Annotated in this window: 43 protein-coding genes (1 of these 43 running past the window's edge); 32 read left to right on the top strand and 11 right to left on the bottom strand. The window is 65.3% G+C overall.

The window, feature by feature from the left end:
• The 4 genes from AC16HO_RS04500 to map form a co-directional block, all read right to left on the bottom strand.
• A protein-coding gene (locus AC16HO_RS04500) for a Spx/MgsR family RNA polymerase-binding regulatory protein (protein ID WP_395641793.1) crosses the window boundary here: on the bottom strand, window positions 1-9 show its start. Its footprint begins 345 nt before the window's first position; the window shows 9 of its 354 coding nt (coding positions 1-9); the start codon lies at window positions 7-9; the stop codon falls past the left edge of the window.
• Between the two features lies 1 nt (window position 10).
• Window positions 11-952: a 2,3,4,5-tetrahydropyridine-2,6-dicarboxylate N-succinyltransferase gene (gene dapD, locus AC16HO_RS04495; protein WP_395642155.1), complete on the bottom strand. Its 942-nt coding sequence runs from the start codon at window positions 950-952 to the stop codon at window positions 11-13.
• Window positions 840-3,569, bottom strand: a complete 2,730-nt coding sequence (gene glnD, locus AC16HO_RS04490; RefSeq protein ID WP_395641792.1) for a [protein-PII] uridylyltransferase — start codon at window positions 3,567-3,569, stop codon at window positions 840-842. Before glnD ends, dapD begins: the two co-directional genes overlap by 113 nt.
• 136 nt (window positions 3,570-3,705) lie before the next feature.
• Entirely contained in the window at window positions 3,706-4,473 is a 768-nt protein-coding gene (gene map / locus AC16HO_RS04485) for a type I methionyl aminopeptidase (protein ID WP_395641791.1), read from the bottom strand.
• A gap of 345 nt (window positions 4,474-4,818) precedes the next feature.
• Here map and rpsB point away from each other — a divergent pair, with 345 nt between their 5' ends.
• The 31 genes from rpsB (at window position 4,819) to AC16HO_RS04330 (ending at window position 48,319) form a co-directional block, all read left to right on the top strand.
• Window positions 4,819-5,751 carry a 30S ribosomal protein S2 gene (gene rpsB, locus AC16HO_RS04480; protein WP_395641790.1) on the top strand — a complete coding sequence of 311 codons (933 nt, stop codon included), beginning with the start codon at window positions 4,819-4,821 and terminating at the stop codon, window positions 5,749-5,751.
• Window positions 5,752-5,974: 223 nt separating this feature from the next.
• Window positions 5,975-6,850 (top strand): translation elongation factor Ts, encoded by an 876-nt coding sequence (tsf, locus tag AC16HO_RS04475; RefSeq protein ID WP_395641789.1) that lies wholly within the window; start codon window positions 5,975-5,977, stop codon window positions 6,848-6,850.
• A gap of 168 nt (window positions 6,851-7,018) precedes the next feature.
• The gene (gene pyrH, locus AC16HO_RS04470) at window positions 7,019-7,747 is read left to right on the top strand and encodes a UMP kinase (protein ID WP_395641788.1); all 729 of its coding nucleotides are present in this window, start codon (window positions 7,019-7,021) and stop codon (window positions 7,745-7,747) included.
• A 248-nt stretch (window positions 7,748-7,995) separates the two neighbouring features.
• Window positions 7,996-8,352 (top strand): hypothetical protein, encoded by a 357-nt coding sequence (locus AC16HO_RS04465; RefSeq protein WP_395641787.1) that lies wholly within the window; start codon window positions 7,996-7,998, stop codon window positions 8,350-8,352.
• Window positions 8,353-8,518: 166 nt separating this feature from the next.
• Window positions 8,519-9,238: an RNA polymerase sigma factor gene (locus tag AC16HO_RS04460; RefSeq protein ID WP_395641786.1), complete on the top strand. Its 720-nt coding sequence runs from the start codon at window positions 8,519-8,521 to the stop codon at window positions 9,236-9,238.
• A 153-nt stretch (window positions 9,239-9,391) separates the two neighbouring features.
• Window positions 9,392-10,126, top strand: a complete 735-nt coding sequence (locus AC16HO_RS04455) for a hypothetical protein (protein ID WP_395641785.1) — start codon at window positions 9,392-9,394, stop codon at window positions 10,124-10,126.
• A complete protein-coding gene (locus tag AC16HO_RS04450; protein WP_395641784.1) occupies window positions 10,126-14,499 on the top strand; it encodes a WD40 repeat domain-containing serine/threonine protein kinase in 4,374 nt (1,457 codons plus the stop codon). Before AC16HO_RS04455 ends, AC16HO_RS04450 begins: the two co-directional genes overlap by 1 nt.
• On the top strand, window positions 14,496-17,372 hold the full coding sequence (locus AC16HO_RS04445) for a TonB-dependent receptor plug domain-containing protein (protein ID WP_395641783.1): 2,877 nt from the start codon (window positions 14,496-14,498) through the stop codon (window positions 17,370-17,372). Before AC16HO_RS04450 ends, AC16HO_RS04445 begins: the two co-directional genes overlap by 4 nt.
• A gap of 332 nt (window positions 17,373-17,704) precedes the next feature.
• Entirely contained in the window at window positions 17,705-18,058 is a 354-nt protein-coding gene (locus AC16HO_RS04440; protein ID WP_395641782.1) for a hypothetical protein, read from the top strand.
• A 202-nt stretch (window positions 18,059-18,260) separates the two neighbouring features.
• The gene (locus AC16HO_RS04435; protein WP_395641781.1) at window positions 18,261-18,968 is read left to right on the top strand and encodes an RNA polymerase sigma factor; all 708 of its coding nucleotides are present in this window, start codon (window positions 18,261-18,263) and stop codon (window positions 18,966-18,968) included.
• A 94-nt stretch (window positions 18,969-19,062) separates the two neighbouring features.
• Window positions 19,063-19,788 (top strand): hypothetical protein, encoded by a 726-nt coding sequence (locus AC16HO_RS04430; RefSeq protein WP_484335303.1) that lies wholly within the window; start codon window positions 19,063-19,065, stop codon window positions 19,786-19,788.
• Window positions 19,789-20,337: 549 nt separating this feature from the next.
• On the top strand, window positions 20,338-20,895 hold the full coding sequence (gene frr / locus AC16HO_RS04425) for a ribosome recycling factor (RefSeq protein WP_395641779.1): 558 nt from the start codon (window positions 20,338-20,340) through the stop codon (window positions 20,893-20,895).
• 404 nt (window positions 20,896-21,299) lie between these two features.
• Window positions 21,300-22,046 (top strand): polyprenyl diphosphate synthase, encoded by a 747-nt coding sequence (gene uppS, locus AC16HO_RS04420; protein ID WP_395641778.1) that lies wholly within the window; start codon window positions 21,300-21,302, stop codon window positions 22,044-22,046.
• On the top strand, window positions 22,043-22,858 hold the full coding sequence (locus AC16HO_RS04415; protein WP_395641777.1) for a phosphatidate cytidylyltransferase: 816 nt from the start codon (window positions 22,043-22,045) through the stop codon (window positions 22,856-22,858). Before uppS ends, AC16HO_RS04415 begins: the two co-directional genes overlap by 4 nt.
• Window positions 22,855-24,033, top strand: a complete 1,179-nt coding sequence (locus AC16HO_RS04410; protein ID WP_395641776.1) for a 1-deoxy-D-xylulose-5-phosphate reductoisomerase — start codon at window positions 22,855-22,857, stop codon at window positions 24,031-24,033. The genes AC16HO_RS04415 and AC16HO_RS04410 overlap by 4 nt, the downstream gene beginning before the upstream one ends.
• Window positions 24,034-24,099: 66 nt before the next feature.
• Window positions 24,100-25,449: an RIP metalloprotease RseP gene (rseP, locus tag AC16HO_RS04405; RefSeq protein ID WP_395641775.1), complete on the top strand. Its 1,350-nt coding sequence runs from the start codon at window positions 24,100-24,102 to the stop codon at window positions 25,447-25,449.
• A gap of 112 nt (window positions 25,450-25,561) precedes the next feature.
• A complete protein-coding gene (gene bamA, locus AC16HO_RS04400) occupies window positions 25,562-28,012 on the top strand; it encodes an outer membrane protein assembly factor BamA (RefSeq protein ID WP_395641774.1) in 2,451 nt (816 codons plus the stop codon).
• A 117-nt stretch (window positions 28,013-28,129) separates the two neighbouring features.
• Entirely contained in the window at window positions 28,130-28,699 is a 570-nt protein-coding gene (locus tag AC16HO_RS04395; RefSeq protein ID WP_395641773.1) for an OmpH/Skp family outer membrane protein, read from the top strand.
• Entirely contained in the window at window positions 28,696-29,727 is a 1,032-nt protein-coding gene (gene lpxD, locus AC16HO_RS04390; RefSeq protein ID WP_395641772.1) for a UDP-3-O-(3-hydroxymyristoyl)glucosamine N-acyltransferase, read from the top strand. The genes AC16HO_RS04395 and lpxD overlap by 4 nt, the downstream gene beginning before the upstream one ends.
• A gap of 5 nt (window positions 29,728-29,732) precedes the next feature.
• Window positions 29,733-30,191 (top strand): 3-hydroxyacyl-ACP dehydratase FabZ, encoded by a 459-nt coding sequence (fabZ, locus tag AC16HO_RS04385; protein ID WP_395642154.1) that lies wholly within the window; start codon window positions 29,733-29,735, stop codon window positions 30,189-30,191.
• A complete protein-coding gene (gene lpxA, locus AC16HO_RS04380; RefSeq protein ID WP_395641771.1) occupies window positions 30,191-30,961 on the top strand; it encodes an acyl-ACP--UDP-N-acetylglucosamine O-acyltransferase in 771 nt (256 codons plus the stop codon). Before fabZ ends, lpxA begins: the two co-directional genes overlap by 1 nt.
• A gap of 58 nt (window positions 30,962-31,019) precedes the next feature.
• The gene (lpxB, locus tag AC16HO_RS04375; RefSeq protein WP_395641770.1) at window positions 31,020-32,312 is read left to right on the top strand and encodes a lipid-A-disaccharide synthase; all 1,293 of its coding nucleotides are present in this window, start codon (window positions 31,020-31,022) and stop codon (window positions 32,310-32,312) included.
• Between the two features lie 172 nt (window positions 32,313-32,484).
• Window positions 32,485-34,272 carry a sulfatase-like hydrolase/transferase gene (locus AC16HO_RS04370; protein ID WP_395641769.1) on the top strand — a complete coding sequence of 596 codons (1,788 nt, stop codon included), beginning with the start codon at window positions 32,485-32,487 and terminating at the stop codon, window positions 34,270-34,272.
• Window positions 34,265-34,903 (top strand): ribonuclease HII, encoded by a 639-nt coding sequence (gene rnhB, locus AC16HO_RS04365; RefSeq protein WP_395641768.1) that lies wholly within the window; start codon window positions 34,265-34,267, stop codon window positions 34,901-34,903. The genes AC16HO_RS04370 and rnhB overlap by 8 nt, the downstream gene beginning before the upstream one ends.
• Before the next feature lie 4 nt (window positions 34,904-34,907).
• A complete protein-coding gene (locus tag AC16HO_RS04360) occupies window positions 34,908-36,641 on the top strand; it encodes a sulfatase-like hydrolase/transferase (RefSeq protein ID WP_395641767.1) in 1,734 nt (577 codons plus the stop codon).
• Window positions 36,642-36,771: 130 nt separating this feature from the next.
• A complete protein-coding gene (gene mfd / locus AC16HO_RS04355) occupies window positions 36,772-40,269 on the top strand; it encodes a transcription-repair coupling factor (RefSeq protein ID WP_395641766.1) in 3,498 nt (1,165 codons plus the stop codon).
• 143 nt (window positions 40,270-40,412) lie between these two features.
• Window positions 40,413-41,372 (top strand): YVTN family beta-propeller repeat protein, encoded by a 960-nt coding sequence (locus AC16HO_RS04350; RefSeq protein WP_395641765.1) that lies wholly within the window; start codon window positions 40,413-40,415, stop codon window positions 41,370-41,372.
• A gap of 472 nt (window positions 41,373-41,844) precedes the next feature.
• On the top strand, window positions 41,845-43,737 hold the full coding sequence (locus AC16HO_RS04345) for a PQQ-dependent dehydrogenase, methanol/ethanol family (RefSeq protein WP_395641763.1): 1,893 nt from the start codon (window positions 41,845-41,847) through the stop codon (window positions 43,735-43,737).
• Window positions 43,738-43,854: 117 nt separating this feature from the next.
• Window positions 43,855-45,489 (top strand): quinoprotein dehydrogenase-associated putative ABC transporter substrate-binding protein, encoded by a 1,635-nt coding sequence (locus AC16HO_RS04340; RefSeq protein ID WP_395641762.1) that lies wholly within the window; start codon window positions 43,855-43,857, stop codon window positions 45,487-45,489.
• A gap of 104 nt (window positions 45,490-45,593) precedes the next feature.
• Window positions 45,594-46,121 carry a c-type cytochrome gene (locus AC16HO_RS04335; RefSeq protein WP_484335302.1) on the top strand — a complete coding sequence of 176 codons (528 nt, stop codon included), beginning with the start codon at window positions 45,594-45,596 and terminating at the stop codon, window positions 46,119-46,121.
• Window positions 46,122-46,303: 182 nt separating this feature from the next.
• The gene (locus AC16HO_RS04330; protein ID WP_395641760.1) at window positions 46,304-48,319 is read left to right on the top strand and encodes a sigma-54-dependent Fis family transcriptional regulator; all 2,016 of its coding nucleotides are present in this window, start codon (window positions 46,304-46,306) and stop codon (window positions 48,317-48,319) included.
• A gap of 414 nt (window positions 48,320-48,733) precedes the next feature.
• Here the strand turns inward: AC16HO_RS04330 and AC16HO_RS04325 are convergent, their stop codons facing one another.
• Window positions 48,734-49,456: an SDR family NAD(P)-dependent oxidoreductase gene (locus AC16HO_RS04325; protein ID WP_395641759.1), complete on the bottom strand. Its 723-nt coding sequence runs from the start codon at window positions 49,454-49,456 to the stop codon at window positions 48,734-48,736.
• Between the two features lie 35 nt (window positions 49,457-49,491).
• Window positions 49,492-50,283: an SDR family NAD(P)-dependent oxidoreductase gene (locus AC16HO_RS04320; RefSeq protein WP_395641758.1), complete on the bottom strand. Its 792-nt coding sequence runs from the start codon at window positions 50,281-50,283 to the stop codon at window positions 49,492-49,494.
• Window positions 50,284-50,578: 295 nt separating this feature from the next.
• Between AC16HO_RS04320 and AC16HO_RS04315 the strand changes: the two genes are divergently transcribed.
• The gene (locus tag AC16HO_RS04315) at window positions 50,579-51,496 is read left to right on the top strand and encodes a sigma-70 family RNA polymerase sigma factor (RefSeq protein WP_395641757.1); all 918 of its coding nucleotides are present in this window, start codon (window positions 50,579-50,581) and stop codon (window positions 51,494-51,496) included.
• A gap of 281 nt (window positions 51,497-51,777) precedes the next feature.
• Here AC16HO_RS04315 and gfa read toward each other — a convergent pair whose 3' ends face one another.
• From gfa to AC16HO_RS04290, 5 genes are all read right to left on the bottom strand, one after another.
• Window positions 51,778-52,353: an S-(hydroxymethyl)glutathione synthase gene (gene gfa / locus AC16HO_RS04310; protein WP_395641756.1), complete on the bottom strand. Its 576-nt coding sequence runs from the start codon at window positions 52,351-52,353 to the stop codon at window positions 51,778-51,780.
• A gap of 123 nt (window positions 52,354-52,476) precedes the next feature.
• Window positions 52,477-53,586 (bottom strand): S-(hydroxymethyl)glutathione dehydrogenase/class III alcohol dehydrogenase, encoded by a 1,110-nt coding sequence (locus tag AC16HO_RS04305; RefSeq protein WP_395641755.1) that lies wholly within the window; start codon window positions 53,584-53,586, stop codon window positions 52,477-52,479.
• Window positions 53,587-53,682: 96 nt separating this feature from the next.
• Window positions 53,683-54,534: an S-formylglutathione hydrolase gene (gene fghA / locus AC16HO_RS04300; protein ID WP_395641754.1), complete on the bottom strand. Its 852-nt coding sequence runs from the start codon at window positions 54,532-54,534 to the stop codon at window positions 53,683-53,685.
• Between the two features lie 240 nt (window positions 54,535-54,774).
• Entirely contained in the window at window positions 54,775-56,838 is a 2,064-nt protein-coding gene (locus tag AC16HO_RS04295; protein ID WP_395641753.1) for a S9 family peptidase, read from the bottom strand.
• A gap of 133 nt (window positions 56,839-56,971) precedes the next feature.
• A partial coding sequence (locus AC16HO_RS04290) for a hypothetical protein (RefSeq protein WP_484335301.1) occupies window positions 56,972-57,671 on the bottom strand: 700 nt, incomplete at its 5' end.

Genomic DNA, 57,671 nt, shown 5'->3' with positions numbered 1-57,671 from the left:
TGCGGCCATGTCATTCACCGCTGCGCAACAGATCGTTGATCGACGTCTTGCTGCGCGTCTTCTCGTCCACCTGCTTGACGATCACCGCGGCGTAGAGGCTGTGGCTGCCGTCCTTGGCCGGCAGCGAGCCGGCGACAACGACACTGCCCGCGGGCACGCGGCCGTAGCTGACCTCGCCCGTGGCGCGGTTGTAGATGCGCGTGGACTGGCCGATGAACACGCCCATGCCGATCACGCTGCCGCGCTCGACGATGCAGCCCTCGACAACCTCGGAGCGCGCGCCGATGAAGCAATCGTCCTCGATGATCGTCGGCCCGGCCTGCAGCGGTTCGAGCACGCCGCCGATGCCTACGCCGCCGGACAGGTGCACGTTCTTGCCGATCTGCGCACACGAGCCGACCGTGGCCCAGGTGTCGACCATCGTGCCAGCGCCGACGTAGGCCCCGATGTTGACGAAGCTCGGCATCAGCACGACGTCGCGCGCGATGTGCGCGCCGCGGCGCACGACACTGCCGGGTACGGCACGTGCACCGAGGGCACGGAATTTTTCCTCATCATAGCCCTCGAAGCGCAGCGGCACCTTGTCGTAGTACGGCGCCGGCGCGGCGTCCATCACCTTGTTGCCATGGATGCGGAAAGACAGCAGTACGGCCTTCTTCAACCACTGGTTCACTTTCCAGCCGCCGTGCCCGTCGGATTCGGCCACGCGCAGCTCGCCGCTTTCGAGCAGGTCGAGCGCACGTTTGATCGCCGGACGCAGCACGGATTCGACTTCGCCGGATGGCAGATCGGAGCGGCGTCCCCAGGCCGAATCAATCACAGACTCAATCGTGGACGGATCAAGAGATGACATAGGTTTCCACGCTGTTGGTGTTCGTGACGGCGGGTGCCGCCAGGCGCTCGGCGAGCGCGTCGCGCAAGCTCGCACAGGCATCTGCGTCGAGCATGCGATTGTATTCATCGGTGAGCTGAAAGAAATCCTCGACGCGCTCGCCGAACGTGGCGATGCGCGCGTCGTGCACGCGCATCCTGCCATCGCGCAGCACCTGCGCGACCGCGGCGAGCAGGCCGGGCCGGTCCGAGCAGACCAGCGCGAGCTGGGTGCGCGCGCTCTGCGCGTCCTCGCGGAATTCGATGCGCAGAGGCGTGTGGAAATGCTTGAGCCGGCTCACCGGCCGCAGCGTGCCGACCGCGACCGGATACGGATTCTGCCGCAGCGTCTGCTCGAGTGCGGCGCGCAGGCGCTCGACCGTGCCCGCATCGAGCGTGCGCGAATTCGCGTCGAGGACGAGGAAGTTGTCCATGCCCATGCCGCTTTTGGAGGTGACCACGCGCGCGTCGAGCACCGACAGGCGCATGCGCTCGAAAACGGCGGTCACCGCAGCGAACAGGCCGTCGCGGTCCGGCGCGTAGACGAACACTTCGCTGCCGCCGCGCGGCCCCTGCGGGTCGACGAGCACGAGCGGGGCTTTCGCGTCGCGCGCGTTGGCGATGCCCGCCGTCTGCCAGGCGATCAGGCCCGGCTTGAAGCGCAGGAAGGTTTCCTCGGGGAAATCCGACCAGATGCGCCCGATCGACTGCGCCGACAAGCCCAGCTCGGCCAGCGTATCGTACGCCTGCGCCTGCGCCTCGCGCACGCGCTCGGGCATGTGCGGCGGCCGCTCGAGGCCACCGCGCAGCACGTAGCGTGCGCTGGTGTAGAGATCGGCGAGCAGCTTGTCCTTCCACGAGTTCCACAATTTCGAGCTCGTGCCGGCGATGTCGGCGCAGGTAAGCAGATAGAGGTAGTCGAGCCGCTCGGAATCGCCGACCGTGGTGGCGAAGCGATGCACGACGTCGGGATCGTTGATGTCCTGGCGCTGCGCGGTGACGCTCATGTGCAGATGCCAGCGCACCAGCCAGGCGACGAGATCGATATCGGCCGCGGACAGCCCGAGCGCGGCGCCGAATTCTCGCGCGTCCTTCTCGCCGAGCTCGGAATGATCGCCGCCGCGGCCCTTGGCGATGTCGTGGAACAGCGCGGCGAGGATCAGCAGCTCCGGCTTCGCCAGCCGTCCGAACAATTCGTGCGCGAGCGCGAATTCGCGGCTCCTGTCCGCATCGGCGAAGCGCGCGACGTTGCGCAACACGCGCATCGTGTGCTCGTCGACCGTGTAGACGTGGAACAGGTCGTACTGCATGCGCCCGACGACGCGGCCGAACGCGGGCAGGTAGTGCGCGAGTACGCCATGGCGGTTCATGCGGATCAGCGCGTCGACCGCGGGCGCGCCCTTGCGCAACAGGCGCGCGAACGCGGTGTTGACCTCGTCGTCGAAGGCGAGATCCCGGCCGATCCTGGTCAGCGCCTCGTTGATGCGGCTGACCAGGTCGGCGCGCAGACCCTTGATCTCGGGGTGCTCGATCCAGACACGGAACAGGTCGATCAGCGCGGCGGGGCGGCGCAGGAACAGATCGGGCGGATCGCAGTCGAGGCGGCCGCCGAGACTGACGAAGTCGATGCTCAGGCGTTGCGGAATCGCGGAAGCGGTGTCCGCATCGAGCACTTCCTCGCAACGCTGCACGAACTGTTCGTTAAGCCGCGCGACCACGATCGCCGCACGGAAGAAACTCTGCATGAACTGTTCAACGCCGAGATTGCGCGCATGCTCGTCGGTGTAGCCCAGACGCTCGGCCAACAGGCGCTGATAGTCGAACAGCAGGCGCTCCTCGGGGCGTCCGGCGGCGAGATGCAGGGCGTAGCGGATGTGCTGCAGCCGCGCGCGCGCGGCCTCGACCGCAACGGCTTCGTCCGCGGACAGCATGCCGCGCGCGACCAGAGCCTGCAGCGTCGGCGCATCGAACAGGCGCTTGCCGAGCCACAGGATCAGCTGCAGCGCGCGCAGACCGCCGGGGCCATCCTTGAGATTCGGTTCGAGATTGTAGGCGGTGTCGTTGAATTTGGCCCGGCGCTGCTCCTCCTCGCTGCGCTTGGCGGCAAAATACTGCGCCGGCGGCCACAGCGTTTCGTCGCGCATCAGCTGCGCGAATTCGTCGGCAAGCGCGGCCGCGCCGAGCAGCAGGCGCGCATCCAGCAGACTGGTGTAGATCACCGCGTCCGCACCGGCCAGTTCGCGGCATTCGGCCGGCGTGCGCACCGCGTGGCCGGGCTTCAAGCCGATGTCCCACAGGCAGGTGAAGAACGACTCGACCGCGCGCAGCGCGGCGGGCGCAGGCGCAGGCACGGTCAACACGAGCAGGTCGACATCGGAATACGGGAACATCTCCTCGCGCCCGAATCCGCCCGCGGCGAACAACGCGAGCGCGTCGCTCTCGCCGACGCAGGCAACCCAGACATGGCTGACGATACGTTCGACCGCACGCGAGCGGGCACGGATCAGTTCGGCCGTGGCCGCGTCGTAGCGGTCGCGGTCGATCGCGGCGAAGGCCTCGGCGAGGCGGCGACCGGTGTCGCCTAGCAATTGGCGCAGCGCGAGCCGCGCCGGCTCCGACACGCCTGAACGCGGCACGCTTTTCGGCAAACGCGGCAGCGATATTGACGGGACGAGGGAATGGGGGACGGTATTGGACATCGACGTCAACAGATCAACAGATTCACCATGAAGACACGAAGGGCCCGGAGAAAGGAAAAACAGCCGACTCGAGATATGTGCTTTGCCGTTCTCCGCGTCCCTCGTGTTTTCGTGGTGGAGCTTTGCTTCTTCGACGCTACGCCGCCTGCGGCCAGGGCGTCAGGATCTCGTAGCCGTCGTCGGTGACAGTGATGGTGTGCTCCCATTGCGCGGACAGCGAATGGTCGCGCGTGACCACGGTCCAGCCGTCGGGCAGCAGACGCGTCTGCGGCTTGCCCGCATTGACCATCGGCTCGACCGTGAAGGTCATGCCCTTCTCCAGGCGCAGGCCCTGGCCGCGGTGGCCGTAGTGCAGCACCTGCGGGTCCTCGTGGTAGATCTGGCCGATGCCGTGGCCGCAGTATTCGCGCACGACCGAGAAGCCGGCCGCCTCGACGTGCTTCTGGATAGCATTGCCGATGTCGCCGAGCGTGGCGCCGGGTTTGACCTGGCCGATGCCGAGCATCATCGCCTCGTAGGTGACGGTGCACAGGCGTTGCGCACGCACGTCCGGCTTGCCGACGTAGTACATGCGGCTGGTGTCGCCGTGCCAGCCGTCCTTGATCACGGTGACGTCGATATTGACGATGTCGCCATCTTTCAACACTTTGCCCGGACTCGGGATGCCATGGCAGATAACGTGATTGACCGAGGCGCAGATCGTCTTCGGAAACCCCTTGTAGCCGACGTTGGCCGGAACCGCCTTCTGCACATCGACGATGTAGTCGTGGCAGAGCCTGTCGAGATCTTCGGTCGTCGCACCGGGTTTGACGTGCGGCACGATCATTTCCAGCACTTCCGCGGCGAGCTTGCCGGCGACGCGCATTTTTTCGATCTGCTCGGGGGTTTTGATGGTGACAGGCATGGGCAATAGGCAATGGGTAATCAGGAATCGGGAACAGCTTACACCGCCGCCATGACGGGCAAAAACCTCGGCGCTTGTCGCCGGGCGCCCATGCAGGCTATAATTTCAAAGTTTCGCGGGCCGCTGCAACCACGGTAGTCGGCTTTCGAAATGCGGTCGAGGGAGCGAATTCCCAAGTCCGCCGGGCGCAGTGCCCAAATCCGCACACGTGTCGATACCGTTGTCGGGGTGCTTCGGTCCCTTCGGGATTCGAGGTCGCCAACGCTGGACACGTGGAGGTTAAACCCCGGACTCATCGCGCCAACCTTCAATGCGCGAGGATGTCCATTGCAGCGAGAGTATACAATGCCTCAAGTCACCATGCGCCAGATGCTCGAAGCCGGCGTGCATTTCGGTCATCAGACCCGTTACTGGAATCCCCGCATGGCGCCGTACATCTTCGGCGCGCGCGGCAAGATCCACATCGTCAACCTCGAAAAAACCCTGCCGCTGTTCACCGACGCGATGAATTTCCTCTCGGCGATCGCGCAGAAGCGCGGCACCGTGCTGTTCGTCGGCACCAAGCGCTCGGCACGCGACACGATCAAGGAAGAAGCCGCGCGCTGCGGCATGCCCTACATCAGCCAGCGCTGGCTCGGCGGCATGCTGACCAACTTCCGCACGGTCAAGCAGTCGGTCGCGCGCCTGAAGGAAATCGAGGCGATGGCCACCGACGGCCGCTTCGAAAAGCTGGTCAAGCATGAAGTTCTCGGCCTCGTGCGCGAGAAGGAAAAACTCGAGAAGTCGCTCGGCGGCATCAAGAACATGAACGCCCTGCCCGACGCGCTGTTCGTGATCGACATCGGCCACGAAGACATCGCGATCAAGGAAGCGAAAAAGCTCGGCATTCCGGTCGTCGCCGTGGTCGACACCAACTACGACCCGTCGCTGGTCGACTACGCCATCCCCGGCAACGACGATGCGATCCGCGCCGTGCAACTCTACGCGCGCGCCGCCGCCGACTCGGTACTCGAAGGCAAGGCCGCCGCCCCGGCCTACGTCGCCGCGGCCAAGGACGAGTTCGTCGAACTCGATGCCGACGGCAACCCGGTGACGAAGAAGCGTGCCGACGACCGCGACGACCGTCGCAAACCGCCGCGCGGCAAGCCGGCGCCGAAGAAGGCCCCTGCCGGTCAGCGCCGCGGCCCCGCGCCGGCGGCGAAAAAGGTCAGCGGTGATACCCGTGCCGAAGCCGAAGTGGCCGAGAATGAAGCGGCCGACAAGGACGCAGCGGCCTAAGCTTCTGCTTCTGCTTCCCTTCCCCCTCCGGGAGAAGCCGCGTCAGCAAAGCACCGGATGAGGAAAGTGCGCTGTGGATCGGCAGTGCTTTCCCATCCGTGCGAGGCGTCTCTCTCATCTGCCCGGACGGGCTGCGTTTTCCCGCCGGCAGAGGGGAAAAATTCAACTGAGTGCAACGCGCGATCTCCAGAATCGCGCTCAACTTCCGAAACGAGAGGTCCCCATGGAAATCACCGCAAGCCTGGTCAAGGAACTGCGCGAGCGTACCGGCGCCGGCATGATGGAGTGCAAGAAGGCGCTCACCGAAAACCAGGGCAACATCGACGCCGCGGCCGAGTGGCTGCGCAAGCAGGGTCTGGCCAAGGCCGACAAGAAGGCCAGCCGCATCGCCGCCGAAGGCCGCATCGCGATGGCACAGAGCGGCGGCAAGGCCGTACTCGTGGAGATCAACTCCGAAACCGACTTCGTCGCCAAGGATGCGAACTTCATCGCCTACACCGACGCCGTGGCGCAGGCCGCCCTCGCGTCGGGCGCGGCGGATGCCGAGGCACTCAAGAGCGTCAAGCTCGCCTCCGGCGAGACGGTCGAGGAAGCCCGCGCCGCGCTGATCGCCAAGGTCGGCGAGAACGTGCAGGTACGCCGCCTCGTGCGCATCGACAGCACGAACAACGTCGGCGCCTACCTGCACGGTGGCCGCATCGGCGTCCTGGCCGAAGTCAAAGGTGGAGACGCGGAGTTCGCGCGGGGCGTGGCGATGCATGTCGCCGCGATGAACCCGCCGTACAACAAGGCCGCCGACGTGCCGGCCGATTTCGTCGCCAAGGAAAAGGAAATCGAGCTGGCCAAGATGAGTGAGAAGGACAAGGCCAAGCCGGCCGAAATCCTCGAAAAGATCATCGGCGGCAAGATCGCCAAGATCGTCAACGAGAACACGCTCTACGGCCAGCCCTACGTGCTCGACACCGACAAGAGCGTCGAAGCCGCGGCCAAGGCCGCCGGCGCCGACATCGTCGGCTTCCAGCGTCTCGCCGTCGGCGAAGGCATCGAGAAGGTGGTCGAGGACTACGCGGCGGAAGTAGCCAAAGCGATGAAGGTCTGAACGACCCGCTTTGAGGAAAGCGCAAAACCCGCAGGCAACTGCGGGTTTTTTTCAGCCACCTTTCGTGGTGGTCACCTTGCGGGTCATTGCCGGCACGATGTCAAAACTCGCTTCCGGCGATTTCTCTTTGGCCACGATATAATTTCGCAACCCGAGACGAGACCTGCCATGCCCGCCGAGATGAAGTACAAACGCATCCTCCTCAAACTCTCCGGCGAAGCGTTGATGGGCGAGGCCGACTACGGCATCGACCCGAAGGTGATCTACCGCCTCGCGCGCGAAACGATCGAAGTGGAGCGCGCCGGCGTGCAGGTCGGCATGGTGATCGGCGGCGGCAACATCTTCCGCGGTGAAGGCCTCGCCGCGGCCGGCATGGATCGCGTCACTGGCGACCACATGGGCATGCTCGCCACCGTCATCAACGCGCTCGCGATGCAGGATGCGGTCGAGAAATCCGGCGGCGAAGCGCGCGTGATGAGCGCGATCAAGATCAACGAAGTCTGCGAGGATTTCATCCGTCGCCGCGCGATCCGCCATCTCGAAAAAGGCCGCATCGCGATCTTCGCCGCCGGCACCGGCAATCCGTTCTTCACCACCGACTCGGCCGCCGCGCTGCGCGCGATCGAGATCGGTGCCGACCTCGTGCTCAAGGCGACCAAGGTCGACGGCGTGTACACGGCCGATCCGAAGAAGGACGCGAGCGCGACACGCTACGAGCGCCTGAGCTACGACCAGGTGATCGAACGCAAGCTCGCGGTGATGGACACCGCCGCGATCGCGCTTTGCCGCGACAACAAGCTGCCACTGCGCATCTACGACATGAGCCGCGAAGGTGATCTGATGCGCATCGTGCGCGGCGAAGCGGTCGGCACACTGGTCGACACCGGCAAGCCCTAGCTCCCGATCACCGATGTTTCCCCCGCGCGCGCGCAACGCGTGCGCGTCTGCCTGCGCGCGTGTTTTTCCCGCCAGCCGCCCGGCGCTGTAATCGTCCGCACCGGTTTCCGCACTCTAGGTCGAAGGCAAAAACTTCAGCCACTGCACGATGCAAAGGCCGTGTGTCAGGGAGAGGGTGCGGTCAAACGGACGGGCCGCATCCTCGATTCAGGAAAATTCCGCCCATCCATCATTTCGAGGAGCATGCCGTGAAAACCCGTCTACTCAGCATCGCAATCGCCCTTGTCGCCGCAGCCAGCGTCGCCCAGGCGGACCCGCAATCGTCCCTCTCGTCGGTCGTCGTGCATTCGGAACGCTCGTCCGCAAAGGCCCCGCGCAGCGGCCACACGCTCGACTGCACGCCGCCCAACAGCATGGCCGAGTGCGCCGCCTTTCACAACGAAATCCGCCGCAACTTCAACGGCCGCGAAATCGGCATGTTGTTTGGCGCCGCGACCGCATACCCCGAGTACCGTTCGTCGTACGACAACGTCGTCCGCCGCTACGATGCTTTCGCACGCGCCTACGACGAGCAGCATCTGACCGCATTCGCATCGACCAAGTGATCCTGCAGCCAGTATTCCGCCTGCCTGGAATCGGCCCCGCCTGGAGCGGGGCCGGCTTTGTTCCGATCGCTGGGCCAGGATGCATGCACACCGCGCGCGCGCGGCTTGCCGCGTCGGCATGCGTTTGTGGCAGACTGTGACCGGCGTCAAATCCGGGGACGTGCCGATGAGCCGGTTCGAAACGACGCATTGGAGCGTGGTGCTGCGCAGCCGCGGTGAACAGGCCGACGCGCGCGCAGCCCTGGAATCGCTTTGCCGCACCTATCGCCCTCCCGTGCTCGCCTACATCCGCGCGCGCGGTCACGCACCTGATGTCGCCGAGGATCTCGCCCAAGGCTTCTTCGTCAGCTTCATCGAACGCGCCGTTCATGCGCAAGCCGATCCGGCGCGCGGCCGCTTCCGCTCCCTCCTGCTGACCGCGCTCAAGCATTTTCTCGGTGACGAGGTCGATCGCGAACGTGCGCTCAAGCGTGGCGGTGCCGTCCAGCATGCGCCGCTCGATGCGATCGACACGCACGACCAGCTCGACGACGCCCGGCAGCCGACCACGCCGGAACAGGTTTTCGAGCGCAGCTGGGCTGAAACCGTTCTGCGCGCCGCGCTGCATCGTCTGCAGGCCGAGATCGCCAAGGCCGGAAAAACAGACCTGTTCGACGCGCTCAGCGAATTCCTGATCGAACGTCCCAGCGAAGACGACTATGCGCGCCTGGCCGAAACTCTACAGATGAAGCGCGGCACGCTCGCGGTCGCGGTGCACCGCCTGCGTGCACGTTTGCAGGCGTGCGTGCGCGAAGAATTGGCGGAGACCGCCGCGGACGCCGCCTCATTCGACCAAGAAATCGACCACATGCACAAAACCTTGCCGCACCTGCTCGCGCCCGGATAGCGCCGCCGCCGTGATCGCGCAAGCGCGGCGCGAGCGGTCGAACGCGTTCCGGATGCAATCGCCGGTTGCAATCACCGCCTGCAATCACCGCCTGCAATCGCCGCCTGCAATCGCCGTATGCAAAATGTCGCGAAAACCATTCCGGGGAGCGAAATGACCTCCATTTCCATCGATACGCAGGAGCGATTCGCGGCGACACGCTGGTCGATCGCGACGCACGTCGGCACAGCGGAGGCGGACGGGGCACGCAATGCGCTGGGTGAATTGTCGAATCGCTTCCGCTATCCGGTGTACGTCTATCTGCGCCGCTGCGGACACACGTCCGCCGCCGCCGCCGCGCTGACCCAAGGATTTCTGAGTCAGCTCACCGGCGAAACTGCGCCCGTGCCGGATGGCGGGTCGACGGCGCAGGGTCCGTATCGAGTCTACTTGCTCGCCCGGCTGCGCAGCTTCCTCGCCGCCAAGGATCGCCCCGCAGCGATGTCGCCGGCCAACGATCGCGAAACGCCGGACGGACTGGAGGACCGTTATCGGCGTGAGCCGGTCGACGCGCCTTCGCCCGAGCAGAGTTTCCAGCGTGCGTTTGCCTTGCAGATTCTCGACCGCACCCTGCGGCGGCTGCGCAGCGAGGCGCGACAGACCGGCCACCTCGACATGTACGAACGGCTCGAGCCCCTGCTCGCGCGCGAGCCGGTCAGTGGCGAATACGAGGCCATCGCCGCGAAACTCGGCAGCCGGCCGCTGGTGCTGACGCTGGCGCTAAAGCGCCTGCGTCAGCGTTTCCGCGAACTCGTCGCCGACGAACTCGCCGATACGGTCGCATCGGAGGCCGATCTCGCCTCCGAGCAGGACGTCCTGCTCATCGAACTCGGCGGAGCGCAAGGCTGATGTCCGCGCCCATCGCCGACGCGTCGGCAAACAGATGTGCGGACGGCCGGTCCGCAACGCTTGGCGCCGGCGAAATGTCGCGGCTCGCGCAACTCGCCTTTGCGCGTGCGGCGGCGCGGAGCAACGCTCCCGCCTTCGGTCGCCACCTCGCGCTGGTGCCGATCGCCTCGCTGGAACTGGACCTCGCCGATCCGGCGCAGCGCCATTTCGGCGACTATGAACTCGTCGAACTGATCGGCGAAGGCGGCATGGGTGTGGTTTACCGCGCGCGCCAGCAGGGGCTCGATCGCGATGTGGCGCTCAAGCTCCTCGCCGCCGGGCCGTGGGCTTCGCACGAATTCATCGAGCGCTTCCGCCGCGAGGCGCAAAACGCCGCACGCATGCAGCATCCGAACATAGTGCCGATCTACGAGGTCGGCAGCCAGGACGAGATGCACTACTTCAGCATGCGCCTGATCCAAGGCGGCTCGCTGGCACAGCTGCTGCGCGAACAAGGCAGGCTCGCACCGCGGCGCGCCGCACAGTTGCTGCGCACCGTGGCCGAGGCCGTCGACTATGCACATCGGCTTGGCGTGCTGCACCTCGACCTCAAACCGGCCAATGTCCTGCTCGACGAGGACGGTGTGCCCCACGTTGCCGATTTCGGCCTCGCGCGCCGCCTCGATACCGCGCTCGTCGCCAACCACGAGGAAATCTCCGGCACGCCCAGCTACATGGCGCCCGAGCAGGCCGCGCCGCGCACCGCGCGTATCACCCCGGCGACCGACATCTGGGGCCTCGGAGCGATCGGCTACGAACTGGTCTGCGGACAGCCGCCGTTTCTAGCCGCCTCACCGCAGGAAACGCTCAAACTGGTGCTCAAGGGCAATGTCGACAACCCGCGGCGCCGCGCACCGGGCCTGCCGCGCGATCTCGAGGCAATCATCGGCAAGTGCATGCTGCGCGACGCGCCCGCTCGCTACGCAAGCGCGCGCGACCTGGCCGATGATCTCGGCCGCTTTCTCGATGGCCGCGGCGTGCACGCGCGCCCGCTCGGCGCAGCGCCGCGCCTGCTGCGCTGGGCGCGGCGCGAGCCGAAGCTCGCCGCGACCGCGTTGCTTGCATTCGGCGCGCTCGTCGTCGGCATCCTCGCCACGACTTTGCAATGGCGCCGCGCCGAAAGCAGTGCGATTGACGCACGCGACAACCTTTGGGCGACACGCGCGCAGACCGCGCAACAGGCGCTCGCCGAGGGTGATGGTTTCCGCAGTCTGCGCCCGCTTATCGCCAATCTCGCCGAAATGGAGGCCGCTGACCGCGCCGAGGAGGCCGCGATCGAACGCCAGCGCATCGGTACGATCCTCGCCAACGCGCCGCGGCTGATCGATCTGATCCGACTGCCGCCCGCCGAGCGCGCGACCTCGGTTGCGATCGCGCCGGACGGCCGCCACTTCGCCGTCGCCACCGGGACGCGCATCTGGGACGGCCCACGCCACGTGCGCCAGTACGAACTCGACAACCTGCACCAGACTTGGGCGGTCGTCAGCGACAACCGCACCTTCCTGATGGCAGGTGGCGACTACGGTGCGCCGCAGACCGGCCTGCACTACACCGCTGACGGCCGTTTCCTGCTGGTGACGCCGATCGAACAGCCGGTCGTACCCGTACCGCGCTACTCGGACATGATCGCCTTCGATGCCCGCGACGGCCGTGTGCTCTGGCCGCAGGGCCTCGCCGAAAAACAGGCCGACATCGTCTACGACGACACGGCACATCGCGCGCTGGTGCGTTTCCGTTCCGACAAATCGCTGCGCTGGCCCGATTCGGCGCAGTTTTACGAGGTGGATGGCTGGCGCGCGATCGGACCCAAACACACCCGCTCGACGACACTGGTCGCCGACTTCTGGCTGCCGGCGCCCGACGGCCACACTTGGCTCGGCACACGCGACTCGGCGCACCTGGGGCTGTACGAGGTGCCGAATCTGACGCCACGCTGGCAGTTGCAACTGCCGCAGACCAGCCTGGTGCGGGCGTGGCGATTCAGTCGCGACGGGCGCTGGCTCGCGCTCGGCAGCGTCAACGGCGCGGTCCGCCTGATCGACGTCGCGGATGGACACGCGGTCGAACTCGGCTCCGGCCCGACCGCGCGCGTGCTGCGCGTCGAATTCAGCGCCGACGATCGCACGCTTGCCGCAATCGACGAGAGCGGCCAGGTGCGGCTGTGGGATGTCGCCACGCTGCTGCCGCGTACCGTCCCGCTGAGCTTTCTGCACGAGAGCAGCGGCGCCTCGCTGCTGCGCTTCGCCGGCGACACCCTGTTCGGCGGCGGCACCTTCGACAACGCCAATTCCGAATTGAACCAGGCCACCTTGACGCCGCCTGCGCCGTTCAACAACGCGGCTGTGCCAGGCGCCGCGCGCTTGCGCGGCCATCCGGACTTCGGCACCGCCTTCGACGTCTCGGCAACTGCACGCAGGCTCGTCCTTGGCGGCGACAGCGGCTTGCTCGAGATCTGGCGCCTGCCGCCCTCGGCGCTGTTCGAAGCGCACGCCGCGGCGCTGCCAGCGCAGGTGCTGACCTTCGACGGCAAGCAACTCGTCACGGTCGACGACAGTACGGTGCGTATCGCCGACGCCGCAACTGGCGCACCGATCTCACCACCGTTGCGCCATCCCGAACCGGTGCGCTTTGCCGAGCTGTCGCCCGACGGCCATGCGCTGGCAACCATCGCCGGCCGCAGCGTGCGCGTCATCGACCCCGCCACCTGGCAACTGCGCGGTACGCCCATACTGCTTCCGCAGACGCCGCTGCGAGCGGTGTTTGCGCAAGCCGCACCGTTGCTCGTGCTGACCACCGCGGCCTACAACGGCGACGTCCTGCGTGAGCGCATACACCTGATCGACCTCACCCGTGGCGCCGTGCACGGAACACCATTCGAGGTCGATTCGATAAACGACCTCAAGATCGATGCACAGGGTCGCTACGCCCTGGTCATGACCTGGAACAGCGCCAGCCACGCCAGCACCGGCCCGCTGCGCGTTGCACTCGAAGGCGGCGCGGTATCGTGCGCGCCGAAACTCGGCGAACTGTGGAATTTTGCCCTGGCTGCAGACGGGCGCAGTGCCTGGTTCGTCACCTCGACCGCGGCGGGATCGGAGCTGAAGCGCTGGGATCTGGACGCCTGCCGCGAACTGACCCTGAGCGGGCAGCCACGAGTACAGGTCAACGCCGTGTTGCGCGCACGCGGCGACGGTCTGATCGTGCATCGCGGCGGTAGAGAGGCATTGATCTCGTTCGCCGGCGACGGCCACCTGCGCAGCGCTCTCGGCGAAGCGATTCCCGACGCCATGTACGACTTTGCGCTCGCTGCCGACGGCACGCGCGCGGCCCTCGCCACGCGCAATGCCGTGCACCTGATTGACACGCGCACGGGGCGGCGCCTGTCCGCATCGCTGACCGCGCCGATCACCGGCGACGACGGCATCGCCAAGCTGGCCTTCTCGCCGGACGGCAGGCGCCTGCTCGCGCGCACGATCAATGGCCGCTGGCTGCTCTGGGAACTGCCACACACCGAACTTGCCGCCACTGCGTTGACGCGCCTTGCACGCATACTCGACCCCGATCCGGCACAAGGCCTGACCGATGCCGACCTCGACGCGTTGCGCATGCAGCTGCACAACTCCGCGCCGGCCGCGGCGTCATCCGTCGACGCCGCACAGACCGCGCCGATCGCTTTCGCGGCGGCAGCGGGCGCCGAGATCGATCCGCGCTACATTCCACTCGATCTCACCGCGGCAGTGAACGTGCCGCTCGTCGGCAAGGTCTGGAACGAACCGGCCGCCGGCGGCGACCTGCCGACGCTGGCGCCGGGCGCGCAGCGCTTTCTCGGTGTCGATTATCGCGTCGACGGCGGCGTGCAGCTCAGCGGCGGCGACAGCGCGCTGGCGATCGCGCCGCAACTGCGCCGCAGTGCCGTCGTCGCCGTGCCGGACATCGTCGCGCGGCGCGTGCACGTGCTCGCCTTCATGCACATTCCGATGAACCGTGGCGTGCCACCGCGCCCGTTCGCCCACGTCGTGCTGCTCGCTGCGGACAGCCATGAAGTTGCGCTCGAAATCCGCACCGTGCGCGACGTGGTCTCGTTCAATCCGAACAACGCCGCGGCGAGCGCGCGCATCGCCTGGGCCGGCGCGAACAGCGCAAGCGTGCGCAGTGGCGACGGCACAGAACCTTCTTCACTCGTCTATGCCGTCACCCTCGACGTGCCGAAGGCGACCGGCCCGATCCGCGGCCTGCGCTTCGACGTCGCCGACGGGCCCATGGAAGCACCGCTGTTCTTCGCCGCCACGCTGGAGCGAGACGATGCCGGTACCGGCCAAGGCAGCGCCCGATGAAGCACACCTCGGTCCGCTGCCGCCGGTCGTGCGCGCTTTGCCTGGCGCTGGCGTTCACTTGCGCACGGGCGCAGGAAACGCCGGATGCGCAAGTACTGGGCACGATCGAAGTCGTCGGCTCGCACATCCGCGCCATCGATCTGCAGACCCAGCATCCGATGCTGATCCTTGATCGCGCGCAGATCGAGCGCAGCGGCCTGACCAGCATCTCCGACGTCGTGCAAGGCCTCTCCGCCAACGGTTCGACGCTGAATCGGAACATCAACAATGGCGGCAGCGGCGAGCAGCTCGTCAACCTGCGCAGCCTCGGCTTCAATCGTACCCTGGTGCTGCTCGACGGCAACCGCTTCGTCTCCGACATCGGTGGCGCGGTGGATCTGAGCGCAATCCCGGTCGGAGTGGTCGAGCGCGTCGAAGTACTGCTCGATTCCGCATCCGCGATCTACGGCTCCGATGCCATTGCCGGCGTGATCAACATCGTCACGCGGCAGAACCATTCCGGCGGCCAACTCGACCTCTACCATGCGCAGACCGACTACGATGACGGCAGGCGCCGCAAAGTCGATCTGGGCTTTGGCCGCAAGGGAGAACACTGGAGCGCATCGGGCGGCGCGGAGTGGAGCCGCGACGATGCGATTTTTGCCGGCAATCGTGTGATCTCCGCAGTACCCAACTTCGGCCTGCCGCTCGACGCGACCGGCTCGCCCACCACACCGTTCACGCGGTTTCTGCTCGCCTCGCATCCGCGGCCGCCATATCTGCGGTTGATCGACGGTCGCGGCGGCACCTCGCCTGCGGATTTCCGCAACTTCAACCCGCTCGCCGACACGTACAACTACGCCCCGCTGAACTATCTGCAAACGCCGCAAACGCGTCGCGCCGTGTTCGCCCATGCGCGGTACGAATTCTCGCCCCGGCTCGCTTTCGCCGCCGACGCACTGTTCACCCGGCGCGGGTCGACGCAGCAGATGGCGCCGCCGTTGATCCGCCTCGACGCGCGCTTTCCGAGCGACCCGGCAGCAATCCCGATCGCGGCGGGCAACGCATACAACCCGTTCGGCGAACCGATCATCGCCGCGAACCGGCGCCTCGTCGAAGGCGGTCCACGCATCTTCGAGCAAACGGCAGACACACGCCGCTTGCACGCCGGGCTCGACGGCGCTTTCGACCTGTTCCATCGCAACTTCTCCTGGGCCGTCGACGCGACCGTCACGCGCGTGGCCGAGCGCGAACACACCGGCCCATATGCAGACAACCGCAAGCTTGCGCTGGCCCTCGGGCCGTCGTTTCGCGATGCCGGCGGCCTGCCACGCTGCGGCGCACCCGACGCTCCGATCGACGGCTGCGTGTCGCTGGACTTGTTCGGCCCACCCGGCTCGATCACGCCGGCGATGCTCGCCTACGTCGATGCGCCAGAGACCAACCGCCAACGCGATGGCTCGCACGTGCTCGACGCGCACGTGAGCTCGCCCGGACTGCTGGTGCTGCCCGGCGGTGCGCTCGCCTTCGCCGCCGGCGTCGATCATCGCCGCGAAAGCGGCGCGGCCATCGAGGACCCGCTGCGCGCGAGCGGCAATGAAAATGGCAACGGCGGCACCGCCGATTCAACCAGCGGCGCCTATTCGATCACCGAAGCCTACCTGGAACTCGATGCGGGCCTGCTTGCCGACAAGCCGTTCGCACGCAAACTCGACCTGACCGTCGGCACGCGCCATTCCCGCTACTCCAATTTCGGCGGCACGACGAATTCGCAGTTCGGCCTGCGCTGGGAAATCGTCGACGATGTGCTCGTGCGCGCCAACTACGCGCAGGGCTTCCGCGCACCGGCGATCTTCGAGTTGTTCCAGGGCGCGGCAACCGGCATCGGCAACGCCGGACCCGATGATCCCTGTGACCCGCGCAACGAGCCGCCGCCGACGCCGGCGGTGTCGGCGCGCTGTGCCGCACTCGGTGTGCCGGCGAACGTCGACTCCACGCAGGAACTCACGCGCCCGATCTCGCGTGGAAACCCGCGGTTGCAGCCGGAGACCTCGCGCTCGCGCGGCGTCGGCCTCGTGTTCACTCCGGGCTGGATCGAAGGGCTCGACGCGAACCTGGACTGGTACGACCTTCGTCTGTACAACGCGATCGGCGACACCGGCTTGCAGGCGGTTGTCGACGACTGCTATCGGCGCAACCGCGACGTCGCGTGCGCGCAGATCACGCGCGCCGCCGACGGCACGCTCGCGCAGGTGATCGACCTGCCGCAGAATCTCGCCGGCGGCATCGAGACCGAAGGCTACGACTTTGCGCTCCGCTATCGGCGCGCCATGCCGGTCGGCCGCATCGGCGTGTACTGGACCCTGAACTACGTCGACTACTTCGGCGAGATCGGCAAACCCGGCCCGGGTACGTTGCTGGCCGACGGCTCGATCGCAACCGGCAACATCGCCGGAACGCACGCCCCGAGTGCCGACAGCGGCGGTCTGTTCGGCGTGATCTGGCGTGTACGTTCGCAACTGCAGCTGGTCTGGGAAAACGGCGCTTTCGGCGCGTCGATCACCACGCGCTATTTCTCGGATATCGACGAGGACTGCAGTGGCGTCACCGATCTCGCCGCCCGGCTCCACGACCCATCGCTGCGCATGTTGTGCACCGCTCCCGATCACGTGATCGGCGGTGCCGCCGCGCCGCAAAACCACGTGCCGAGCGTGACCTTCACGGACCTGGAAGGCAGTTGGGAAGCGCCGTGGCATGGACGTTTCACGCTCGGCGCGCGCAACGCGTTCGGCCGCTCGCCGCCGGTTGCGCGTTCGGCTCTGTTCAACTCGTTCTTTCCCGACTACGACGCACCTGGCCGGTTTTTCTACGCCAGCTACCAGCAAAGGTTCTGAACACGCGCGGCCACCGGGCGTTGCCGCACGTCGGCGACAAGGGCCGCGGCGGCGATCTCACGCCCGGCGTGCGCGGCGACCGACCGGCGCGCCCGGAAATGGCCGCCTGACACAATTTGAATTTATATACTTTGCCGCAACCAACCCGTGACATCGCGCGCATGCATGCGCGATTCGCGTGCGCGGGCGTGTAATGTCTGGCACGCCTTGCCGTAGTAGATCGGTGACGGCGGCCGTCGCGCAATTCCCGAGTCGGCCGCCAGCTTTCGGGGCGTGGGTGCATCTGACAGATCGCATCCGCTTTCCCGCCACCCCCGCATACGGAGATTGTCGTGAAACCCAACCAGCACATCGTCATCGCCAGTTTGCTGTTCGCCATTGCCGCGAATGCGGCCGAGCCTCAGGCGCCGCTGAAACCGGTTACCGTGAGTTCCGCGCCCGCCCGCGCCGCGGCCGCACCATCGAAGCTCACTACCGATTGCACGCCGCCGAACTCCATGCAGCAATGCGCCGCATTTCATGCCGAGATCCGCCGCAACTTCAGCAGCCGCGAGATCGGCATGCTGTTCGGCGCGGCGACCGCGTATCCGGAATATCGGACATCCTATACGTTCGTGAGATCGCGCTACGACAATTTCACCCGCGAGTACGATACGCGCAACCTGACCGCGTTTGCCGGACATTGACGCAGGGCGCGGCGTCGGTCCGCCGCGCGGCGACACGGCGGCCGACGCGCGGACCAAGCAGCCCGTGCCCGACACATCTCACGCGTCCGCGAGCGGCATACCGCTGCGCCGGTGCGGCCTTCTCTGACGAAAGCCGCCGACAGATCCCGGGAATTTGTGGCAGACTCGCGTATGCACTGGGATTTGTACCGGAAATCGGCGGATGGCCCAATTCGACACGACTCGCTGGAGCGTGGTGCTGCGTGCCCGCAGCGGCACTGAGCAGCGCGCGGCCCTGGAATCCTTGTGCCGCACCTATCGCCCGCCGGTGCTCGCCTACATCCGCAGCCGCGGTTATGCACCCGATACGGCCGAGGATCTCGCGCAGGCTTTCTTCACGCGCTTTCTCGAACTGGCCTGGCACGTCCACGCGGACCCGGCCCGCGGGCGTTTCCGCGCGTTCCTGCTCACCGCGCTGAAACGTTTCCTGATCAATGCCGACGTCGGAGATCAGACGCTCAAGCGCGGCGGCGGCGTTCATTTCGAGCCGTTGCTGACCGAGAGCGGGGACAATATCCGGGCCGCGTCTTCCGAAGCGACGCCGGAAGCGGCATTCGAACGCAGTTGGGCAGTTGCCGTGCTCGACGCCGCCCTCGCCAGGCTGCGCAACGAAGCGGAACAGGGAGGCAGGCTCGAGTGGTTCGATCGACTGCAGGAATTCCTCATCGAGCGTCCGGACGAAGACGACTACGCGCGCGCCGCCGCCACCCTCAACGTGCGGCGCAACACCCTGGCCGTGGCGGTACACCGGCTGCGCCATCGATTGCGCGAACTCGTGCGTGAGGAGCTCATGCAGACGACGAACGGAGGCGAGGATCTCGAATCGGAAATGCTCGAGTTGCGCAAAGCCCTCGGTGTGGCGATGCAATGAAAAACTGCCCGTGAACCGTCGCCGGTGGCCGCGATGTAATCGACGACGCTGAATCGTGAAGATGCGTTGAGCCCTGTCGAATCGAGCGGCCATGATGTCTTCGCCCAGCCATCGCATCGATCGTTTCGCGACCACACGCTGGTCGGTCTTCACACGGACCGCCGCGACCGCGCCGGGTGAGGCGCGGGTCGCGCTGGCCGAGCTCGTGCAACGCTACTGGTATCCGGTCTACGCCTATACCCGCCGCAGCGGCCATGCCCCGGCGATCGCGGAAGACATCGCGCACAGCTTCATCGGCAGCCTGACGCGTGATTTCCGCGACCATCGCGCGGCCCTCGAACGTGGCCAGTTCCGTCTCTATCTGCTCGAACGCCTGGAGGCCTTTCTCGGTCGCGACTGGCGCGAACCCATCGACGCCCACAACGACGACGCCGCCGTCCCGGCAGAGCTGGAAGCCCGCTATCTGCGCGACTTCGCCGATAGCGAAACGACGACACCCGCGCAGGCTTACGAACGCGGTTTCGCCCTGGAAGTCGTCGCCCGGGCGTTGCGCGGGTTGCGCGCGGAAGTACAGCGCGGCGGGCATCTCGCCATGTACGATGCGCTCGAGCCGTTCCTCGCCTGCGAACCGGCACCCGGCGAACTCGACGCCGCGGCGCAGGCGCTGTCCTCGCGCCCGCTTGCGTTGCTCGTCGCGCTCAAGCGCTTGCGCGAGCTTGCGGGCGAGGAACTCGTCGACACGGTCACATCGCACGAGCAACTGCGGGCGGAACAGGCAATCTTGCACACGGTCCTGACGCGAAAGAGCCAGCCGCCGTGAACACGCGAACCGTCGCCGAGGCGATCGAGCGCGTGCGCCGGTTCGACGTGCTGTATCCGGGACTCAAGCCCGGCAACGTGTCGATCGGCGAGAATGGTGTTGACCACGCGACCGCCTTCGGCCGCCCCCGCAGCTCGACCCGGGCGACGCGGTCGGCGCCGACGAAAACGCCGGGGAGATCTCCTGCATCCCCAGCTGCACGACATCAGCGCAGGTCCCGGTGGACCCGTTAAACCTCGTACCCGCAGCGGACATCTTGGGGCTGGCCGGGCACGATCCTCTACGCTCCCCTTGCCAGTCGTCCGCCGCGTCTCGCCGATATGTCACAGTCAAACCTGCAACTCGTGCGCGAGACCGTTCCCGCGCCGCTGCGGGCGCTTGCGTCCACCACCCGCACGACCTCGAGGCGATCGCGCTGGAATGCCTGCATCGCGATCCGCCGCGCCGCTACCCCGGCGCCCGCGCACCTGCCGACGGCCTCGGCCGCCCGCGTCAGCTGCGACGCCGCTGCTATACTCCGCAATCTTCACCAGAGACGCGGAGGTCGTCATGCTCAACAACATCAAATCGGACGCGCAAACGCGCATGACCAAGAGCGTCGACGCGCTCAAGCATGAACTCACGCGCCTGCGCACCGGCCGCGCCAGCACCGCCCTGGTCGATCACCTCAAGGTCAACTACTACGGCTCCGACGTGCCGATCAGCCAGGTCGCCAACATCGCCGTCGCCGACGCGCGTTCACTGACGATCACGCCATGGGAAAAACCGATGGTGCCCGCGGTCGAGAAGGCCATCATCGCAGCGAACCTGGGCTTCACCCCGACCACGGCCGGCACGGTGATCCGCATCAACATCCCGGCGCTCACCCAGGAGCGGCGCAAGGAACTGTCCAAGCACGTCTCCCACGAAGGCGAGAACGCGAAGATCGCGATCCGCAACGTGCGCCGCGACGCGCTGCATCAGGTCAAGGAACTGCTCAAGGACAAGAAGATCACCGAAGACGAGGAACGCCGCGCCGAAGACGACATGCAAAAGCTCACCGACAAGTTCGTCAAGGACGTCGACGGCGTGGTCAAGGCCAAGGAAGACGAATTGATGGCGATGTAAGAGCCAAATTGATCGTCTTTCCCGTGAAAGCGGGAATGACGCGGTGCAGGCATTTTTTGATCTTCGGGCCCCGTTTGCCGCGGCCACGGCATGACGGAATCGTCCGCAAGGATCGCGCGCAGGATGCGTGCGAGTTCGCCAACGTACAGGAATGTACGTCGAGCGAACCCAGGCGTACCCGCAGCGCGGAGGGCGCGGCATCCGTGGCGTGTTTCCTTGGTTACCTTTCTTTGCACGAGCAAAGAAAGTAACCCGCTCGCCTGGAAGGCAAGTGGAAGCTCTGGCTCTTCGCAAACCCAAGATCAAAAGCAAAAACACTGGGTTCCGGCTTTCGCCGGAACGATGAGCGAAAAAAAGAACTGGATTCCCGCCTGTGCGGGAATGACGAGCGAAGAACAGCGCGAGTGGAAAATCCAACCAAAGTCCCACGTCATGTGGCCATCGTCATGGACGGCAACGGCCGCTGGGCCAAGCAGCGCCACCGCCCGCGCACATTCGGCCATCGTGCCGGACAGAAGGCCGTGCGCGCGATCATCGAGGCCTGCCTGCGTCGCGGCATCGAAGCGCTGACCCTGTTCGCGTTCTCCTCGGAAAACTGGCAGCGACCGAAGGACGAGGTCGGCGCGCTGATGGAGCTGTTCCTCAAGGCGCTGGATCGCGAAGTCGGCGAATTGCATGGCCATGGCGTGCGCATCCGCTTCATCGGCGAGCTGGCCGCGTTCGCGCCGGCGCTGCGCGAGCGCATGCTCGCGGCGATGGACAAGACCACGGGCAACACCAAGCTCGCGCTCAACATCGCGGTCAACTACGGCGGCCGCTGGGACATCGCGCAGGCGGCGCGGCAGGTCGCCCAGGCCGCCGTGCGCGGGGAAATCGACGCGACACGGATCGACGAGGCGCAGCTTGGCAGCCACTTCGCCCTCGCCGACCTGCCACCGCTCGACCTGTTCATCCGTACCGGCGGCGAGAAGCGCGTGAGCAATTTCCTGCTCTGGCAGCTTGCCTATGCCGAACTGGTCTTCTCCGACGCGCTCTGGCCGGACTTCGATGCCGACCACCTCGACGCGGCGATCGCCGATTTTGCCGCGCGCGAACGGCGATATGGTAAAACGAGTGCCCAGGTTTCAAGCGCATATTCGGGGGCACATTGAAGCAAAGGATCATAACGGCGCTGCTGCTCGCCCCGCTGGGAATTGCCCTGATGCTGTTCGTGCCGACGCCGGCCTTTGTCGGCAGCATCGGCCTGATTTGCGGCATCGGCATGTGGGAATGGACGCGGATGTCGGGCATGCGCTCGCGCCCGTGGCGCGCGGTCGCGGTCGCGATCGGAGTCGGCGCAATGCTCGCGCTGTATTTCACCTCGAGCATCACGTTGTGGTGGGCCTTCATCATCCTGGGTTGCATCGCCTGGATCGCGATGATTTTCTGGCTCAAGAACTTTTCGTTTGCCGCATCGCCGACACGCGAGCACACCGCACTCAAACTCGCCGCCGGCATGCTCGCGATCCTGCCGGCGTTCGCAGGCTTGATGCGCATCCACCAGACGCAAGCCATCCCGCACACCTGGGCGCTGTATGCGATGTTCATGGTCTGGTCCGCCGATTCGATCGCCTACTTCGCCGGCAGCCGCTGGGGCAGAACCAAACTCGCGCCGAACATCAGTCCGGGCAAAACCCGCGAAGGGCTGTACGGCGCGCTGATCGGCTCGGCCGTGTTCGCCGCGATCGGTGGCTGGCTGCTCGACGTACGCGGCGTGACACTCGTGCTGCTCGTCCTCGTCGCCCTTATAAGCGTCGCGTTTTCGGTCGTCGGTGACCTGTTCGAAAGCCTGATCAAGCGGCACGCGGGAGTGAAGGACTCGGGCAATCTTTTTCCCGGCCATGGCGGCGTCTGCGACCGCCTCGACGGCGTGTTTGCCGCGCTGCCGTTCTTCGCGCTGGGCAAGGCCCTGCTGGGACTATGAGGAGGGTCGCGGTACTCGGCGCGACCGGCTCGATCGGCGCGAGCGCGCTCGATGTGATCGCGCGCCATCCCGAACGGTTTCGCGCAAGCGTGCTCGCCGCGCACCGCAAGGTCGACGAACTCGTCGCCTTGTGCGTGCGCTTCCGGCCCGATCTCGCGGTGATCGCCGACGCGGCGCTGGAAACTTCGCTGCGCGACAAGCTGGCCGCGGCCGGCCTGTCCACGCGCGCCGCCGCCGGCACCGCGGCGCTGAGCGAAGCGGCCGCGAGCGAGTCGTGCGACAGCGTCGTTGCCGCGATCGTCGGCGCTGCGGGCCTGGAATCCACACTGGCCGCCGCGCGCGCGGGCAAACGCCTGCTGCTCGCAAACAAGGAGTCGGTCGTGATGGCCGGCCCGCTTCTGCTCGATGCGATTCGTGACGGCGGTGGCGAGCTGATTCCGATCGATTCCGAGCACAATGCGATCTTCCAGTGCCTGCCGGGCCGCGGGCTCGATCTTGCGCAAGCCGGGGCCCGTCGCATCCTGCTGACCGCGTCCGGCGGCCCGTTCCGCGGCAAGAATCGCGCGGAACTCGCCGCGATCACGCCCGACCAGGCCTGCGCGCACCCGAAATGGAGCATGGGCCGCAAAATCTCGGTCGATTCGGCGACGCTGATGAACAAGGGTCTCGAGGTGATCGAGGCGCACTGGCTGTTCGGTGCGACGCCGGCGCAAATCGAGGTCGTCGTGCACCCGCAGAGCCTCGTGCATTCGCTGGTCGAATTCGCGGACGGCTCGGTACTCGCCCAGCTCGGCAATCCGGACATGCGCACCGCGCTCGCGCACGCACTGGCCTGGCCCGAGCGCATCGAGGCCGGCGTCGCCCCGCTCGATCTTGTCGCCGCCGGCGCGCTGCGGTTCGAAGCGCCCGCGCGCGACACGTTCCGCTGCCTGGACCTCGCCTACCGCGCGCTCGAAGTCGGCGGCACGGCGCCGACCGTGCTCAATGCGGCGAACGAGGTCGCGGTCGCCGCGTTCCTCGAAGGCAGCCTGCCATTTCTCGCGATCGCGGAGTTGATCGAAGCCACCCTCGCCGCAATCTCTGCTGAACCGGTGGCGGGTCTCGAACACCTGCTTTACGTGGATTTAACGGCCCGCAGAACCGCACAAATTAAGATGCGCCACGGTTTTTGCTGATTTTCCTTCCGTTCCGCCTCCCCCGACAGACGGGGAGCGACGTTGTTCCTTCGGTTTGATGTCCTCATGAGCGAATTTTTCGGTTCCATCTTCTGGCTCGCCGTCACCCTCGGTGTGCTCGTGACCTTCCACGAATTCGGCCACTACTGGGTCGCGCGACGCTGCGGCGTGCGCGTGCTGCGCTTCTCGATCGGCTTCGGCCAGCCGATCGCCTCGTTCCGGCGCGACGGCACGGAGTGGGCGATCGGTGCGATTCCGCTCGGCGGCTACGTCAAGTTCCTCGACCAGCGCGAGGCCGACGACCCCGTCACCGCGGCGCGCGAGCCAGGGGAGTTCTACTCGAAACCGCCGTGGCAGCGCATCGCGATCGCCGCAGCCGGCCCCGCATTCAACATCTTGTTCACGATCGCCGCATTCTGGGCGATGTTCGTGATCGGTCGACCCGACTACCAACCGGTGATCGGCCCGCCGAAGGGCCTGGCTGCCGAAGCGGGTCTCGCCGCAGGCGACCGCCTCCTCGCGGTCGGCGGCGAGAAAGTCGACTCGATGAGCAACGCGATGCAGGCCATCTACGAGGCCGCGGCGCTGCACCGCGATACCGCGATCGAGGTTGCCGACGCCCGGGGTCAGTCCCGCGCGGTGACGTTGGCCTTGAGCAAACTGCCGCCCGGCGCACCGGACAGCGCCGCCGTATACGAAAAAATCGGCATCAGCGGGGCGCCGCTGGCCCCCGTGGTCGGTCAGGTCGAGGCCGACACGCCGGCCGCGCGTGGCGGACTAGAGTCCGGCGACCGCATCCTCAGCCTCAACGGGCAGACCGTCGTCGACGCCCCGCAGGTTTCGCGCCTGCTCAGTGAGGAGGCGGCGAAAAACCCGCGGATTTCGCTGCTCGTCGAGCGTGAAGGCAAGCAAGTGGCACTGACCCCCACCGCCGAGCAACGCACACGCAACGGCCAGACGCGTTGGATGCTCGGCGTTGCCTGGCAAGAGCGCACACGCGATGCCGTGGAACATTTCGGCCCGCTGGCCGCCGTGCCGGCGGCATTCGCCGAAACCTGGAGGCAGACCGCCTCGATGCTCGGCATGATCAAGAGCATGGTCGTCGGCGAAGCCTCGACCAGGAACCTGTCCAGCGTGATCTCGATTGCCCAGGTCGCAAACGCCTCGGCAAACGAGGGCCTGGCCTGGTTCCTGTCCTTTTTGGCCGTGATCAGCCTGAGTCTGGGCATCCTCAACCTGCTGCCGATTCCGATCCTCGACGGCGGCCACATCGTCATGTACCTGGCCGAGTGGATCAAGGGCAGTCCGGTCAGCGAACGTACACTGATTGCCGGCCAATATGTCGGCCTGGCTCTGCTGGTATCCTTGATGAGCCTGGCGTTCTTCAACGACATCGTGCGCCTGGTGACTTCATAAAACCGCAGCGAGGGCGGATAATTGCCCGCCCCAGTCCCGCCGGGGACGAACAACCCGTGTTTTTCCCGATTTTCACCCCGGCTCGCCGGTCCATTTTTGTCTGGAAGTGACGATGAAGCGTATCGCCGCCCTAGTTTTGTTTGCCTGCCTCACCGCCAAAGCTCACGCCATCGATCCCTTCGTCGCCTCCGACATCCGCATTGACGGACTGCAACGCATTTCCGCCGGCACCGTGTTCACTTACCTGCCGGTCGAAAAAGGCGATACCGTCACCACCGAACGAGCCCAGCAGGCCGTGCGCGCGCTGTACAAGACCGGCTTCTTCACCGACGTCCAGCTCGGCCGCCAGGGCAACATCCTCGTCATCTCGGTCAAGGAGCGCCCGGCGATCTCGAAGATCCAGCTCAAGGGCAACAAGGACCTCAAGGAAGAAGATCTGCTCAAGGGCCTCAAGGACATCGGCCTCTCCGAAGGCGAGCCGTTCGACCGCCTCTCGCTCGACCGCGTGACCCAGGAACTGACCCGCCAGTACTACAACCGCGGCAAGTACAACGTCACGATCAAGCCGACGGTGATCAACCTCGACCGCAACCGCGTCGAGCTGTCGATCAACATTGCCGAAGGCAAGGTGGCCAAGATCAAGAGCATCGACCTGGTCGGCAACAAGACGTTCCCGAGCGGCGATATCCGCGGCGATTTCGAGTCCGACACGACGAACTGGACCTCGTGGTACTCGCGCGACGACCAGTACTCGCGCGAGAAACTGACCGGCGACCTCGAGAAGCTGCAGTCGTTCTACCTCGACCGTGGCTATCTCGACTACAGCCTCGACTCGACCGAGGTCTCGATCAGCCCGGACAAGCGCGACATGTACCTGACCGCGTCGATGACCGAGGGCCAGGTCTACAAGATCTCCGACGTGCAGCTCTCCGGCACCCTCGTCGTCAGCGAAGACGAGATGCGCAAGTTCATCGACTTCAAGCCGGGTGACGTGTTCTCGCGGCAGAAGGTGCAGAAGGCCTCCGAGCAGATGACCGCGGTGCTCGCCAACATCGGCTACGCCTTCGCTCAGGTCACCCCGATCCCGACCCCGGACAAGGACAAGCTCACCGTCGGCATCAACTTCTTCATCAACCCGGGCAAGCGCGTGTATGTGCGCCGCATCGAGTTCGCCGGCAACGGCCGCACCGAAGACGAAGTCATGCGCCGCGAGATGCGCCAGCTCGAAGGTGCGTGGTACTCGCAGGCCGCGATCGACCGCTCGAAGATCCGCCTGCAGCGCCTGGGCTACTTCAAGAAGGTCGACATCTCGACACCGCGCGTGCCGGGAACCGACGACCAGATCGACATAAAGGTCAAGGTCGAGGAGACCAACTCGGGCAGCTTCACCTTCGGCGTCGGCTACTCACAGCTGGACAAGCTGATCCTGTCGATCTCGGTGTCCGAAAACAACTTCCTCGGTTCGGGCGACTCGGCCGGCGTCAGCGCGTCGAAGAGCTACTACCAGCAGTCGTTCGGCGTGAACTACTTCCAGCCCTACCTCACCGACAGCGGCATCGGCCTGGGCTACAGCGCACGCTACACCAAGAGCGACTACGGCAACGCCAACATCGCCAACTATACCAACGACACGGCCTCGTTCTCGGCCAACAGCGCAGTACCGATCGGCGAGAACGATGCGGTCAGCCTTTCGCTCGGCGCGAGCAAGACCAAGATCCGCACCTTCTACGACAGTTACCTCGTCGCCAAGGACGCGAACGGCGCGCCGATCTACGACGCGAACGGCAATCCGGTCTACCAGACCGATGCCAACGGCAACTTCGCGATCTTCCGCAACTACTACTCGCCGGTCGAGATCATCGACTACCTCAACGCGATCGGCCACTACACCTTCCACCAGCTGAGCTTCTCCGCCGGCTGGACGCACGACACCCGCAACAAGTACTTCAACCCGACCCACGGCTCGGTGCAGTCGCTCGGCATCGAGGTCGCGCTGCCCGGCTCGACCGCGGAATACTGGCGCATCAACTATCGCTATCAGCAGTATTTCCCGATCACGCACGGCTTCGTGCTCGAGGGCACGCTCAACCTCGGTTACGGCGAAGCGTTCGGCAAGTACTCGAAGCTCGGCCTGCCGTTCTTCGCCAACTACTACGCCGGTGGCGTCTCCGACGTACGCAACTTCCGCGACAACACACTGGGCTCGAGCGCGACCCGCACCCTGTACCAGGGCTGCACCTCGCTGACCCAGGCCGACTACTGCCTGCAGCCGCTCGGCGGCGCGTTCAAGACGACCGGCTCGCTCGAACTGATCATCCCGCTGCCGTTCATCAAGGACGAGACCTCCACGCGCCTTTCCTGGTACGTCGATGCCGGCAACGTCTACAAGAACTTCAGCGACTTCTCCTGGTCCGGCAACGACGGCCTGCGCGCCTCGACCGGCCTGTCGCTGCACTGGCAGGCGCCGGTCGGCCCGATCGTGATCAACCTCGGCCGCCCGATCGTCAAGAAGCCCGGCGATATCTCGGAGACGTTGCAGTTCAACTTCGGCGGCACGTTCTGACCGCCGGCGGCGGGGCGACGCGAAATACCTTCTCGGGTTAAGATTGGGCGTCAGCCGTGGCGGCGGCGTCGCGAGGTCAGGAGCGGCGCGCCGAAGCATTTGCGGAGAGCCCGACGCGTGATCCATTCCAGCGGTTCGAGCAGACGTTACGCCCGGTGCGCGTTGATCGCAGCGCTGGTGCTGTCCGCACCCATACGGGCACAACCCCCTGCGACGGCTGCGGCCGCGACACCGCGTATCGGCTACATCGACGTCAAGCGCCTGATCGACAGCGCTCCCCAGTTTGTCGATGCCCGCGCCCGGCTTGACCGCGAATTCGCCAGACAGGACGCCGCGATCAAAGCCGACGACGCCAAACTCGCCGCGCTCAAGCAGCGCTACGAACGCGACAGCGCGATCATGACGAAGGACAGCGCCGAGGCGCTCAAGCGCGAGATCGAGGCGACCGAACGCGACAACAAACGCCGCCGCGACGAGGCGCGCGCGGAATACAACAACCGCGGCAATGAAGAAGTCAACCGCAATCTGCGTCTGATCAACGACACCGCGATCGAGTACGCGCGCACACAGGGTTACGACATGATCGTCGGCAGTCAGGCCGTGCTTTACGCGAGTGCGCGCATGGACATCACCGACGCCGTGCTGCAGCGCCTGAAAGAACTCAACGCAGGCAGCGCGAAACCGTGAACGAGCCACGGGCAACGCACACCCTGGCCGACCTCGCCGGACGCTTTGCGCTGGAACTGCGGGGCGACGCCGCGACGCGCATCGACGGTGTGGCCACGCTGGCGATGGCGACCGCCTCGCAACTCGGCTTCCTCGCCAATCCGCGCTATCGCGGCGAACTGGCCACGACGCGCGCCGCGGCGGTGATCCTGCGTGCCGACGATGCCGGGCACTTCCCCGGCGCGGCGCTGGTGGCAAGGGATCCCTACATCGCCTATGCGAAGATCGCCGCGTTGTACGAGCGCCGGCCCGCAAGCGCGCCGGGCATCCATTCCAGCGCGGTCGTCGCGCCCGATGCGCAGGTCGCTGCGAGCGCCAGCATCGGCCCGTTCTGCGTGGTCGAATCCGGCGCCAGCGTGGGCGACGGCGCCGTGCTCGGGCCACACTGCCACGTCGGCACGGACTGCCATGTCGGCGCGCAATCGCGCCTGGTCGCGCGGGTCACCCTCGTCGCGCGCGTGCGCCTGGGCAAGCGCGTGCTCGTGCATCCTGGCGCCGTGCTCGGCGCGGACGGTTTCGGCCTCGCCTTCGATGCAGACCACTGGATCAAGGTGCCGCAGCTCGGCGGCGTCGTCGTCGGCGACGACTGCGAGATCGGCGCCAACACGACGATCGACCGCGGCGCGCTCGAGGACACCGTACTCGATGAGGACGTGCGCCTGGACAACCAGATCCAGATCGCCCACAACGTACGCATCGGCGCGCACACGGCGATGGCCGGCTGCTCGGCCGTTGCCGGCAGCGCGAGGATCGGCCGCTGCTGCCTGATCGGCGGCGGGGCCGGCATCCTCGGTCATCTCGAAATCGCCGACAAGGTGACGATCACCTCGATGGCGCTCGTCACCCATTCGATCCTTGCGCCCGGGGAGTATTCCTCGGGTACGCCGATCCAGGATAATCGCAGCTGGCGCCGCAATGCCGCGCGCTTCAAACATCTGGATGAGTTGAACCGGCGCGTACAGGCGCTGGAGAAGGACGCAAAGCCATGAACAACATGACCACCACACCCACCGCACCCATCGAAGCGCACGACATCGCCAGGATCTTGCCGCACCGCTATCCGTTCCTGCTCATCGATCGCGTGCTCGCGTTCGAAGTGGGCAAGACGCTGACCGCGATCAAGAACGTGACCATGAACGAGCCCTTCTTCCAGGGCCATTTCCCCGGGTATCCGGTCATGCCCGGCGTGCTCATCATCGAGGCGCTGGCGCAAGCGTCCGGCGTACTCGTGCACCTGACTTCGACCTACGCGCCCGGCGCGCACCCGCTCTATTTTCTGGTCAAGGTCGACAAGGCCAAGTTCAGCCAGATCGTCAAGCCGGGCGATCGACTGGTGCTCGACATCCAGCTGAAGCGCATCATCCGCAGCATGGCGATCTTCCACGGCCGCGCCAGCGTCGACGGCAAAACCGTTGCCGAAGCCGAGATGATGTGCGCCGAGAAGACCGACTGATGATCCACGCCACGGCACAGATCGGCCCGGGTGCAAAACTCGGCGCGGACGTCGATGTCGGCGCCTACAGCGTGATCGGCGCGGACGTCGAGATCGGTGCCGGCACGCAGCTCGCCGCGCACGTCGTCGTCCAGGGCCCGACGCGGATCGGCCGCAACAACCGCATCGCCTCGTTCGCCGCGATCGGCGGCGATCCGCAGGACAAGAAGTACCATGGCGAACGCGGCGAGCTGGTCATCGGCGACGACAACCTGATCCGCGAATTCGTCACGATCAACCGCGGCACCGGCGACGGCGGCGGAGTCACGCGTATCGGTGACGGCAACTGGATCATGGCTTACGTGCACATCGCGCACGATTGCATCGTCGGCAACCACACGGTGTTTTCCAACAACGCCACGCTGGCCGGTCACGTCGAAGTCGGCGACTTCGCGATCCTTTCGGGCTTTTCCGGCGTGCATCAGTTCTGCCGCATCGGCGCGCATGCCTTCGTCGGCATGAACTGCATGATCAACGGCGACGTGCCGCCGTTCGTGATGATGGCCGCCGACTACGGCCGCCCGCGCGGCATCAACGCGGAAGGACTCAAGCGTCGTGGCTTCTCCGCCGAGCGCATCGCCGCGATCAAGCGCGCCTACCGCACGCTGTACGTGTCGAAATCGCCGCTCGACGAAGCCCGCGTCGCGCTGGCCGCCAGCGCCGAGTCCGAGCCCGACGTGCGCGCAATGCTCGACTTCATCGAGCGCGGACAGAGGCCGCTTGCGCGCTGATGCTCGGGGCTCGGGGCTCGAGAAAGCCTGCACTCCCGTCATTCCAGCGAAAGCTGGAATGACGGGCAAAAAAGCCGCCACCGTGGACGCCTCCGCCTCCCGAATTCCGGGTCCCGAACCCCGAAGCTTCATCCTCGTCGCCGGCGAAGCCTCGGGCGACCTGCTCGGTGCCGATCTGATCGCGGGCCTCAGGGCACGCTTCCCGAACGCCAGCTTCGCCGGCATCGGCGGCCAGCGCATGCGCGATGCCGGCATGGACATCTGGCAACCGATGGAGCGCCTGTCGGTCATGGGCCTCGTCGAAGTGCTCAAGCATCTGCCCGCGCTGCTGGCGCTGCGCCGCGATCTGCTGCAGCGCACGCTGCGCGAACGACCCGACGTCTTCATCGGCATCGATGCGCCGGATTTCAATCTCGGCGTCGAGAAGAAACTGAAGCGCGCCGGCATCCGCAGCGTGCACTACGTCAGTCCGTCGATCTGGGCCTGGCGCGAGAGTCGCGCCGCCAAGATCGGCAACAGCGCCGACCGCGTGCTCTGCCTGTTTCCGATGGAACCGCCAATCTACGCGCGCCAGGGCGTCGACGCGCACTTCGTCGGCCATCCGCTCGCGGACGCATTCGCAGCGCATCCCGACAAGCTGGTCGCGCGGCGTGCGCTTGGCCTCGCCGACGACGCACGGGTTCTTGCCATGCTGCCCGGCAGTCGTCTCGGCGAAATCGCGAGGCTCGGTCGCGATTTTCTCGACACCGTACTGCAGTTGCGCAAGGAATTTCCCCATTTGCGCGTCGTGATTCCCGCGGCGAATGCGGCGTGCGAGAAGGCGATTCGCGAGCTGGTTCGGGACTCGAAAGAGCAGCACACTGCAGCCGACGAAAGCATCCGGATACTCTCACCCGAATCCCGAATCCCGAGCCCCGGGCCCCGACTTTCCCAATCCCAGCTCGCCATGATCGCCGCCGATGCGGTCCTGCTCGCCTCGGGCACCGCGGCGCTCGAAGCGATGCTGGCCAAGCGGCCGATGGTCGTCGCCTATCGCATTGCACCGACGACGTACCGCATCGTGAAAGCGCTGGGCATGCTGAAAACCTCGGTGTATTCGCTGCCGAACATTCTCGCCGGTCACACCCTCGTGCCCGAACTCATGCAGGACGATTGCACGCCGCCCGCGCTCGCCGCCGCGCTCGCACCGATGTTGCGCGCGCGTGCCTTGCCTGTGGAAACACGGGACGAATTCCTGCGCATCCACGAGTCGTTGCGCGGCGATGCCTGGCACGATGCCGCGGCGGCGATCGCCGACCTGCTTGACGCTGGCCCTCCGCCGTCGACGGGCGGTGGCTTGGGCGGCGGGTGAATCGAAATCCCTGTCGTTGTCGCCGCCTTTGCCGCACTCGCATGGCGCTGCGCGCGCCGACCTCTCAAGCACGCAACGAGGTGAACGGCCCTGCACCGCAGCACCGTTCGCCGTTGACCTGCGCACGCACTGCCCGTAACGTTGCGCCGTGCCGACACCCACTCTTTCCGCGATGCCTGGACCCGCGTCGCTTCCACGCCGAAGCAGAATCCTTTTTTCCCTCGTCCTCGCCGCCTTCCTCGTACTGATCGCATTCGGCCCGCTGCGCGAGGCGACCTGGATCGAACGCGCGTTCTCCTCGACGTTGATTCTCGCGTTCGTCGCCTTGCTTGCCTTGTCGACGCGGCGCTGGATCTTCGCGCTCGCGCTGCCGACGCTGGTGTTCGGCGGGCTGCTGATCGCAAGCATCATGAAGTTCCACTACCTGACGACGCCGCTGATGGCGCCCGATCTGGTCTACTTCGTCAATCGCGACCTGCTCGACGTCGCCCTGCACTATCCGTCGATCCTCGGCGCGTCGATCGCCGCCGCGATCGCGATCCCGGCCGTGCTCGTGTTCGCCTGGCGCTGGGACCGACCATGCCTCCTCGCCGGCCTGACGCAACCGCGTCGGCGCTACGCGCGCATCGCCGGAACGTTCGTGGTGCTCGGCGTGCTCGCGCTCGTGCTGTGGCCGCGCGGCCCGTTCGCCGGCGTGTTCGAGAAGGGCATGTGGCAAGCGATGAACGACAAAAGCTATCTCACCGACTTCGTCACGTCGTTCTATCAGACCCAGGTCGTGATTCCCGCGTTCGCCAGGGACGAAGAAAGCGGCCTTGCATGGACGCAGGGCGCGGCCGACAACCCGCCATCGTGCGTGAAGACCACCTCCGCCTGCGGGTCGCCCGCGCCGCGCCAGGCGGAAAGGAACGTGCTGCCAGACATCGTCGCCGTACTCGAAGAGAGCACGTTCGACCCGGCCATGATCAAGGTCTGCACGCGCGCCGACGTGTGCCGGCGCAAGATGTTCGTCTCCGACGGGCGTACGCGTGCACACGGCCCGCTGACCGTGCACGTCTGGGGCGGCGGCACCTGGACCAGCGAATTCGCGCTGATGACCGGACTCAACCACCTGAGTTTCGGTGATGCAGGCCTCTACGCGCCGTACAATCTCGCGCCGCGCGTCAACTTCACCTTGCCGCGCGTGTTGCACGCGGCCGGCTATCGCGCGATCGCGATCTATCCGATGTCCGGTGATTTCATCAACGCGCGCAACGCCTACAAGAACTACGGCTTCGATGCGTTCTACGACGGCAAGGACTACGGCCTGTCGTGGGAGTCCTCGGACAACGACCTGTTCCAGGTGTTCAACCAGATCTACGACAAGGAGAAACAGGCCAACGCCAGGCAGCCGCTGTTCGTGATGATGCTGACCCTGCGCCAGCATGGTCCGCACATGACCCCACTGAAAAAACTGCCGGCACCGTACGACAGGCCGCTGTTCCCCGGCAAGTTCACGCCGAAATCGCTGGACGAGTGGATGAATCTCAACTTCGGCAACTACCTGCAACGTCTCGAAGGCTCGGATATCGCGATGGCCGCGCTCGAGAAAAAGCTGCTCGACGCCGACCGCCCGCTGCTGCTGTTCCATTTCGGCGACCATCAACCCTCGTTCGATGGCGCGATGCGCGCGCTGGACAAGAACCTGCCCGCGACCGACGGTGACCCGAACTTCATCACCTACTACATGCTCAAGACCAACTACAAACCCGTGCATCAGTACGCCGAGCGCGAAATGGATCTGAGCTTCGCGCCGTCGCTGATCCTCGATATCGCCGGGGTCAAGAAGGATGCATTCTTCCAGGCCAACGCGCTGATGCGCGAGCGCTGCGACGGCTTCTACCTGAACTGCAAGAAAACCGAGGTTCTGGATTCCTACCAGAACTACGTCTTCTACCAGCTGGGGGCGCTGCATGAATGACAAAGACTGCCCCTCTCCCCTGGCGGCTTCATCGCCGCAGGAAGAAGGCTTGTCCGCGCTCATCGCCGGCGTCGACGAGGCCGGCCGCGGCCCGCTCGCGGGGCCGGTCGTCGTCGCCGCGGTGATTCTCGACCCCGCACGACCGATCGCGGGACTCGCCGATTCGAAGGTGCTCAGCCCTGCCCGCCGCGAGAAACTCGCCGTGGAAATCCGCGCACGCGCACTCGCCTTCAGCATCATTGAAGTCGGTGTCGAGGAGATCGATTCGCTCAACATCCTGCACGCCAGTCTGGCCGGCATGTCGCGGGCGCTGCGCGCGCTGACACCGCAGGCGCGGTTCGCGCTGATCGACGGCAACAAGCTGCCGCGCGACCTGCCCTGCGCGGGCCGCGCGATCGTCGACGGCGACGCGCTCGAACCCGCGATCGGCGCAGCCTCGATTCTCGCCAAGGTTGCGCGCGATGCGCGCATGCGCGAGCTCGATGGGCAGTTCCCCGGCTATGGCTTCGCCCAGCACAAGGGCTATCCGACCGCCGCGCACCGGGCTGCGCTCGAACGCTTGGGGCCGTGCGCGCAACACCGGCGCAGCTTCGCGCCGGTCCGGCAGCAGCTCCTGTTCGCGGCGGCCTGAATCCATGCACCCGAGCCCCCATCGCTTCAACGCAAGCCGGCGCCATGCGCTGGTCGTGATCCTGGCGGTGATCGCCTTCATCCTCGCGCTGGCTCGCGCCACGAACCGGGAAAGCACGGCGGACGAAGTCCTGTTCAGCGCCTGCCTGACCCTGGCTCTCGCCACCGCGCTGGTCTTCTTTACCCGCCGCATCGGCCTGGGCCTGCTGCTTGCCGCGGGGCTCGTGCTCGCGCTGCGCACGATCAGCCTGGTCAAGCAGAGCTATCTCGGCACCCTGCTGTACGCATCCGACCTGCTCTACTTCGGCAACGGCAACACGCTGGACGTGATCGCCCACTATCCGCAGATCTGGCACCCGCTTGCGCTGCGTGGCGCGTTGGCGCTCGGCGCGCTCGCTGTCTGCATCGCCTGGGAGCGGCCGCTGTGGCGGCGGATCCGAACGCGGTGGCGTTTGCTGCTGCAGTTGGCGGGAGGCTTCGCCTGCCTGATCGCGTTGTGGGCCCTGGCGGCGCCGACCGGGCCGTTCCGGCACATTCACGCCAGAGGCGAATGGGAGGAAATCACCTCGACAAGTCCGCTGACCTCATTCGTGCTGTCCCTGTATCGCATGCACGTGGACATACCTGCGCCGGATCCGCAGCTCGCCGATCGCTACGACTGGGGCGAGCCGGCGACGCCCGAATCGCCGCCGGCGAATCCGCCCGAACGCAGATTGCCGGATATCGTCGTCGTGCTCGAGGAAAGCACGTTCGATCCGGCCATCCTCGCCGACTGCACGATCCGCGAATGCCGCTCCGCGATGTTCGACGCCGACGCCTACACGCTCGCCCACGGCCCGCTGCAGGTGCACACGATCGGCGGCGGCACCTGGACGAGTGAATTCACCTTCTTCAGCGGCATGCCGAGCACGCTGTTCGGCCGCGCCGGCCTGTATGCGCCGTTCAACCTCGCGCCACACCTGCGCTATGCGCTGCCGCGCGTGCTCAAGGAACACGGCTACCGCAACATCGCGGTCTACCCGATGGGCGCGAACTTCCTCGACGCGAAACGCGCCTACGAGTTCTACGGCTTCGACGCGTTCCACGATGCCGCGGAATTCAACCTGGGCTGGGAAAGCTCCGATCTCGCGATCGAGCAGGAACTGGAAAAAATATACCGGCGCGAGCGTGCCTCCAGCGACCAGCCGCTGTTTCTCATGCTGCTGACCATGCGCCAGCACGGCCCGCACAGCGACGCCTACGCCAAACTGCCCAAGCCCTACGACCATCCGCTGTTTCCGCAGCTCGACGACAAACTCAATCTGTGTCTGAGCAACTACCTTGCGCGCCTGTCCGGTTCGCTGGAAGCGCTGACGCGCCTGCAAACCATGCTGTTCGCCAGTGGCCGTCCGGCGATCCTCGCCCACTTCGGTGATCACCAGCCCTCGTTCGACGGCTACATCGCGAGATTGCGCGGCGCGGACGCGGTGAATGGTCTCGGCGATCCGCGCATGCTGACCTACTACATGATCCGCAGCAACGATCCGGCCGCGCCGAAGCACGGCTATCCCGTGCTCGACCTCGCCTTTCTCGCCGGGCTGATTCTCGATACCGCGGAAATACCCAAAGGGCCGTTTTTCACCGCGAACGCGGCCCTGCGCGAACGCTGCAAGGGCCGCTACCTCGATTGCCCGGACAAGGGCCTGCTCGACTCGTACCTGAGTTTCGTCTTCGCGCACCTGCATTCGCTCTCGCGCTGAGCGGCATGGCCCCGGGCACACGCGCTACAATCCGCGCTCCGCGGCAGGTGACGGCCGCGCCGGCGGTGCGTTCGTTCGAGCGTTCCGCGCGAACACGAAGGCCGCTGCAGCTGCATCCACCAAGAAAGCAATGCCCGATTCCCTGCTGCTCCAGCCCCCGCTTCCGCACGACCCCAGGCAGCGCCGCTACTGGAGTGCGCCGCACGGCAGTGCGCTCGCCCTCGCGATCGCGGCGGCCGCGCGCGCACATGCCGGCGTCGTCGTCGCGGTGACGCGCGACACCCACGCCGCGCACACGCTCGAAACCGATCTGCGCGCGCTCGCCGGCAACGGCATCGAGGTATTGCATTTCCCCGACTGGGAGACGCTGCCCTACGACCTGTTCGCGCCGCATCCGGAGATCGTTTCGCAGCGCATCGCCGCACTGTACCGCCTGCCGACAACGAAACGCGGCGTACTCGTCGTGCCTATGTCGACGCTGATGCAGCGCCTCGCGCCGCGCAGCTTCATCGGCGGATCATCGCTGGTGCTGGCACTCAAACAACCGCTCGACCTCGCCACCGAACAGCGCCGCCTCGAAGCAGCCGGCTACCGCAACGTGCCGCAGGTACTGGAACCCGGCGACTTCGCCGTGCGCGGCGCGCTGCTCGACATTTTCCCGATGGGCACGAACGAACCCTACCGCATCGAGCTGTTCGACCGCGAGATCGAATCGATCCGCACCTTCGATCCGGAAACGCAGCGTTCGGCGCACAAGGTCGACCAGATCAATCTTCTCCCGGCACGCGAATTTCCGCTGACCGAGGAATCGGTGAAGGCGTTCCGCAACACGCTGCGCGAACGCTTCCCGATCGACCCGCGCCGCTGCCCGATCTACCAGGACATCAAGGAAGGCACGACCCCGGCCGGCATCGAGTACTACCTGCCGCTGTTCTTCGAACGCACCGAAACGTTGTTCGACTATCTGCGCGAGGACGCCGTGTTCGTGCTCGCCGAGCAGGCGCTCGACGCTGTCGAGACGTTCTGGCACCAGGCGCTCACGCGCTACGACAGCCGCGCGCACGACCTCGAGCGGCCGATCCTGCCGGTCGCCGAGCTCTACCTGCCGCCGCAGGATCTGCGCGAGCGCCTCAACCGCACCCTGCGCGTGGAAATCGTCGCCAAGGGAGCGAACGCGCACGCGGTCGATCTCGGCACCCAGCCTGCGCCGAACGTGCCGCTCAACCAACGCGGCGAGGAACCGGCGCAGGAGTTGAAGCGCTTCCTCGACGCGTACCCGGGCCGCGTGCTGATCGCCGCCGATTCGCCGGGCCGGCGCGAAGCGCTGGTCGAACAATTGATCGGGATGCATTTGCAGCCGAAGGTCGTCGCGTCCTGGAACGAGTTCGCGGCATTGAAGCCGTCTCCTCCGTCGCGTGAGGAAGAGGGACACGCGCTGCCGCGCTTCGCCATCACCGTCGCCGCGCTCGACGACGGTTTCGCCCTGACCGAGCCCGCGCTCACCGTGCTCACCGACCGCCAGCTCTACGGCGAACGCGCGCGCGCGACGCGCCGGCGCAGGCACGCGGCGCGCGAGCCCGAGGCGATCCTGCGCGACCTTTCCGAACTGACGATCGGTGCGCCGATCGTGCACGCCGACCACGGCGTCGGCCGCTATCAGGGCTTGCTCAAGCTCGACGTCGGCGGTGCCGGCGGTGAGTTCCTCAGCATCGAATACGCGAAGGGCGACAAGCTCTACGTGCCGGTTGCTCAATTGCATCTGGTTTCGCGCTATTCGGGCGCGGCGCCCGAGCTCGCGCCGCTGCACGCGCTCGGCGGCGAGGCCTGGGAGAAGGCCAAACGCAAGGCCGCGCAGAAGGTGCGCGATGTCGCCGCGGAGCTGCTCGCGCTGTACGCGCAGCGCGAAGCGCGCGGCGGCACCGCATTCGCCTACGACCGCAACCTCTACGAGCAATTCGCCGCCTCGTTCCCGTTCGAGGAAACGCCGGATCAGCTGCGCGCGATCGAGGCGGTAATCGCCGACCTCGCTTCGGGCAAGTCGATGGACCGCGTCGTCTGCGGCGACGTCGGCTTCGGCAAGACCGAGGTCGCGCTGCGCGCCGCATTCGTCGCCGCGACCGCGGGCAAGCAAGTCGCGCTGCTCGCGCCGACCACGCTGCTCGCACAGCAGCACCATCAGAATTTCCGCGACCGCTACGCCGACTGGCCGGTGCGCGTCGAGGTGATCTCGCGCTTCAAGTCGAAGGCCGAGGTGAACGAAGCCCTGGCGAGGCTCGAGAGCGGCCAGATCGACGTGATGATCGGCACCCACCGCCTGCTCCAGCCCGACATCAAGTTCAAGGACCTTGGCCTCGTCATCGTCGACGAAGAACAGCGTTTCGGCGTGCGCCAGAAAGAGCAGCTCAAGAAACTGCGTGCCGAGGTCGACCTGCTCACGCTGACCGCGACGCCGATCCCGCGCACGCTCAACATGTCGATGAGCGGCCTGCGCGACCTGTCGATCATCGCCACGCCGCCCTCGCACCGCCTCGCGGTGAAGACCTTCGTCGCACCGTGGGACACGGCGACGATCAAGGAGGCGTTCCAGCGCGAACTCGCGCGCGGCGGCCAGGTATATTTCCTGCACAACGAAGTCGAGACGATAGCGAAGACCGCGCGCGAACTCGGTGAACTGATCCCCGAAGCGCGCCTGCGCGTCGCCCACGGCCAGATGCCCGAGCGCGAGCTCGAGCAGGTCATGCTCGACTTCTACCGCCAGCGCTTCAACGTACTGGTGTGCACGACGATCATCGAGTCCGGCATCGACGTGCCGAGCGCGAACACGATCCTGATCAATCGCGCCGACCGCTTCGGCCTGTCGCAGCTGCACCAGCTGCGCGGCCGCGTCGGCCGCTCGCACCATCGCGCCTACGCCTACCTGATCGTGCCGGACAAGCGCAGCATCACCGCCGATGCGGAAAAACGCCTGGAAGCGATCGCCTCGCTCGAGGAACTCGGCGCGGGCTTCACCCTCGCCACGCACGATCTCGAAATCCGCGGTGCCGGCGAACTGCTCGGCGAGGAACAGTCGGGCCAGATCGAGGCGGTCGGCTTCTCGCTCTATTCCGAACTGCTCGAACGCGCGGTGCGCGCACTCAAATCAGGCAAGGTGCCGGATTTCGACCTGGTCAACGAGCACGATGCGGAAGTCGAGCTGCACATTCCCGCGCTGATTCCCGACGACTACCTGGCCGACGTGCACGCGCGCCTGACCCTGTACAAGCGCATCGCCAGCGCACGCGACGCGCAGGCGCTGCGCGAGCTGCAAATCGAGATGATCGACCGCTTCGGCCTGCTGCCCGATCCGGTCAAGCATCTGTTCGTCGCCGCCGCGCTGAAACTGGCGGCGACGGCGATCGGCATCAAGAAGCTCGAACTGGGCGAGCGCGGTGGCCGCGTGCTGTTCAAACCGCAGCCGAACATCGACCCGATGCGCGTCATCAAACTGGTCCAGGGCCAGCCGAAAGTGTATTCGCTCGATGGCCAGGACAAGTTCAAGATCCGCATGGAACTGCCGGGCGCGGCCGAGCGCATCGGCGCAGCACAAAGCCTGCTGACCGCGCTCGGCGGCCGCCTGGTCGATGCATGAATCCGACGGCCGCGTCCTGCGCCGGACCCGACCCGAACCGCCGGGATTTTTTCCCGGCGGCGGAAGTTCGAATTCGACAGGACTTGAGCGAACCGGCGCCGCCGGATAACGTTCATGGCCCGCCCTCATCGCCGGAATTCGAAATGCGCCTCTCCCGCCATGCAATTGCTGCCGCCCTTGCCATCGCGTTTTGCGTGCCCGCCTTCGCCGCGCCGTTCGCCTACGTGTCGAATCAGGCCAGCGGCACGGTGTCGGTGATCGACACGGCCAAGGATGAAGTCGTGCGCACGTTGAGCGGCGAAGGCAAGCTCGGCAAGAACGTGCGTGGCATCGTCGCCGACCACACGGGCAAGACCTTGTTCGTGGTCGATGCGAAGGGCGGCAAGATCGATGCGCTCGACGTCGCCACGGACAAGCTCAAGGCGCAGATTCCGGTCGGTGACAGCCCCGAGGGGCTCGGCCTGTCGGCCAACGGCGAGCTGCTCGCGGCCTGTCTTGAAGACGACAACGCAGTCGCCTTGGTCGACGTCAAGACGCTGAAGGTAACCAAACACATCGCACTCGCCGGCAAGAATCCGGAGCATTGCGTGTTCAGTCCCGACGGCGCGCTGCTGCTCGCAAGCAACGAAAACTCCAACGACATCGACGTGGTCGACCTCAAAGCCGGGGTCACGCGCGGCACGGTCAAATCGAGCGGGCATCCGCGCGGCATCGCATTTCTTCCGGGCACGCACACCGCCTACGTGGCAGCGGAAACGGCAAATGCGGTCGATGTCGTCGATGCCGACAAGCGCAGCGTCGTGCGCACCATCGCCTCCGCGCTGCGCTCGGCCGGGGCGATCGCCAGCGCCGACGGCAAGACGGTTTACATCGCCAACGGCGGCGCGGGCAGCGTGTCGGTGATCGACATCGCGACGAACAAGGTCGTCGCGGACATCCCGGTCGGCAAGCGGCCGTGGAACATGGCGCTGACGCGCGACGGCAAGAAGCTCTATGTCGCCAATGGCCGCTCGAACAGCGTCAGCGTGATCGATACGGCGACGCGCAAGCCGGTCAGGGAAATTGCGGTCGGTGAGTTGCCTTGGGGCGTGACGATTCCCTGATCGCGCATCGCGCAAGTTGCGCACCGCCTGCGCCGCGAGCGCGCAGACCGGCGCAGGCGCTTCATTCGTGGCGCACTCCGCTACCGCGAAGGTGTCACGCCAAGGGCACACTTTCTACCGCGACGCAGCATCGCGGCGCCGGACCCGCACTCATAACCGATTGAGTCGTCGGTATTTTTTTCGAGGCCGCAGGTTGTCGCCTCGCCCGTCGAATCCCGGTCACGCGTGACTTCCGCGCAACCGGGATGCATCCGCCATCGCCTCTAGCTAACGTGCCCATACGCGGTCGAACGCGTGCATGCACGGCGCATGACCGCACCGATTTCGAGAAAAACGAGCGCGAGGAGGGAGTTTCATCCAGATGAAGACGGAGGTCGCCGCCAGCAGCTCGCGACATTCGATGTAGCGCGTGCCGCGGCTGCGCAGGTCGGCAACAAATCTGACGTAACTTTTTGCCAAGAGGAAGTTCACGATGAAAGATTCCACGTTGCAACGAAAGCTCAAGATGACGGCAGCAATCGCGGTACTGGTCGCGTTCAGCGGTACGGCGAGCGCGGGCTCCGATGCCGAACAATTCGCCCGCTTCAAGGACCCCAACCAGTGGGGCGCGCCGGCGGGCAACCTCGACCAGCACCGTTACAGCGCGCTCAAGGACATCAACGCATCGAACGTCAAGGATCTGCAGTACGCCTGGTCGCAATCCAGCGGCACGCTGCGCGGCCACGAGGGTCAGCCTCTGGTGATCAGCGATGTCGGTGGCAAGCCGATGATGTTCCTCTCAAGCGGCTGGCCGAACATCATCCAGGCGCTCGATCTCTCCGACCCGGATCATCCGGTGCAGGTGTGGAGCTACACCAAGACCTCCGGACGCGACGAGTCCGCCGTGCCGCGCGCTTGCTGCGACACGGTCAACCGCGGTCTCTCCTATGCCGAAGGCAAGCTCGTGTTCGGCACCCTCGACGGCTTCGTGATCGCGCTCGATGCGGCGACCGGCAAGGAGGCGTGGGTGGTCAAGCACGCGCATCCGGACAAGGGCGAAACGATCACCCCTGCGCCGATCATCGCCAACGACAAGGTCATGATCGGCTTCGGCGGCGACGAATTCGCCGCGCGCGGCCGCTTCACCGCCTACAACCTCGCCGACGGCAAGAAGGTATGGGAGTTCTACAGCAACGGCAGCGACAAGGATGTGGGCCTGACTGCGAAGTCGAATGCGAAGAACCCGCAATACGGTACCGCCGGCAAGGATCTCGGCATCCACACCTACCCGGGCGACGAATGGCAGCGCGGTGGCGGTGCGGCGTGGGGCTGGTACGCCTACGATCCGGATCTGCACCTGGTCTACTACGGCACCGGCAACCCCGGCCTGTGGAGCCCTTCGTACCGCTGCGGCGCGAAACCGCAAACCCAGGCGGCCTGCAACGACGGTTCGTGGGACAACAAGTGGTCGATGTCGATCTTCGCGCGCAACGTGGACACCGGTGAAGTCGCATGGGTCTACCAGAAGACACCATTCGACCAGTGGGACTACGACGGCATCAACGAAGTCATCCTCGTCGACAACCTCGACGTCGACGGCAAGAAGCACAAAGCCTTGGTCGAGTTCGACCGCAACGGTTTCGCCTACGTGCTCGATCGCGCCGATGGCACCCTGCTGCGCGCGCACAAATATGTCACTGCGAACTGGGCCGAGAAGGTCGACATGAAGACCGGACGCCCGGTGAAGGTGGCCGAACATTCGCCGCTCGAACCGCAGAAGAACGTGCAGGTCTGCCCGTCCGCGATGGGCGGCAAGGACCAGCAGCCGGCGTCGGTCGATCCGAGCGATCCGGCCGTGTTCTACGTGCCGACGAACAACTGGTGCATGGAGTTGAACCCGCAGGAACGTTCGCACACGCAGCAAGGCACGGTGTACGTGTTCGCCAACGTGTACATGTATCCCGAGAAACCCGGCGTGACCGGCAAGATCAAGAAGTTCAACGTCGTCACCGGCAAGACCGAGTGGGAAGTGCCCGATCCGTATCCGAACTGGGGCGGCACGCTGACCACGGCGGGTGGTCTGGTCTTCTACGGCAGCCTCGGCGGTGACTTCCGCGCCCTCGATCGCGGAACCGGCAAGATCCTTTGGTCGCGCAAGCTCGGCTCGGGCATCATCGGCAACCCGATCAGCTGGTCGGTGAAGGGCAAGCAATATGTGTCGGTGTGGTCTGGCATCGGCGGCTGGATCGGCCTGCCGGTCACCGCTGGCCTGGACCTGAGCGACAAGTTCGGTGCGATCGGCGCGACGGCGATGACCAAGGCGGCGGGACTGAACCACATCCCGCAAGGCGGCACGCTGTACACGTTCCGTCTCGGCGGAAGCTGAGGTCGCAACGTCCTGAAAAAAACGCGTGTTCGGTGCGCAATGCACCGGACACACGACAAGGGCTCGCCCATGGGTTGCGATGAATGAACGGCACCACAGGAAACAGGAACAGAACCGATGAAACCTTCCCTTCGCCATGCCCTCGTGTTTGCCGGCGCCTGCGCCTTCGCCGGTCACGCGTGCGCCGCCGATGACAGCCTGAAATCGCTGACCGTCTGCGCCGACCCCGGCAACATGCCGTTGTCCGACCAGAAGGGTGAAGGGTTCCAGAACAAGATTGCGCAAGTACTCGGCAAGGAACTTGGCGTCGGTGTTTCGTACTATTGGCGGCCGTCGATCGAGCGCGGCTTGATGCGCACCACGCTGTCCGACGGCAATTGCGACTTGTGGATGGACATGGCCACCGACACCGACGGCGCCGTCGTCACCGCGCCGCTGTATCGCTCGACCTTCGTCCTCGCCTATCGCAGCGACAAAGGCTACGGCAAGTTCCAGTCGCTGAACGAACCGCGCCTGCAGAATCTTCGCATCGGTGTGTTCCAGATGTCCGCGGCGCGTCAGGCGCTCTCGCAGCACGGCATCATGGCGAACACGGTGGTGCAGTACATCAGTCACAACGGCGATCTGGTCAAACAGAACCAGCCTTCCTATCAGATCAAGCAGGTCGTCGACGGCAAGCTCGACATCGCCGCCGCCTGGGGCCCGATGGCCGGGTACTACAAGACGATCGAGAAGGCGCCGCTGGTGATCCAGCCGATGAACACGATCGACGATACCGTCCCGCTCGAATTCAGCATGACGCTCGCCACCGCGCGCGGCCGCCCCGAGATCAAGGCGGCGGTCGAACGCGCCATGCGCACGCGCAAGAACGAAATCAGGCAGATTCTGGTCGACTACGGCGTGCCGCTCGTGCATTGCGCCGATTGCGTGATCGACGGCGACCTGCCCTCGCACGGGGAGTACAAGCCGCTGCCGCAAACGACACTCGCCGACGCCGAAGCGGAAAAAGCCGAACACGAGACTCGCTTCGCGGCGCTCAAGGAAGCGCTCAAGCAAGGTGCCGACGTCGACGAAGAACTCGGCAATGCCATCGTCGCGAACGATCCCGAGCGCGTAGCCTACGTGCTGGATCATGGCGCGAACGCGAACGTGCGCTTCAACGATGGCTACACCCCGCTGACCAATGCGACGCGCTTCGGCTTCGACAAGATCGCGGCCTATCTGCTCGAACACAAGGCCGACGCAAACCAGGCCGATATCAGCCACTGGACGCCGCTGATGTACGCGGCCTGGAACGACGATCCCGATCAGGTGCGCCTGCTGACGACGCACGGCGCGAAAATCGACCTCGCCGACGAGGAGGGTTCCAATCCGCTCGCAATCGCCGCGCAAAATGGCAAGGCCAGAGCCGCCGCCGCGTTGATCGAAGCCGGCGCGGATGTCAACCTCGGTGCGGGTACGGGTGGTTACACGCCGTTGATGCTCGCGGCGAACGCGGACTCGCTCAGCATCATCGATCAACTGCTCAAACGCGGCGCCAGGGTGAACGCGAAGAATGCGGGCGGCGTTACCGCACTGATGATCGCCGCGGCAAAGGACCAGCCCAAGATTGCCGCGCGCCTGCTCGCCGCCGGCGCCGACGTGACGGCGACGAGCCAGGATGGCCGCACGGCCACCAAGATCGCCCAATCCAGCAACAGCGCAGCCGTGCTGAAACTGCTGCAGGGCAACGAAAAGCGCACCGGCTCCTAGGAGCCACCCGTGCCTTCTTCGCTCCGAAGCAAGGCGCAGGGACGTGACGCAGTCGGGGTACAAGCAGAACCCGTGATTCAGCCAGCAGAGGAGTTGTGGTGGTGTTGAAAAAAATTCTTGGCGGTTTGGCATGTGCGCTGGCCCTCGCCGGCGCGGCCTGCACTCTGGAGGCGGCCATCGCAGCCGATGCACCGAAGGCAGTCGATCTGACCACGATCAAGCCAACCGATCTCGTGGCGAAAACACCGAAGGGTCAGCTGAAGAATCCCTACAAGGACACCGATGCGAAAGTCCTTGCCGAAGGCGAACACGTTTTTCTCAGCTACGGCTGCAACGGTTGCCACGGTGGCGGCGGCGGCGGCGGCATGTGCCCGCCGTTGATCAACGACGTCTGGGTCTACGGCGGCGACGACGACACGCTCTATCGTCTCGTCACGCTCGGCAGCGACGAGTTGCAGAAAGCCGGATACATGCGCAAGGGCCGCGAAAACGTCGTCGGCCCGATGCCTCCATTCGGCGGCATCATCAAGAACGCCGATGATCTGTGGAAAATCATTGCCTTCATTCGCTCCAAATACTCGCCAAACGCCGACCCGGCCTACAAATACGGCACCCCGCCCGACCAGCAGTGAGTGTTCCGTTTCCGGTACAACCCGGGCCGAATTGCTGCGGTGCAGTTTGCCCGCGTCTGGCGATCGGGCGAAGCTAAGCTACGCGGTAACGATACTGATTCGCGCAAAAGGGGATGGAGCGGCGGTATGCGCCGCCAACACGCGGCGTATTGTCCGGCGCCACGACACTCGAGGGCAGTCGCGTGACACTATCGGTACTCGCCAGCAGCCACGCCTCGCGCATCATCAACACCGTACAAAGCGGCCTGAGACCGGCCGGGATCGAGCCGCACGTCACCCGTTCGTGGTATCGCTGCATCAAGGAATACGGCATCGAACCGCAGGGGCCGCGCCAGGTTGCCGTACTCGATCCGCTGTCGGTGAAGGAACTGCAGCAGCGCATGGGCGAATTGCTGCGTGTCGCGCGTGCCGAAATGGAAAGCCTCTACGAGCAGATCTCCGGTTCGGGCTTTGCCGTCATCCTCGCCGACGCGCGGGGCACCGTGCTCAACACGATCACCGATCCCACCCTACAACGCGAATTCCGTCAGGCCGGCCTGTGGCTCGGCGCACTCTGGGACGAACGCCACGAAGGCACGAACGGCATCGGCACCTGCGTTGCGGAAGCCGGCGCGGTGACCGTGCACCGCGAGGAGCATTTTCGCGGCTACAACATGAGCCTGTCGTGCTCCGGCGCTCCCATCCTCGATCCGCACGGTGAATTGATGGCCGTGCTCGATGCCTCCACCGTGAATTCGAATGACAGCCGCCTGATCCAGCGCCATACGATGGCCCTGGTGAACATGTCGGCCAACCTGATCTCGCGCTGGAATTTCCTGCGCGAGTTCGGCCATGGCTACATCCTGCGCTTCCACAGCCGCCCGGAGTTCGTCGGTCTGCTGCACGAAGCGCTGCTGGCGGTGGATGCCAGCGGCAACGTCCAGGCGGTCAACGAGTCCGCGCTGCTCCAGCTCGGCTGCGCGAACCGCAAGCAACTGGTCGGCAAGTCGATCTCGGAATTCTTCCAGTTCGACTTCACCACACTCGAGCAGCGCGCATACAGCGAATCGGGTGCGATCTGGCCCGTGCGCGACGTGGCCTTGGGCCGCCGCTTCTTCGCGATCGTGCGCGCGCCTGTCCCGCAGCCCTTGAACGCCAGCCTGCTGCGCATCGGCGCGTCGGGCCCGGGGCAGGGAGGAATACTGGCCCAGGCGCAGGTGAATACACGCCTCGAACCGGGAAATCAGTACGTCGGCGCGGACGAAGCAATCCACAAGGCCCTCGCCTGTGGCCACCAACTGTTCGCCAAACAAATACCGATCCTGCTGCAGGGCGCAACCGGCACGGGCAAGGAGGCATTCGCACGCACCTTGCATCGCGAGAGCCATTGGCACGATCGCCCGTTCGTCACGGTCAATTGTGCTGCGATACCGGAAAGCCTCATCGAGAGCGAGCTGTTCGGCTACGCCCAGGGCAAGTTCGCGAACACTTCCAGAGAGGGACGCGCCGGCAAGATCCAGCAATCCAGCGGAGGCACGCTGTTCCTCGACGAAATCGGCGACATGCCGATGCTGCTGCAGACGCGCCTGTTGCGCGTCATCGAGGCACGCGAGGTGGCCCCGCTCGGCGGCGAGGCCGCGATCCCGGTCGACCTGCACGTGATCACCGCAAGCCATCGCGATCTGCGCGCGATGGTCGCGAGCGGCGAATTCCGCGAGGACTTGTACTACCGTCTCAACGGAATGACGCTGTGCCTGCCCCTGCTTCGCGATCGCGGCGACAAGGCCGAACTGATCCAGGCACTGCTGCGCGAAGAAGCCGCCGACGCCACCATCGAGATCGCGCGCGACGCGTTCAAGCGCCTGATCGACTATCCCTGGCCCGGCAACGTGCGCCAGCTGCGCAACGTGCTGCGGACCGCATCGGTGCTGTGCCGCAACCACACGATCCGGCTATCGAACCTGCCGCAGGAAATTCTCGACAACGACTACCAGGCCGCGCCCGCACCGGCATCTTTCGTCGGTGCGGGTGCGTCCGGCACAGCGCAAGGACCGGCCGGCCTGCCGTCGAGCGCGCTGCGCGACGCCGAACGCGCGGCCCTGCTGCGCGAACTGGAGCGCCTGCGCTGGAACGTCAGCCGCACGGCGGCGGCGCTCAACATCAGCCGCAATACGTTGTATCGCAAGATGCACAAGCACGGCATCGTGCTCTCGCACTGAACAAAGCCCCGCTTCCGCAGCGAAAAAGGCCGACGTCGCGCCAACGGAATACGAAGCCGTCGTCGTTGCCGCCGCCGCGATGCCAGCGCGTGGTCGCACTGAATTCCTCCCAGCGCGTTGCAGGCAAGACAAACACAAGTCGGCGAACGAGTCGGTCCCCGCTGCGAGAAAGCCGATAGCGGTTCTGGCCCTGCATGGCCAGTTGCGCGTGTGGCTTCGCGGCGGCGGATTCCACCCTGGTCCGAGTCACGGCGACTCACTATTACGTTCATCTGACCGGATTCAGGCTTGGAGAGTATTGCTCCGGGCAGCACTGTGCGGGCGCGACGTGGCATGGGGAGAGGAAGGCGTATATCAGAGCAAAAAGCCGCGGCTCGCGCGTCTGTTTCAGTGCCATGCCGGACGTCAGGGCAATCAGCCTGCCTTTGCCGGAGGCAGGTAAACGCGGAACTGACTCTCGAGCATTTTCACCACGCTCTGGCGCCAGGCGTCGGCCACGGTGCGCGACATGGGATCGGGGAAAATGTCTTCTTGGCCTTCCGCCAAACCGTCGTAGATGCCCTGTGCAGTCGTTTCGGGGGCGGCCTTCTGCACCTCGATGCCGCGGCTCATGTCTGTGTCGGTGGGTCCGATGTACGCCGCATGCACCGACACGCCTTCGCGCCCCAGCAACGCGCGGAGCGACTGGATCATGTTGGCCAGTGCTGCCTTGGAGGCGGAATAGCCCGGGGTTGCCGGCACCGGCGCAATGGCCGCCAGCGACAGGTTAGCGACGATGGCGCCGCGCGAATGCTTTAGCAGAGGAACGAATGCCTGGGTTACCCGCATCGTGCCGAGAACGTTCACTTCCAGCAGCTTCTGGATCTGGTCGAGATCGCTTAGGTCGTCGAACAGGGCGATCGCGGCGTTGTTGACCAGCACATCGAGCTGGCCCACCCGGGACACCGCGTGCGCGACCTGAGCTGCGTCGGTCACGTCGAGCCTGAGCGGCGTCACGCGCGCATCGGCATGGTGGAAATCGTTGCGCACTCCTGCGTAGACGCGCGCCGCACCGCGCCGCAATGCTTCGTCGACGAGGGCACGGCCGATGCCGCGGTTGGCGCCAGTGATGAGAAGGGTCTTCTTGCTGATGTTCATGGTGGAGTGCCTGGTAGGTGGGTTGAGGGGACGGATCAATCGTCGAGCATGCCCAGGCTCAGGTTGAGCATGGTGCCGGTTAGGCCGCTCGCGCGATCCGAAGCAAGGAAGGCTGCCGCCTCGGCCAGTTCCGGCAGGTGCAGCAGGCGCTTGGGATGGTTCTTGTCGGCCACGAAGTCGTGGAACTGCTCCCAGTTCATCCCGTAGACCTTGGCGTGAATGCCGAATACCTCGCGGATGGTCGCGGAATCCGGCATGCCGTCCGGGCGCAAGCCGGCCACTCGGATGCCGTGCGACGCAAGTTCCGCGGAAAGGTTGCGGGTGAGTACGTCAATCGCACCCATCGCGAGCGCAAAGCCTCCCAGCAGCGGAATGCTGGCGCGCGACACGATTGGCGTGATGGTGAGGATCACGCCAGACTTGTTCTGCACCATGCGGCGCGCCGCGAGTCGCGCAGTGAGGAAGTTCGTTCGCGTGTAAGTGGCAATCGGCAGCGTGAACTGCTCGACCGTGATGTCCGTGAGAGGCACGCCCTGCAAGGTAGTGTTGGGTATGCCAACGGCATTGAAGGAGATGTCGATGCCACCGGCTTTGGCGGCAACGGCGTCGAGGTGCCGGTCGATCGCCGTCTCGTCCAGGGCATCCACCATGGCGGCTTCGGCCTGCCCGCCATCGGCACGGATTTCCTGCGCCAGTGTTTCCACCCTGGCCATGTCGCGGCCGGTCAGGAAAACGCCGGCGCCCTCACGGGCAAAGACCTTCGCAACCGCAGCACCGACGCCACCGGCGGCGCCATAGATCACCGCATTCTTACGTTTGAGCAGCATGTCGTTACCTCTCTCGAGCGGGATTCTTCGCCGCGCATTCGGCGGCACTCATCAGGAATCGAACTGACGGGGCAAAAAGAATCGGTGCTTGGAGGATTGGTCGGCCCGACCGGATGGCATGTGGAGGAGGCTCCGGTCTGCCGTGGCAGAGATTCGCTGCGGGACCGATTCCTTTGCGCGCCCTGGAACGTTCTCAAGATGAGCGGGAGAGTCGCCGAAAAGGCGATGCCTCCCGGCGCATAATCAGGCACTTTTCTAGATCATCGCTACCAAAACTTCGAGGACCGACCGGGCCATGACGGACGCTTCTGCTGCACTCCCTGCGCGACAGCTATTGCTCGAACGCATCTTGGCCGAAATACGGCCGCGCCTGCACCGCTACGCGGCGCGCATGACCGGCTCCGCGGTGGACGGCGACGACGTGGTGCAGGAAGCGGTGATGAAGGCACTCGACTCGCCGCCGGATATCGACAACTTCTCCGTGCTCGAACGCTGGCTGATTCGGGTGATCCACAACACCGCGATCGACTTCGTGCGGCGGCGCGCCCGCGAAGACGAACGCCACGCGGACGAGGAGCTGGACATGATCATCGACCATTTCACCCGCGTTGACACTTTCGACGCTGCACTCGTCGGCTTCAGGCTCTTTGTGCTACTGCCACCACTGCAGCGCAGCACCGTGATCTTCAAGGACGTGCTCGGCTACTCTCTGGACGAAGTCTCGAACTTCACCGACAGCACGGTGCCGGCGGTCAAATCGGCTTTGCAGCGTGGTCGTGCCCGTCTGAAGGAACTCGCCAGCACGCCAGACGACGCGCCGGCACCTCTGCTCAATGCACACGAACGCCGTCTGCTGACCGCTTACGCTTCCCACTTCAATGCACGGAATTTCGATGCGGTGCGAGACATGCTGGCGGAAGAGGTCAAACTCAACCTAGTGAACCGCATGCAGGTGAACGGCAAGGTGCGGGTTTCCAACTACTTCGAGAACTACAACCGCTTGAGCGGATGGAAACTGGGGTTAGGTCTCGTGGATCGCAATCCTGCGCTGCTCGCGTTCGACCCCGACGAGCCGGACGGTGCACCTTTGTATTTCGTGGTGATCGAGTGGAACGGCAGTGACGTCTCCGCGATTCGCGACTTCCGCTACGCACGGTATGTACTGGAAGGTGCGCAGATCGTAGTGTTGGATCGACTGCAGGTGGCTGCCTAATATTGCTCCGCCACTAAACGCATAGGAAACCCGGGGTCGAAAGCGGAAAACCGGGGTCGAACCCGGGTACAAACCCGGGGTCAGAGTAGACTTTCCTGGTTAGCAGAGACCTCGGCGATCTTCGGCCTACGCGGTCGTAAATCCTGCAACTGCGCGCTGAGGTTCAGCGCTAATCAGGTCTAAGAATGCCCCCTACACACGGTACGCTTGCGGGAACCGCAAACGCCCAGACAGAAAAAAGGCCGACGTCGCGCCGACCTCTTTTCATTCAGTGAAACGTTTCAGGCCTTGAGCACGCCGCTCTGTTTGGCCGCATGTGTCGCCAGAGCATCCATCAGCGGCGGGTTGAGGCAGTCGTAGTAGTCGTTGCCGAAAATCTCCTTCAGCCGAGCGCGCACCGCACCCATACCGTTCGGGTCGGCGCCGGCTTCGATGATTGATGACACGAACGCGGCGAAACCGGCCGGCGCCCAGCCTGACTGCGGCGACAGTTCGGCGTGGATGAAGTCCAGTCCGTAGAACGCGTGCTTGTTGTTCTCGATACGGCCGAACAGGTGCACACCGCAGCCGGTGCAGGCGTAGCGCTGGATCGTCGCCTTGTCGTCGACGATCTTGAGCTTGTTGCCGTTCTCGGTCACCTTCACTTTGTCCTTCGGCACGACGCCGACGACGGAGAACAGCGCACCGGCCGGCTTCCAGCACTTGGTGCAGCCGCACGCATGGTTGTGCAGCACCTGCGAATCGACCTGCACCTTGACCGGATTGCTGCTGCACTTGCAGACCAGGGTGCCGCCCGCGAAACCCGCGGCGGCGGGCTTGAGGCCTTTGTCTACGGATGGATGAATTGCAACTGCCATGGCTGTTCCTCCCGATTATTGAAATGCTTGCCGTGATCCACGGCGCCAGACACTGTTGTTGCGTTCATCCGTGATCGCGAAGCTGAGAAATGCGGCCGTCCACGACCGCGCTTCTTTCGAAAATCAATACTTGATGACCGAGCGGATCACCTTGCCTTCGTGCATCAGATCGAAGGCGTGGTTGATCTGCTCGAGCGGCAGCGTCTCGGTGACGAACTCGTCGACCTTGAGTTCGCCGGCGAGATAACGATCGACATAGCCCGGCAGCTGCGAACGGCCCTTCACCCCGCCGAACGCCGAGCCGCGCCAGACGCGGCCGGTGACGAGCTGGAACGGACGCGTGGAAATTTCCTGCCCTGCGCCGGCGACGCCGATGATGATCGACTCGCCCCAACCCTTGTGGCAGCACTCCAAGGCCGAGCGCATCACGTTGACATTGCCGATGCACTCGAATGAGAAGTCGACGCCGCCATCGGTCAGATCGATGAGCACCTGCTGGATCGGCTTGTCGTAGTCCTTCGGATTGACGAAGTCGGTTGCCCCCATCGCCTTCGCCATTTCCCATTTCAACGGATTCAGATCGACCGCGATGATGCGCGAGGCCTTGGCCATCACCGCGCCCTGCACGACGGCGAGACCGATGCCGCCGAGGCCGAACACGGCCACCGTAGCGCCCGGCCATACCTTGGCCGTGTTGAGCACCGCGCCGACACCCGTGGTGATGCCGCAGCCGAGCAGGCAGACCTTGTCGAGCGGCGCTTTCGGATTGATCTTCGCGAGCGAGATTTCCGGCAGCACCGTGTACTCGGAAAACGTGCTCGTGCCCATGTAGTGCAGCACCGGCTTGCCCTGGTAGGAGAAGCGCGAGGTGCCGTCCGGCATCAGGCCTTTGCCCTGGGTCACCCGGATCTTCTGGCACAGGTTGGTGCGCCCGGATTTGCAGAATTTGCATTCGCCGCATTCGGGCGTGTACAGTGGAATCACGTGATCGCCCGGTTTGACGCTGGTCACACCCGGACCGACTTCCTCGACGATACCGCCGCCCTCGTGGCCGAGGATGACCGGGAAAAGACCTTCGGGATCCGCACCCGACAGCGTGAACGCATCGGTGTGGCAGACACCCGTGGCGACGATGCGCACGAGCACCTCGCCCTGCTTCGGCCCCTGCAAATCGACGTCCACGATCTGGAGAGGCTTGCCTGATTCGAAGGCGACCGCTGCTTTGGTTTTCATTTCCATTCCTCGCAACAAGTTTTGATGAAAGATGCCGAAACGCGCGGTTTCGAATCACCGCAATCAGCCCCTCGCCTGTCCAGGCGAGGGCAATACTCATGTCCGCAGCACCGCCGCGTGATGACGCAGGTGATCCTCGATAAAGGTGCTGATGAAGTAGTAACTGTGGTCATAGCCCGGCTGCATGCGCAGCGACAACGGCTGCCCGACTTTCCTGCAGGCGGCCTCGAAGATCTCCGGGCGCAGGTTCTCGTTGAGGAAGCTGTCCGCATCACCCTGATCGATCAGGATCGTGCCGGGAAACTTCTTCTGCTGGACCAGTTCGGTCGCGTCGTACCGCTTCCAGGTTTCACGATCGGGGCCGAGCAGGCGCGGAAACGCGTTCTCGCCCCAGCTCACCTGCATCGGCGCGACGATCGGTGCGAACGCGGATACCGTGCGGAAACGGTCGCTGTGCTTGAGTGCGATCGTCAGTGCGCCGTGGCCGCCCATCGAATGGCCGAAGATGCCGACCCTTTGCGTGTCGATCGGAAAATGTTCGGCGATCAGGTCGGGCAATTCGCGACTGCAATACGTGTACATGTTGAAGAACTTCGACCACGGCGGGACCGTGGCATCGACGTAGTAACCCGCCCCCGCGCCGAACCGCCAGTCCTCCGTCTCGCCCGGGATGCCGGTGTTGCGCGGACTCGTATCAGGTGCGATCACGATCAATCCGAGCTCGGAGGCGACGCGCTGCGCGCCGGCCTTGATCGTGAAATTCTCCTCGGTGCAGGTCAGCCCGGACAGCCAGAACAACGCCGGCACCTTGCCGTGCTTCACCTGCGGTGGCTGGTACACGGTGAAACGCATCGACCCGTTGCACGCGGTCGAATCGTGCCGGTAGAACCCCTGCACTCCGCCAAAACTTTTCTGTTCGGAAATTTTTTCGATTGCCGCCACGGACATGATCCTTGTGTTGCCTGGGAATCTTTCGAGCCGCGGCACGACGAGTTCCTCGAGGGTCGACGAGGATTCTAGGGCGGGTTTGCGGCTCGGGAAGGGGTGTGCTGAATCTAGGGGTGGCTGCGCACAAACTGTCCCGGAAGCGGAGCAATCGTGCCGCGGCGGCGGTGTCCAACCGTCGCTCTCGACAAAAACCGGACCCGACAAACTCCGCGTCGATCTGCGCAAGCAATGCGGGAAGATCTACTTCGCCGCCGCCGTAGTCCAGCGTTTCAGCCAGGCATTCACGGTGTCGTGCCAGAGCACGCTGTTCTGTGGTTTCAACACCCAGTGGTTTTCGTCGGGAAAATTCAGCAGTTCGCTGGGAATGCCGCGCCGCTGCAACGCGGTAAACGCGGCCAGGCCTTGCTCCACAGGAATGCGGAAATCCTTCTCGCTGTGGATCACGAGCATCGGCACGCGCCAATCCTTCACATGGTTGACCGGATTGAACTTCTCGTAGTTCTCGGGTTTGTCCCACGGCGTGCCCTTGTTCTCCCATTCGGAGAACCACAGTTCCTCGGTCGCGTAGCCCATCATGCGGTTGTCGAACACGCCGTCGTGGTCGACCAGGCACTTCCACGGCTGGTTCCAATTGCCGGCGATCCAGTAGACCATGTAGCCACCGTACGACGCGCCGAGCGCGCAGGCACGGTTGCCGTCGAGAAAAGCATACTTTTCCAGCGCTGCCGCCCAACCCTTCTGCAGGTCCTCGAGCGGCTTGCCGCCCCAGTCGCCCGAGATCGCATCGGTGAAGGCCTGGCCGTAGCCGGTCGAGCCGTGGAAGTTGACCATGACCACGGCGAAGCCCTGGCCCGCGTAGGTCTGCGGGTTCCAGCGATAACTCCAGTCGTTGCCGAACGCGCTCTGCGGACCGCCGTGGATAAGGAACGCGACCGGATATTTCCTGCCCTTGTCGAAACCGACCGGCTTGACCACCCAGCCCTGCACGCTGTCGCCGTTGGCACCCTTGAACGTGAACGGCTCGTAGGCACCGGTCTCGACGAAGGCCATCTTGACCGAGTTCTGGTTCGTCACCTCTGCAATCTTGCCGCCATTCGCGGCGACGCGGAACAAATCGGCCGGCGTCTGCAACGTGGTGCGTGCGAACACGATGTCGTTGCCGTGCACGCTGTAGTCGTGCACCGCGCCCGCACCCACGAGCTTCGTCGCCTTGCCGGTTGCGATGTCGATGCCGAACAGAGGATGCTCGCCGTTGTCGTCCGCGGTCACGAACAGCGTCCTGCCATCGGCCGAGAGCTTGAGTCCGCCTGCGGAACGATCCCATTGCGGATCGATCTCGCGCGTCGCACCGCTTGCCAGATCCATCGCCATCACGCCGAAACGATCCGCCTCGAAGCCGGCGCGCTTCATCGCCAGGTAGTACAGCGTCTTGCCGTCGGCGGACGGTACCGGCGCGGTGTCCCAGGCGGGATTCGCAGCAGTCAGGTTTTTCGGCTTGGCACTGGCGTCGGCCGGTACCGAGTAGATGTCGAAGTTGGTCGACCACGGCTCGCTGTTGCCGGCGATGCGCACGCTGAAGTACACGGTCTTGCCGTCGGCGGAAAACGCGAACTCGTCGTCGCCGCCGAACGGTTTCGAAGGCATGTCGCCGTCGATGCCGCGCGTCAGCAATTTCGGCGCGCCGATCTGCCCGTTCGCATCGACCGTCGCCACGAAAAGCTGCGAGCGCAGCCCGTCGGCCCATGTGTCCCAGTGGCGCACGAACAGCTTGTCGTAGATGCGCCCGCTGGTCTTGCTCTTGTCCCTGTCGACGGCGCGCTGCTTCGTGCACTCGATCGGATCACTTTCCTTGCCGCAGTCGGGCCAGATGTCGATGGACAACAGCACCTGCTTGCCATCCGGTGAAAACTTGTAGGCGTTGATGTCGAGGGCGAGGCGGGTCGCCTGCACCGCGGCGTCTTTGTGATCGACAGGCAGGTGCCAGATCTGGCCCTGTTCCTGATAGTAGATCGCGCGGCCGTCCGCCGACCAGCGCGGTGTGGTCGCGTTGGCCGAAGCGTCGGTCAGGCGCTGGCCCTGAGCCTTCGGGTTGCCGAGTTCGATCGTCCAGATGCCATTTACCCCCTTGTTCTTCGCATAGTCGGTTTCGCGTACCTGATAGGCAACGCGCTTGTCATCCGGCGAGATCTGCGGATCGCTGACGCGATCGAGCATGACCAGATCGTGGATGCCGAACGGATGCGGCACCGATGCGGCGGCATTCGCCGCCGCGAGCAGGGCAACGCCGGCGGTCAGGAGTTTCATGGGCTTCCTCGCAAAATACGAAAGTTGCCATGCTACCGGCACACCTGGCTTGGCGATAGTCGTCGCGAACCGCGCACAAGAAAAAAAGAAAGCCCGGGTTCGTCGAACCCGGGCCTTGATCGTCCCGCGGACCTTATCTGCCGTGGACCGCGGCGCGCTTGCGCAGCGCGCCCGCCGCTCCGGCGCCGAGCAGCAGGGCCATCAGCCCCAGCATCCAGCGCGCATCCAGCGGCACCTGCTGCGCAGGCTGGCTCGGCGGCGTATAGGTCGCGGTGCCCGACACCGACTGTGCACACGCGCTTGTCGCTCCCGGACTGTTCGCCGAGTCGTAGCAAGCCAACGCGACGTTGGTCACCGGTGCCGGCGTGGTCGTGTACTTCGCTGTGAACACGATCACCAGGCGGTTGGGCGCCGTCGCCGGACTCGCCACACCGAGGTCGGAGGCCAACAAGGCATCGGCCACGACACGGTTGTTGATCTGGTCGAATGCGCAGCTCGACACGGTCGACGCCCCGAACGTCTGGCAGGTCACGCTGCCGGAGACGAAGGTAAGCCCCGCCGGCAACGGGTCGCGTATTTCGGTGTACTGCGCCACAGCGTTCCGGTTGTTGTCGACCACCACGGTCCAGTTCAGCGTCTGCAGGTCTACCGCCTTTACCGCCTTGCTGATGAACGGCGGATCGAACAGATTCGGCCCCGTCGGTACGCGCGCGCACGTCGCATTCGTCGCCGGACACGTGGTCGGCGGACTCGTGCACACCGTCGTGCTGCTCGTGCAGCCCGGCGGCGGACTCGTCGTCGTCTGCGTCGCCACGTTGAAGATGCTCGTCGTC

This window comes from Rudaea sp. (assembly GCF_057139185.1).
This window is presented reverse-complemented; position numbering and strand designations above follow the sequence as displayed.

What these genes read in the sequence shown, in the direction of transcription:
- AC16HO_RS04350 (WP_395641765.1), top strand. Translation starts at nt 40,413, where the DNA reads ATGCGCCTCTCCCGCCATGCAATTGCTGCCGCCCTTGCCATCGCGTTT.
- fabZ (WP_395642154.1), top strand. Translation starts at nt 29,733, where the DNA reads ATGACCACCACACCCACCGCACCCATCGAAGCGCACGACATCGCCAGG.
- tsf (WP_395641789.1), top strand. Translation starts at nt 5,975, where the DNA reads ATGGAAATCACCGCAAGCCTGGTCAAGGAACTGCGCGAGCGTACCGGC.
- AC16HO_RS04345 (WP_395641763.1), top strand. Translation starts at nt 41,845, where the DNA reads ATGAAAGATTCCACGTTGCAACGAAAGCTCAAGATGACGGCAGCAATC.
- gfa (WP_395641756.1), bottom strand. Translation starts at nt 52,353, where the DNA reads ATGGCAGTTGCAATTCATCCATCCGTAGACAAAGGCCTCAAGCCCGCC.
- AC16HO_RS04295 (WP_395641753.1), bottom strand. Translation starts at nt 56,838, where the DNA reads ATGAAACTCCTGACCGCCGGCGTTGCCCTGCTCGCGGCGGCGAATGCC.
- map (WP_395641791.1), bottom strand. Translation starts at nt 4,473, where the DNA reads ATGCCTGTCACCATCAAAACCCCCGAGCAGATCGAAAAAATGCGCGTC.
- lpxB (WP_395641770.1), top strand. Translation starts at nt 31,020, where the DNA reads ATGACGGGCAAAAAAGCCGCCACCGTGGACGCCTCCGCCTCCCGAATT.
- AC16HO_RS04450 (WP_395641784.1), top strand. Translation starts at nt 10,126, where the DNA reads ATGTCCGCGCCCATCGCCGACGCGTCGGCAAACAGATGTGCGGACGGC.
- rpsB (WP_395641790.1), top strand. Translation starts at nt 4,819, where the DNA reads ATGCCTCAAGTCACCATGCGCCAGATGCTCGAAGCCGGCGTGCATTTC.
- AC16HO_RS04315 (WP_395641757.1), top strand. Translation starts at nt 50,579, where the DNA reads ATGACGGACGCTTCTGCTGCACTCCCTGCGCGACAGCTATTGCTCGAA.
- AC16HO_RS04340 (WP_395641762.1), top strand. Translation starts at nt 43,855, where the DNA reads ATGAAACCTTCCCTTCGCCATGCCCTCGTGTTTGCCGGCGCCTGCGCC.
- AC16HO_RS04320 (WP_395641758.1), bottom strand. Translation starts at nt 50,283, where the DNA reads ATGCTGCTCAAACGTAAGAATGCGGTGATCTATGGCGCCGCCGGTGGC.
- bamA (WP_395641774.1), top strand. Translation starts at nt 25,562, where the DNA reads ATGAAGCGTATCGCCGCCCTAGTTTTGTTTGCCTGCCTCACCGCCAAA.
- frr (WP_395641779.1), top strand. Translation starts at nt 20,338, where the DNA reads ATGCTCAACAACATCAAATCGGACGCGCAAACGCGCATGACCAAGAGC.
- AC16HO_RS04435 (WP_395641781.1), top strand. Translation starts at nt 18,261, where the DNA reads ATGGCCCAATTCGACACGACTCGCTGGAGCGTGGTGCTGCGTGCCCGC.
- pyrH (WP_395641788.1), top strand. Translation starts at nt 7,019, where the DNA reads ATGCCCGCCGAGATGAAGTACAAACGCATCCTCCTCAAACTCTCCGGC.
- AC16HO_RS04445 (WP_395641783.1), top strand. Translation starts at nt 14,496, where the DNA reads ATGAAGCACACCTCGGTCCGCTGCCGCCGGTCGTGCGCGCTTTGCCTG.
- rseP (WP_395641775.1), top strand. Translation starts at nt 24,100, where the DNA reads ATGAGCGAATTTTTCGGTTCCATCTTCTGGCTCGCCGTCACCCTCGGT.
- AC16HO_RS04410 (WP_395641776.1), top strand. Translation starts at nt 22,855, where the DNA reads ATGAGGAGGGTCGCGGTACTCGGCGCGACCGGCTCGATCGGCGCGAGC.
- AC16HO_RS04325 (WP_395641759.1), bottom strand. Translation starts at nt 49,456, where the DNA reads ATGAACATCAGCAAGAAGACCCTTCTCATCACTGGCGCCAACCGCGGC.
- AC16HO_RS04460 (WP_395641786.1), top strand. Translation starts at nt 8,519, where the DNA reads ATGAGCCGGTTCGAAACGACGCATTGGAGCGTGGTGCTGCGCAGCCGC.
- AC16HO_RS04360 (WP_395641767.1), top strand. Translation starts at nt 34,908, where the DNA reads ATGCACCCGAGCCCCCATCGCTTCAACGCAAGCCGGCGCCATGCGCTG.
- AC16HO_RS04455 (WP_395641785.1), top strand. Translation starts at nt 9,392, where the DNA reads ATGACCTCCATTTCCATCGATACGCAGGAGCGATTCGCGGCGACACGC.
- glnD (WP_395641792.1), bottom strand. Translation starts at nt 3,569, where the DNA reads ATGTCCAATACCGTCCCCCATTCCCTCGTCCCGTCAATATCGCTGCCG.
- fghA (WP_395641754.1), bottom strand. Translation starts at nt 54,534, where the DNA reads ATGTCCGTGGCGGCAATCGAAAAAATTTCCGAACAGAAAAGTTTTGGC.
- AC16HO_RS04305 (WP_395641755.1), bottom strand. Translation starts at nt 53,586, where the DNA reads ATGAAAACCAAAGCAGCGGTCGCCTTCGAATCAGGCAAGCCTCTCCAG.
- mfd (WP_395641766.1), top strand. Translation starts at nt 36,772, where the DNA reads ATGCCCGATTCCCTGCTGCTCCAGCCCCCGCTTCCGCACGACCCCAGG.
- AC16HO_RS04430 (WP_484335303.1), top strand. Translation starts at nt 19,063, where the DNA reads ATGTCTTCGCCCAGCCATCGCATCGATCGTTTCGCGACCACACGCTGG.
- AC16HO_RS04370 (WP_395641769.1), top strand. Translation starts at nt 32,485, where the DNA reads ATGCCTGGACCCGCGTCGCTTCCACGCCGAAGCAGAATCCTTTTTTCC.
- rnhB (WP_395641768.1), top strand. Translation starts at nt 34,265, where the DNA reads ATGAATGACAAAGACTGCCCCTCTCCCCTGGCGGCTTCATCGCCGCAG.
- lpxA (WP_395641771.1), top strand. Translation starts at nt 30,191, where the DNA reads ATGATCCACGCCACGGCACAGATCGGCCCGGGTGCAAAACTCGGCGCG.